This is a genomic window from Streptococcus sp. 1032 (genome assembly GCF_013277015.1).
Lineage (GTDB): Bacteria > Bacillota > Bacilli > Lactobacillales > Streptococcaceae > Streptococcus.
Map to the genome: position 1 here is coordinate 1 of NZ_VMMD01000014.1, position 57,671 is coordinate 57,671.

A 57,671-nucleotide genomic window follows, 5' to 3' on the forward strand; every position below is an offset into this window, starting at 1 on the left:
AAGAAATTCCTAAGCTTCTCGGCATTTCTAAAATACCTGCAGAAGACGTCTGTCAGTCGTCTACATTACTCCAACATAAGTTCTAAAAACTAATCTTCAACCCCATTCCAACGTCTCACACTAACTTCCACTTGGATTAGCAGTGGAACTTAGTTTGGGAATTTACCGTTTTTTCATGAATTCCTAATGGGTACGGATGTCAAACTCTTTAAACACAATACGTAAGTCTCTTAATACTCTTTGACGACCTCGGAATCGTTCATTTCTTAAGATGCGTTCTAGTTCTTCTTGTTGATCTTTAGTTTGTTTGTTTCTATAATCCCTTAGTGTTTCATGAAAGAGATAATAATCATCTAGCCAGAGACCGCCCTCACTTATACGATGACTTATCTCACCCACTTCTTCATAAAGCTCTTTATCATATCTCCGTTTGTGACTTTCTTGCTTACGGAGATAATCTAAAATTCGATTCCGGAATTTTGTTTTGAAATATTTACGTAAACGAGGAATATCTTCTGCCAGCTCTTCTTCTCTACTAATCAATTCATGTAGACATATCATTCCCTCTTGATCCCAGTCCGATAACTCCCATAAATGAAGGTAATATTCATTTCTACACTTGTATACAATTCCTTGGACTTCTTCATACAATTCTTTAATCATTCTTTTCCCCTTTCTAAATACAGTTTAACAAAACAAAAAGCTAATTTGGTTATTTCTCCCCATTCTGTTCCCTACACCGTCTAAACTGCACAAAAAAGAGAGGCTCAGCCTCTCTTTGGGTTATTTTTCGTCATTCATTTTTGATTTTACTTCATCATAAGATAATGCATGAGATTCCTCTTCTACTGTTTCAGGCATCTTTCCTGTTTCATAGAGAGATTTAATTTGTGTACTATCCAATGTTTCGTATTTCAATAATGCTTCTGCAATCAACTTGTGAGTTTCACGATTTGACTGAATAATTTCAGCGGCTTTATTTCGTGCCTCATTCAATAATGAACGAACCTCTTCGTCAATTTCATAAGCTGTTTGTTCTGAAATTGATTTTTGAGGGCTTTGTGCACCAAACATGGCATGATTTCCTTCATATTGAACTGGACCAAGTTTTTCACTCATACCGTACTCTGTAACCATTGCACGCGCCATTTGTGTCGCTTGTTCAAAGTCGTTTGAAGCTCCTGTAGTTTGGACATTAAAGATAATTTCTTCAGCTACACGTCCACCCATTAAGCCAGCCAATTGCTCTTTCATATCTTCTTTAGATAGAAGCATTTGGTCTTCCTTAGGAAGTGCAATCATATAACCACCTGCACGACCACGTGGTACAATTGTAACCTTATGGACAACTCGGGCATTCGATAAGACTAGACCAACAATGGTATGTCCTGCCTCATGATAGGCAACCAATTCACGTTCTTTTTGTGAAACTGTCTTATCTTTCTTAGAAGGACCAGCAATCACTCTATCTTCTGCTTCATCAATATCTGAAGCATCAATAACTGACTTGTTGCGACGGGCAGCAACTAAGGCTGCCTCATTTAGAACGTTTTCCAAATCAGCACCAACAAAGCCTGGAGTTTGTTGAGCAACTAATTTCAAATCTACATCTTCTGCTAAAGGCTTGTTCTTAGCATGAACTTTCAAGATTGCTTCGCGCCCCTTAACATCAGGACGACCAACCAATACTTTTCTATCAAAACGTCCTGGACGCAAAAGGGCAGGATCAAGTACATCTGAACGGTTTGTCGCAGCGATGACGATAATCCCTTCATTTCCCTCAAAACCATCCATCTCAATCAAAAGTTGGTTCAAGGTTTGTTCACGTTCATCATTTCCTCCACCGAGGCCGACACCACGTTGACGACCAACAGCATCAATTTCATCGATAAAGATAATAGCTGGCGCTGCTTTTTTGGCATCTTCAAAAAGAGAACGAACACGACTAGCTCCAACTCCGACAAACATTTCTACAAAGTCAGAACCTGAGATACTAAAGAATGGAACGCCTGCTTCTCCAGCGACTGCCTTAGCAAGCAAGGTCTTACCTGTTCCCGGAGGCCCCTCCAAAAGAACACCTGCTGGAATACGGGCTCCAAGTTTTGTAAATCGTTTTGGATCTTTTAAGAATTCAACAACTTCAACTAGTTCTTGCTTTTCTTCCTCAGCTCCAGCAACATCTGAAAATCTTACTTTAATATCCTCTTTATTTGCAGCTTTAGCCTTACTACGTCCAAAACTCATTGGGTTACGACCATTGCCTCCCCCCATATTTCCCATCATAGAGAATAGGAAGAAGAATAGAATTCCAAATGGCACAATGGATACGAGTAGATTAATCCACATACCACTTGAACTTTCATGCTTAATAGTTACTTCTGCTTTATGGTCCGAAGCAAGTTTTTGCAATTCTGATACTGTGGTATCAGAGGGAAGAATAATACTTGAAAATTTCTCTACTGTTGTAACAGATGGAGAAAAGAACTGAATGCCTGTTTCTTCTTTACTTGTTTTAGGATTTTTATAGACACCCGAAACTTCGATAACACTGCCATTTGGTTGGTAGGTTAATTCTTTTACATTGTCATCGGTAATTTCTTTTACCAATTCTGTATAATTAATTTGCTCACTTTTCCCTGCAACACTACCTGTACTAAAATACTGGTAAGCTGTAACTAGGAAAAAAATAAGTAATAACCATAGAAATGGATTTTTAATTAAACCATTATTTTGTTTTTTCATTAAAAATTGTTCTTTCTAATTTGAATACACTTCTTCTTTCAATACTCCAACATAAGGAAGGTTACGATAATTTTCTTTGTAGTCTAAACCATAACCTACTACAAACTCATTTGGGATAGTAAAGCAGGTATAGTCTGCCTCAATTTCTACAACACGTCCCTCTGGTTTATCCAACAAGGTTGCAATGTTAACAGAAGCTGCATCTCTTGCAATAAACATATCTCGCAAATTCTTCAAAGTTTGACCTGTATCAATGATATCCTCTACAAATAGAACATGTCTTCCTTTAATATCTTGAGTTACATCTTGCTTGATATTGATGACACCACTACTTGCTGTTCCACCATGGTAGCTAGAAACCATCATGAAGTCCATTTCAATATGTGTATCAATATGTTTGACCAATTCAGCCATAAAAGGAATAGATCCTTTTAAAATCCCAACCAAGATTGGATTTTTTCCTGCATAGTCCTTAGTTAATTGAGCACCTAATTTTTTAGCAGCTTCTGTAATTTCATCGTGTGAAACGAGGATTTTTTTAATATCGTTTTCTAACATTTTTTTACCTATCTATTTTTTCTATATAAAGTACAGTGTTCATTATATCATTTTTCGTGTTTTTACTCAAATCACTAGTCGCAATTCCCAAAATTGAGACAATTTCACCAAATTGCTCAATAATCAGAGCAGATTTTCGCTTTTCCATAGGGATTTTCAAATCAATAAATAGACGTCTGAGTTTTTTTCTATGCCCATTTTGAATCAAAACATCTCCTGTTTTTCGATGACGAATGTGTATGGATGTTTCCCGTGAAACAGATATTTGTTGAATTGATTCACCTTCTAAAGGAAGTCCAAAGGAAAATAAATATCCCTGATAAGTTACCTGATTTTGATAGTGTAACACAAGTTCATCTTCCTTTTCATCAGCCTGCGGACTGATTTTACAAATCTGAAACTGTTGATACTCTTTTATCAATTCATAGCCATTTTTAAGCAGATGACGATACTGGCTTTTAGTTTTTAAAATTTGCCTAACTTCTTCAAACTGAGCTTTTGTAAGATTCAAATCTGGAAAACGATTCAGATAAGTTTGAAGTAAAACTCTTTGTGTCGACTCAGAGTAAGACAATAGCTGCTCTAAATTTTCCACATCAATATTGTTAGATAATTCAGTTATAGCTAAGTCATAATCTAAAATTTCATTGCCGATACTTAAGATTGCATCTCTAAATCGAGGATTTTCTTTTTCTAAATCTGGTAAATAAGAGTTTCGAATACGGTTGCGAAAATAATGATTTTCCTTATTTGATGTATCTTCAAAGTGAAAAATTGGTGGAAAGTCTTTTTTCTGAAAATGCAAGAAGGGGCGAATGATTTCTATCTCTCCGACTACTTGCTTCTCCTTAATTCCTGATAGATAGCGCAAGCGAGTCCCTCGAATCAAACGCATCAAAATCGTTTCCACCTGATCATCAGCATGGTGGGCAGTGACTAAAGCTGTCGCACCTGTCTTTTTCATGACCTCTTGAAAAAAATCATAACGAAAATGTCGTGCATGTGCTTCTGAAAATTCTCCTGAAAAATTGCTGATATAAATAGGAAGCTCTGCTTCAGCAGCCAACTTCCTTAATTCCTTTTCTTCCCAATCTGATTCAATTCTCTGCTTATGATTCACATGGGCTAGAATCAATTCAATTTCTAACTCTTTTTGATAAGTAGATAATACCTTAAATAGAAACATAGAATCTAATCCACCAGAAAGAGCTAGCACCACCTTAGTATGCTTTTTGAAATATCCCTTCTTGAGAAAATGATTTAAAAAATCCTGTTCCCTCATTTTAGAACCTCATAAACATCCTTGGCTATCTTGGAAATCGTATCGTAATCAGAATCTTTAGTAAAAATAGAAAGCACAAATGGAGAATCTGCATAGGCGACACCCGTATCATGCTTAAATTCGTCCGCATCCCCAATTTTATGAGCTACCTTCACAGAAACATCTTTGGCAATTCGCTGATTATCAAAATCTGTTTTAGTCAAAGACTCCAATACAAATCCATTTTGATTATAAATAGCTTCCATGACTTTTCCAGCCATTTTAGAAGAAATCAATTTTTCTTTTGGATCCCAATCATCTCCCATAATGGCAGACATCTTGGATTTAAATGTGGCATCAGATTGGTTTGAAATGTAATATCCCAATATGTTATGAGCTACATTATCAGATTCTTTAGATACTTTTGTGATTAAGTCCTTGAGAGAATACTCTTTATTATCCTCTTTTTTAGGAAGACTACCACTTCCTTCTGGTTTATAAGAACCTGGAAAATCATTGATTGCAGATACATATTTTACAGTCGTATCTAACTGATAAAGACCCTCATTTATTTTTTCTTGCGCATAATAGAGATAAGGGAGTTTCAAAACACTAGCTGCATACATCTTTTCATCTTGATTGATACCAGCCTCTTTTCCAGTAGTCAGTTGCTTAACATAAATAGAGAATGAATCCTTCTGATATTTTTCCGATAACATTTCTTGGACTTTACTCATCCGATTATCTTCTTCAGAAGTTGATTCTTTAGCTACCCATCCAACCTGATCAATATGTAGAAATTCTCTTCCTTCTACAAACATGGTCTTGTCAATCGATACTTGCGAATAAGCTGATAAGGATGATTTCACTTCTTTTAAGTCATAAGGACTATTGTACAGTTTAAAATCAGATTCTAACCATACTTTTTTTATTGTTGGAGTTACCTCTGACTGATCATATAAAAATCGTTTGTCTGCAGCTATAAATTGATGGTTGGATAACTTAAATACCGGAATCCCTTGTTTATTTAAACGCCACTCGGTTATTTGGAAACTTGTTTTGGGAGTCAATTTCCCAGATTCCACTACTAAATCTTCATTCGCATAAACAGGAACCTCTCCATAAACCATGGGAGAACTTAATTTTTCTCTAAAATAAATACCAAAGTCAGATTGTGAAAGGTAATAAATTTCTTTCGAAGTATAGACGACTTCTTTTTCTGTGCTAACGACTTTTGAAATAGTCAAAAAACTCGGTAGCAACAAAATAATTAAGAACTTACGCATTCTTCCTTTCCTTTTCTTCTTGTAAACGCAATAATTGATTTTTATCAGCCAACTCTTCCAGCTTTTCATCTGATCGACTCAAAAATTGCTCAATTACATCTAGTAAATTTTCCATTTTATCACCTTTGAAGCAAGTCAGGAATCGTATAAACTATTTCCCTCGACTTAGAATAATAGTACTTCGCTCGTGTATATTTGGCAGCATAATCCTCATCTTTCAACTTGGTAGCAAATGCTGTCTCCTTATCCTTTTCATCACTCAAAGTTTGATACTGAGTTTGCAAGTCTGCTAATTGCTGACGTCTTTGGAGTAATTGCTGATAACTCTGCGCTAAATTAAAAGTTGGCAAGATAAATAATAGCGTAATCAAAATCAATACCCACCCCATAAAACGATTCCGTTTTTGTCGTTCTTTCATCAGGTAGCGACGACGTTGATATTCATTTTGGATAAAAGAATTATTCAATTGTACAATATTTTTAGACATTTTCTTCTACCCGTGTTTCACTGATAATTTCATACATGCCTGCTGCATCTTCTTTTTTTGTACTATCTTTCATCTCTAGTACTTTGACAAGTAGCAACTTATTGCCAAAGCGAATTTCAACTTGGTCATTAACTTTCAAATCCGTTGAACTTTTGGCCAAGATTCCATTCACCTTGATTCTGCCTTTATCTGCTACTTCTTTTGCGACTGTACGACGCTTGATAATTCGCGATACTTTTAAATATTTGTCTAATCTCATCCTTATTACCTCAACTTATTATTGTACCATTTTTATCTATTTTATAGAAGAAAAATATCAAATGGAATTTTCTTTCTTAGACTCTTTTATCTCTAATAAACTTTCTCCAAAAATCAGCAGACCTTCTAAAATTTCATAATCTTTCTTATTTTGGACATCAAATACAAGCTCCATTAATCCCTTATTCTCAGCGATGCCTGCTTTTAAGTTCGTTGCGGATAAAGCTTTAAAATAATCTTGAGCTAAAAACAGTCGTTGAGTGACTTTTTCAAATTGAACTGTAATTTTATTATCTTTTCTTTCCACACGTTGAACAAAGACCTTGTCCAAATATGACTTGACTAAACCAATCTCTAAAAGATATGCTACTACATCTGGGTATTCTCCAAAACGGTCTATCAACTCCTCTTGTAACTCTTCATAATTGACACGGTTGTCAATTTGACGAATTTTCTTGTAAATTTCAATCTTATGTCGTTGATCAGAAATATAAGTATCAGGAAGATAGGCATCAATTTGCAAAATCAACTCAGCATTCCCTTTGGTTCTTGTGTTAGCGTTAGCATTACCGTTTCGTTTAGCAATAGCTTCCTCTAATAACTGCGAATACAATTCAAAACCAACAGAATCAATGAAACCAGACTGGGATTTTCCTAGGAGATTTCCTGCTCCACGAATCGAAAGATCTCGCATAGCAATCTTAAATCCGGATCCCAATTCTGTAAATCCTTTAATCGCTTCTAATCTCTTCTCGGAAACTTCACTAATTGATTTTTCTGGACGATACATGAGATAGGCATAAGCAATACGATTACTACGACCGACTCTTCCTCTTAACTGATACAAGGTTGACAAACCCATATGGTCCGCATTTTCAATAAATAAAGTATTAGCATTTGGAATGTCCACCCCTGTCTCAATAATGGTAGTCGTCACCAAGATATCGTATTGTCCCTCAATAAAGTCTAGTAGAGTATTTTCCAACTGGATTTCACTCATGCGACCATGAACATAACCAATCGAAGCCTCTGGAATCAACTCCTGTAATTCTGAAACCTTCTGGTCAATCGTGTCAACTTTATTGTAAAGATAGTAAACTTGACCTCCACGCTCCATTTCACGTAAGACAGCATCACGAATGACACTATCATTCTTTTCTAAAACATAGGTTTGCACTGGATAACGATTAGTCGGCGGAGTTTCAATAACAGACAAATCTCTGATTCCCAGCATAGACATGTGAAGGGTACGAGGAATTGGCGTTGCTGTCAAGGTTAGGACATCCACTTGTTTCTTCAGTTCTTTCAAGGTTTCCTTATGCTTGACACCAAATCGCTGTTCCTCATCAATAATCATCAAGCCTAAATCAGCAAACACAACATCTTTTGACAAAACACGATGGGTTCCAATCAAAATATCAACTTGACCGTTTTTCAATTTTTCAAGTGTTTCGGTCTGCTCTTTTTTACTTCTAAAACGACTCAATACATCAATATTAACTGCAAAATTTTGGAATCGTTCCTTAAAATTGGTATAGTGCTGTTGCGCTAAAACCGTCGTCGGAACTAGAACGACAACCTGTTTGTGATCATTGACAGCCTTAAAGGCTGCACGCATTGCAACTTCAGTCTTTCCAAAACCAACATCCCCAACTAAAAGTCGATCCATTGGCTGAGAAGCCTGCATATCTCTCTTGATTTCCTCAACACTACGAAGTTGATCATCCGTTTCAACATAAGGAAAGGCATCATCAAAAGCATCTTGCTCTTCATCATCGGCTGAAAAAGCAAAGCCCTTCAACTGACTGCGTTCAGAATAGAGTTTGATTAAATCATCAGCTATATCCTCTACCTGGTTCTTAACTTTTTGCTTGGCCTTTTTAAAATGACCGTCATTTAATTTATTGAGTTTAGGTGCTTTACCGTCACTTGAAACGTATTTGGAAAGTAGATGAATCTGTTCCACTGGGATAGAGATTTGATCCCCGTTTTGGTATTGAACACTGACATAATCACGGTGAATCCCCTTAATTTCAATGGTTTCAATCCCTAGATATTGACCAATTCCATGGATATGGTGAACAACGTAATCTCCTTTTTCAAGTTCATTGTAATCTTTTAATCTCTCTGCGTTTGAAACATGTTGTCTTCGAAAACGACGTTTCAATTTCTTTTGAAAAATCTCATGTTCAGTTATCAATAAAACCTTTTCATCTACAAAATGAAAACCATGTCTGAGATTACCCTCGATTAAGTTTACAGATTCTTTACAAACACTTGACTTATCTCTAGAATCCAATTTAATCTGGTATTCCTCTAAAACATCCTCCAATGTTTTACTTCCCATTGAATTGCTAGACTGCAGGATAATAGTATAATTCATTTTTTTGTATCGTTCAATTTCTTCTTTTAGAAAAGAAAACTGATTGAAAAACTCCTGCATAGGATATTGATTAAATTGATAATTTTTGTCAAACTTGAGATTTCCTAACCCCTTTTGTAGATTAGAGAAAAAGGTAACCGGACTCTGTTTTTTATAAATTTGCTCTGTATCTGCAAAATACTGTATCTCAGAAAATGCTTTACTATTCTGTAATTCTTCTGTAAAGTACTGCGCTAATTCTCTTTCAAAGACTTCATACTGATTCATCAATTTTTGATAATCATCAAAGAATATTGGTATGTTTTTTTCAATATAATCAAATACAGTCCATGTCTTATCATAGCATAAAGATAAAAATTTCCGTGAATCAGAATGCATTTGTTTTTGGTGAAAACTTGAAAGAATTTCTTCTAAGTATGATTTTAAAATAGGTGATAACGTTTTTGAAATTTGTTTTTCTAAAGCTGACTGACCTCGTTGATAATCCTTTTCTCTCAAAAGCATATCACTAGCTGGAAAGATGGTGAATTCTGTCTGATTTTCTTTCGATAATTGTGTTTCGACTTCAAATGACCTGATACCATCAATTTCATCACCAAAAAACTCAATTCGGCAAGGTTCTAACTGGGATATTTCAAAAATATCTAAAATATCTCCTCGTATACTAAACTCTCCCTGAGTTTGTACTTGTGTAACTTTTCGATAGCCGATTTCTTTTAACTGATAGATAAGTGTGTTTTGGTCATATTCTTCACCAACTGAGATTTTTACAACACTATCTTTGAATACATTGGGAGACGGTAAAATCAATCGACTTGCTGCGATATTACAAACTAAAATCCCTCTCTTAGAGGAATCAGTCAAAAAACGCAAGGCTTCAACCCGTGAAATGATTTTTTCTTGTGAAGACATCAAAAACTCCACCATAGGAGTATCATCTACCAAAAATGGATAGACAAGTTCCTCACCCAAGATAGATAGAAGATCACTAACAAGTCCTTCTGCTTCTCCATAAGTTGACGTCAACAACACAATCTTATCTTCTTTTTCTAAACTGCTTGCAATTGCAAGAACCTTAGTAGACGTTGATAAACCTAGTATTAGTTGTCTTTTCTTATCTGTTAAATTTTGATGCCATTTTTTAATCTGATCATTTTCTGAGAATAAATCTAATAGGGTCACCATTTATCCATTATACCTCTGCATTGTTTTCTCAAAATTTTTCTCTTGTAAATAGTAGTTTACAGAATCGTCAACCTTGTCAATAGACTGTAAAATACCAATATACTCATCCTTGTCAAAGGTACTCAAAACATGGTGAACAACTGACATACCATTTTTAGGTCTTCCAATTCCTATCTTAACACGATTAAAGACCTGAGTTCCTATATGTTGAATAATAGACTTAATGCCATTGTGACCACCTGCGGATCCCTTTGCTCTTAAACGAATCTTTCCAACTTCCATGTCAAGATCATCGTAAATGATGAGTAAATCTTCAATATCCAAACCATAGTAAGTCAATAAAGCATGAACTGCTTTTCCACTTTCATTCATAAAGGTCGTTGGTTTAATCAGATAAATTTTTTCTCCATTTAGGAAAAAGGATGCTAGGTCAGCTTGAAATATCTTATCGTGTGTAAAAGTGACATTCTGTTTCTTCGCTAGTTGATCAATAAACATAAAACCAACATTGTGTTTTGTTTCAAAATATTTATCCCCTGGATTTCCCAAGCCTACAAGTAATTTGGTCATTTATTTTTCCTTTCAAAAGCCAAAAGGGTTGGAATTTTTTTCCAACCTAATTGACACCATTTATTAATTTTTTAGACATTAAAGCGGAATTCCATGATATCGCCATCTTGAACGATATATTCTTTTCCTTCTTCACGCAAGCGTCCAGCTTCTTTTACGGCCTTTTCAGATCCGTATTTCACTAAATCCTCATATGACATGGTTACTGCACGAATAAATCCTTTTTCAAAGTCTGAGTGGATAATCCCAGCTGCTTGAGGAGCCTTCATACCACGTTTGAAAGTCCAAGCGCGAACTTCTTTTTCACCAGCTGTGAAGTAAGTTCCCAATCCAAGCAAGTGGTAAGCTGCACGCGTCAACTTATCTACACCTGATTCTGTCAAACCAATGGCTTCAAGAAACTCTTTTTTATCTTCATCGTCTAACTCAGAAATTTCTTCCTCAGAACGCGCAGAAATAACGACTACTTCAGCATTTTCTGTCGCTGCGAATTCACGAATTTGTTTAACATAGTCGATAGAGTCAGGTTCTGAAACCACATCCTCATCCACATTGGCAACATAGAGCACTGGTTTAGTTGTCAACAGGAAGAGACCTTTGACAACTTTTTGTTCTTCATCTGTAAATTCGATTGTACGAGCTGATTTTCCATCTTCAAGGACTGGTTTAATCTTTTGAAGAACATTAAATTCTGCTACAGATTCTTTATCTTTTTGCGTACGTGCCATCTTTTCTACACGCGCATAGCGTTTATTGACTGATTCTAAGTCAGCAAGAATCAATTCCAGGTTAATGGTATCAATATCTGCAAGTGGATCCACAAAGGCATCTTCACGTCCTTGCTCGCGCATGACATTTTCATCATCAAAAGCACGAACTACATGAACAATGGCATCTACTTCACGGATATTGGCCAAGAATTTATTCCCTAATCCTTCTCCTTTTGAAGCTCCTTTTACAATCCCTGCAATATCTGTAAATTCAAATGTTGTTGGCACTGTCTTTTTAGGAGTAATCATTTCAGTCAATTTTTGTAGACGTTCATCTGGAACTTCTACCATTCCAACGTTTGGGTCAATCGTTGCAAATGGGTAGTTAGCTGCCTCTGCTCCTGCTTTTGTAATTGCATTAAATAGTGTTGATTTACCAACGTTTGGCAAACCAACGATACCTGCTGTTAAAGCCATATTTTCTCATTCTCCGTTTTCATTTCAATCCCTAATATTATAACACAAAAAGGGAAAACTTGCTAACCCTCTAACTAAGGGTTCTCAGTCAATAATTTTATTCATTTTTCGATCAAAATCATAGCGCCCCATCATGACAACATGGTCACAATTACTGCATTTGATTTTGATATCTGCCCCTACACGTGTAATTTCCCAACGATTTGCTTTTTTACCAGTTGACTTGATAGTACAAGCATGTGGTTTTTTCATCTCAACAAAATTTCCAACTTGATACATACTACTCTCCTTTTCTTTTTCGATTATATCATAAAAGAGGCGAGCTAGGCTCAACCTCTTTCACTTAATTTGTACGAACTGGGGTGATGAGCTGCATGAAGTCCTCATCAGTGTCTGCTGGCACAAGAGTAAATGGACGAACAGCTGAGATAAAGCTAATGGTCACCTTTTCGCTATTTAAAGCCTTGAGTGAATCAATCAAGTAAGTTGGGTTGAAACTAATAGTCAAATCTTCACCAGTAACCTGATCAGTATCGATTTCTTCGTTTACTTTACCAACTTCTGGAGAATGAACATGGGCGCTAACAACCCCATCTTTAATTTCAAGTTTCACAGTACCATTTTGAGTCGCACTTGATAAAAGACGAGCACGTTCCATTGACTGGCGTAAGTTTAGCACATCAAAAGTAATAGTAGTGTTAAAGTCTGTTGGAATCAAGCGATCTGTATCAGGATAGTTTCCTTCTAGGAGACGAGTATAGAAGCTAATATTTTCGCTTCTAAAGAGAATTTGGTTATTGGCAAAGAAAATCTCTACAGTTTCAATATCATCTGTAAATACCGCTGAAAATTCGCGTAGAGAACGGCTAGGAATGACAACATCAAAATCATCACTATTTTTCTCAAGCGTTAATTTTTTCTGGCTTAGACGATGAGAGTCTGTTGCAACTGTTTTTAACTCTTTGTGTTGACTCAATACAAAATGAACACCTGTCAAAATTGGACGACTCTCTTGTGTACTTGCAGCAAAAGCTGTTTCATTGATAATTTTCTTGAGTAATTTTGTTTCAAGAACCAAAGGAGTGCTTACTGAAATTTCTTGGATTCGTGGGTACTGTTCGCTATCTTTTCCTTTTAGGGTAATTTCTGATTTTCCACTGGTTAAAACAATTTGATTTTGTTCAATTTCTTTAAAATCAAGAGTCACATCAGGTAGACTAGATACTACATTGATAAAGAAAGAAGCTTCAAGAAGAATCGAACCTAAAGAAGTAATTAACAAACCAGCATCTTCATTTTTTTGAGAAATAAAATTTTCAATTGAAATCTGACCATTTGAACCAATTAAAGTAACACCTTCATTGGTCACGTCAATTTTTACGGTTGATAAAATAGGAATGGCATTTTTAGAACTAATAGCTCTCTTAGTAGTATTTAATGCTTGTAGAAATAAATTTTTATTAATTGAAAAATGAATCATGGATTCTCCTTTATTTATTTTTAGTATTAGAAGGATAATAGTAATAATAGAGTCTGTGAAATCTGTGGAAAACAGACTTTAAACAAGTCATATCAAGTTTTTTGGCTTGTTTAAAAAATGTGGATAAAAAAGATAATAAAGTAAAAGTTATCCACAACTTATTTGATTTTCTTTTTGATTGATTCAATTTCTAAGCGTAAATTATCGTCTTCATCAATCAAAGATTTAATTTTAGCATGGGCATGAATAACTGTTGTATGATCTTTTCCACCAAATTCCTTCCCAATTTTTGGAAGACTATTATCTGTTAGTTCTCTAGATAAATACATGGCTACTTGACGGGCTAACACAATGTTTTGAAGGCGTCTGCTTCCCTTCATTTCTTTGACACTAACTCCATAGAAGTTACCAACTTCATTTTGGATTTTGTCAATTGGGATGACGAGCATTTGGCTAACATCTTGTTTTCGAGCTCTAATAGCTTCTGCAGCAATATCAATAGTGATATCCTTGATGTTTTTTACTCTGGCAATTAAAGTGATGTCGTTGATAGCTCCCTCAAGATCTCGAACATTTGAATCAAATTGCCCAGCTAGGTATTCTAGAGTATCACTTTGGAAATTGTAGCCTAAATGTTCCGTTTTACTTTGTAAAATGGCAATGCGTGTTTCAAAGTCAGGGGGTGTGATAGTTTGTGTCAACCCCCAACTAAAGCGCGTGACAAGCCTCTCCTCGAGTCCTTCTAGATGTTTTGGACTACGATCACTGGTTAGGACAATCTGTTTTTGCTTGTCATGAAGGGCGTTAAAGGTATTGAAAAATTCTTCCTGAGTTGCGACTTTTTTTCCGCTGAGTGACTGGATATCATCGATTAACAAAAGATCAAGACTACGATAGGTTTTTTTAAATTTTTCCATTTCCCCAAGCCTTAAGTGATCAAGAAAGTCATTAATAAAGCTTTCAGCAGGTATGTATTTGACACGCGCATTTGGAATATTTTTTAGAATTTCATTTCCAATAGCGTTTAACAGGTGAGTCTTACCAAGCCCAGGTCCTCCATAGATAAAAAGAGGGTTATAGGTCAGAGCCAAATCTTCAGAGACAGCCAAAGCGGCTGATACTGCCCAAACATTTCCATCCCCTTGAATAAAATTATCAAAGGTATACTTTTCTTTTAACCCAGTATCCGAATACGGAATAGATGCTAACTTTGGACTATAGTCATAAAGAGTTGAATTTGTAGATTCTTCAACTTGTGAGATAGCCGTATCTTGAGGTTTGGTGAAAATATAGTGGGGAGTTATTTCAGCATCATAAATTTCAAATCCAGCTACTACAATAATATCTTTTAGTTGTTTTTCCCAGACCATTTCCATTTCAGATCGTGGTAAAAATATAGTGGCAACATTTTCTTCTACCTTGACGAGTTCAGCTTGAATAGCATAGAAATCATACATGGATCGAGTCAGTCTTTCTTGAGCAAATTCTAAGATACGATTCCAAAATTGTTTTTCTTTCAATCCTTTCTCCTCCTTTACTATTTAAAAGTTTAATACTAGACCTATTTTACCATAGATAGTAAGAATTTTCCACAAGCTGTGAAAAATAATCCACAATGTTATCAAGTTTTATCCACAGGTTGGGGATAAAGTTAGAAACTATTGATTTATTAAGCTTTTTATTGAAAAATATAGTGGATAACCTTGTGAGATAAAAAAATAAAAGAACAGCCTTATTTCAGGCTGTTGATAATTCTACTGTATTCTTCTTGATTTGAAAAAGCAATAATGATTTTTCCACTATCTTTTTTAGAAAGTTTGATTTCTACATCTAATCCGAGTAGTTTTCTTAACTGTTCTTCTTCATTCTGTATGAAATGATTCGTTTTTTGCTGTCTCTTTTGTTTTTTCTCTGTCAGAAGAGCTTCTAACTTCCTTACAGAAATATCTTCTTCTATAATCCGTTGAAAGAAATAGTCTTGTTGTTCCTTATTCAACCCAACTAGCGAACGAGCATGTGCTTGTGATAGTTTGCCATTTTCTACTTCTGAGAGAATCTGTTCTGGCAAGTAAAGCAAACGAATGGAGTTGCTGATATATGGACGAGACTTGCCCATTTTATCTGCAATTTCAGCATGGGTAAATCCTTTCTCTACGAGAGATTCATAGGCGCGTGCTTCTTCTATAGGATTTAAATTTTCTCTCTGCAAATTTTCAATAATGGACTGGATCATCATCTCTTGGTCTGAAAGCTGTTTAATAACAGCTGGGATAGACCTTAGACCAGCTAAAAGTGAAGCCCGATAGCGTCTCTCTCCTGCAAGGATTTCATAACCAATCACAGGAGATTGACGAACAATAATCGGTTGAATGAGTCCATTTTCTTTGATAGACTGTGCTAGTTCATCTAGTTTTTCTCCATCAAATTCTTTTCGAGGTTGATAGGGATTTTTTTGTATATCCGTGATAGAAATCATTTCAAATTTTTCCATGATTCTACACTAACATATCTTTTCTCTTATGTAAAGCTTTCTTTACATAGATGTCAATTAAGATTCTAAATCACCTGAACTCTTGTCAAGTTTAATAGATGTAGTTTCTTCTTTACCGTTACGATAGTAAGTGATCTTAATGGTGTCTCCGATAGAATGATTGTAAAGAGCACTTTGTAAGTCTGTTGATGAAGCAATCTCTTTGTCATCTACTTTTGTAATCACATCGTATTTTTCAAGGTGACCATTGGCAGGCATATTACTTTGTACAGAACGAACAACTACACCAGATGTAACATTACTTGGAATATTGAGTCTTCTGATGTCGCTTGTACTTATATTAGATAAATTAACCATCTGGATTCCCAAAGCTGGGCGTGTCACTTTTCCGTTCTTTTCTAACTGTTCAATAATATTGATAGCATCATTTGCAGGAATTGCAAAACCAAGGCCCTCTACAGATGTTCCTCCATTTGTGGCAATTTTACTTGAGGTAATTCCGATAACCTGTCCTTGAATATTGATCAGTGGGCCACCAGAGTTACCTGGGTTAATAGCAGTATCAGTTTGGATGGCTTTTGTAGAAATGGCTTGTCCATCTTCAGATTTTAAAGATACATTTCGATTAAGACTAGATACGATACCTTGAGTGACAGTATTTGCATATTCAGAACCTAACGGGCTACCAATGGCAATAGCAGTTTCTCCTACGGTTAACTTGCTAGAATCACCAAACTCAGCTACTGTTGTCACTTTTTCTGAAGAGATTTTGACGACAGCAATATCAGAGAAAGTGTCCGCTCCGACAATTTCTCCAGGTACTTTAGTCCCATCTGACAATCGAATATCTACTTTGCTAGCGCCATTTATAACGTGATTGTTGGTGACGATGTAAGCTTCTTTATCATTCTTTTTATAAATAACTCCAGATCCTTCACTAGAGATTTGTTGAGAATCTGTATCAGTCTCATCATTGCCAAATACGCTATTTTGTCTATTTGCTGAATAAGTAATAACGGATACAACGGCATCTTTTACTTTATTAACAGCCTGCGTTGTTGAATTTTCGTTTTTATAGGCAGTCTGTGTGATAGTGCTATTGTTGTTCGAGCTACTTACACCACTTTTTTGAGTTAGTTGAGCTATTGAAAAACTACCCAAGGCTCCACTAAAAAAGCTAATGACGATAACGACTAATAATTGAAACCCTTTTTTGTAAAATGTTTTTAAATGTTTCATATTTGCCTCCATATTTTTGAATTACTGAAAGTATAAACTGACTAGCTTAATTATAACTTAAACACAAAAAGTTTTACACAAACTGTGGATAACTCTTTTAAAACTGTGATTTTCTCAATTGAAATCTATTTTTTATTTTGTGAATAAGATGTGAAAAAATAGAGAATATGTTAGAATAGAGTCATGAAAATTAAAGTTGTAACAGTTGGGAAACTGAAAGAAAAGTATTTAAAAGATGGTATTGCAGAGTATTCAAAACGAATTTCTCGATTTGCTAAACTTGAAATGATTGAGTTAGCAGATGAAAAAACACCAGATAGGGCCAGTGAATCAGAAAATCAAAAGATTTTAGAAATAGAAGGTCAGAGAATTTTATCAAAAGTTGGTGACCGTGATTTTGTTATTGTGTTAGCCATTGAAGGGAAAACTTTCTCCTCGGAAGAATTTAGTAAGAATTTAGAAGAAGCTTCTATAAAAGGATTTTCTACTCTTACCTTTATCATTGGAGGGAGTTTAGGATTATCATCAGCTGTAAAAAAGAGAGCCAATCTTTCTGTCAGCTTTGGCCGTTTAACCTTGCCCCATCAGTTAATGAGACTAGTTCTTGTTGAACAAATCTATCGCGCTTTTACGATTCAGCAGGGATCACCCTATCATAAATAGAGAATTGACTTTTAATTGAATTTTTGGTAGAATAATTGTGTTAGGTCTCATAGCTCAGCTGGATAGAGCATTCGCCTTCTAAGCGAACGGTCGCAGGTTCGAATCCTGCTGGGATCAATATAGTAGCAAAGCTGGGAATTTTCCCGGCTTTTTTCTTAAAAAAGTACACTTGGGGAGAAAAAAATGACAGTTGAGAGAATTTTATCTAAAATGAAATTCCATTTTGTATAATGGTTTTTGTAAGTTAGCTTACAAGAAAAAAACATTTTAGGAGATTTTATTATGAAAAACACAGTTAAATTGGAACAGTTTGTAGCCTTGAAGGAAAAAGACTTGCAGGAGATTCGAGGTGGGGAAAGTAGGGTTTCAAGAATCATCCTTGATTTTCTTTTCCTACGAAAAAAGTAATAAAATAAGGAGAAAGAGTAATGGATTTACTTGGATTTGGGACAGTTATTGTTCATTTTTTAATTATTAGTCACAGTTACCGTTTAATTTGTAAAGGTCAAATAAATAGAAAAGAACTATATGTTTTTGGTATCTATACATTACTAGTAGAAGCAGTACTTGAACTTTCCTTTTATCTTCCATATTTAGATAAAATAGGGATTGAAAGATTTTTATTTCCTTTGGGCTTATATTCCTATTTTCGATGGATGAAACAGTATGAGAGGGATAGAGGACTATTCCTAAGTTTACTACTATCTCTTTTATATGAGAGCACTCATAACTTTCTGTCCGTAACTTTCTCCTCTATAACAGGAGACAATTTTGTTTCACAATATCATTTCCCATTCTTTTTCGTTGTAACGGTGTTGACTTATGTTGTTATATTAAAAATCATTCATTATTTCCACTTAGAACTAACCTATTTTGACAAGGACTACCTTTATCCTTTCTTGAAAAAAGTATTTTTTGCTTTACTATTGTTACATCTTTTATCTTTCGTTTCAGATATAGTAAGTACGATTAAACATTTGAATAGTTTTGGAAGTATCTTGTCATCTATTGTCTTTATTTCTCTCCTTTTGACCTTCTTTGCAATGAATTCGCATAAAGAACAAATGGAAAAAGAGATTGCTTTGAAGCAGAAGAAATTTGAACAGAAACATTTACAGAATTATACAGATGAAATTGTCGGACTGTATAATGAAATCCGTGGTTTTCGACATGACTATGCTGGAATGCTTGTCAGTATGCAGATGGCAATTGACAGTGGTGATTTACAGGAAATTGACAGAGTTTACAATGAAGTTTTGGTCAAAGCAAATCATAAATTGCGTTCAGATAAGTACACTTACTTTGATTTGAACAACATAGAAGATTCAGCTTTACGAAGTTTGGTTGCTCAGTCTATTGTCTATGCTCGAAATAATGGTGTAGAGTTTACACTGGAAGTAAAAGATACGATTACCAAGCTCCCAATTGAACTATTGGATTTGGTTCGTATCATGAGCGTTTTATTGAACAATGCTGTCGAAGGATCGGCTGATAGCTATAAAAAGCAGATGGAAGTAGCAGTTATTAAGATGGAAACTGAAACAGTTATTGTGATTCAGAATTCATGTAAAATGACGATGACTCCTTCAGGAGATCTATTTGCTTTAGGATTCTCCACTAAGGGAAGAAATCGCGGGGTAGGATTAAATAATGTGAAAGAACTACTAGATAAGTACAACAATATTATTTTAGAAACAGAGATGGAAGGCAGTACATTTAGACAAATTATTAGATTTAAGAGGGAATTTGAATGAAAGTTTTAATTTTAGAAGATGTTATTGAACATCAAGTGAGACTAGAGAGAATATTGGATGAAATTTCGAAAGAATCGAATATTCCAATATCATACAAGACAACAGGAAAAGTCCGTGAATTTGAAGAATACATTGAAAACGATGAAGTAAATCAGCTTTATTTCCTAGATATTGATATTCATGGAATTGAGAAAAAGGGATTTGAAGTGGCTCAGCTCATTCGTCATTACAATCCTTACGCTATTATCGTCTTTATCACCAGTCGATCAGAGTTTGCGACTCTAACCTATAAATACCAGGTATCAGCCCTAGATTTTGTTGATAAGGATATCAACGATGAGATGTTTAAGAAGAGAATTGAGCAAAATATCTTTTACACGAAGAGTATGTTACTTGAAAATGAAGATGTGGTGGATTATTTTGACTACAATTACAAGGGAAATGATTTAAAAATCCCTTACCATGATATTTTGTATATTGAAACGACAGGAGTCTCTCATAAATTACGTATTATTGGTAAGAATTTTGCCAAAGAGTTTTACGGTACCATGACAGATATTCAGGAAAAGGACAAACATACTCAGCGATTTTATTCTCCTCATAAGTCATTTTTGGTAAATATAGGCAATATTAGAGAGATTGATCGAAAAAACCTAGAAATTGTTTTCTATGAAGATCATCGTTGTCCTATTTCAAGATTAAAAATTAGAAAATTAAAAGATATTTTAGAGAAAAAATCTAAAAAGTGATTGACAATTAGTAAGAAATTGATATAATGGTTATATCTGCTACAGATAGAAGGTCCGTTGGTCAAGGGGTTAAGACACCGCCTTTTCACGGCGGTAACACGGGTTCGAATCCCGTACGGACTATTTTATCCGCCATAGCTCAGTTGGTAGTAGCGCATGACTGTTAATCATGATGTCGTAGGTTCGAGTCCTACTGGCGGAGTATAGATAAAAAGGAACACAACTGTGTTCCTCTTTTTGTATCAATTTGTATCACCAAGCATCTTCATAAGGAAATCTGTTATTTCTTGAGGACTTTCTTTTTTTCCATGTGCAATCCAAGTTTGACAGACACCAAAAAGTGCATGAGTTAGATAGATGCTACTGTATTCTAATTCAGTTGTATTGAGATTCAGTTGCATAAATCGCTTTTGTAAATCTGTACTGAGCATGATATGAAGTTTATTTCGTAAGAAATTTTGGATTTCTTTGGTTCCATTTTCAGAAAGAAGGGCAGCCAGAAGTGGTTCTGATTCCAAATATTCAAAGACTTCTAAAATAGCGTCTCTTTTGTGATGAGCATGTTTTTGAAAAATATATTCAAATGTATGAAATAGCTTGCTTTGATAATGCTCAATCATATCATACTTATCCTTATAGTGAGTATAGAAGCTGGAACGACTAATTCTGGCTTTTTCTGCTAACTTTACAGTAGAAATTTGATCAAATGGCTGTTCCATCAGTAATTGTACCATAGCATTTTCAATAGTTCGCTTTGTTTTTAAGCGTTTGTTACTTTCTTGCATATTTTCTCCTTATAAACAAATTAGACTATATGTCTAAAAATAGATTTTTTATCTTGTAATTTAGATTTTTTAATGTATAATCTATTATATCAAAATTTTAGACAATATGTGTAAAAAAGGAGAAACTATGTTTAAAGAATGGAAAGCAATTTTTAAAAAACCAACCTTTATTATTGTCATGATAGGGATTTCTCTTATTCCAGCTCTGTACAATATTATATTTTTGTCCTCAATGTGGGATCCGTATGGTCAATTGTCTGACTTACCTGTGGCAGTTGTCAATAATGATAAAGAGGCTTCCTATAATGGTAATACTATGGCAATAGGAAAAGACATGGTGTCCAATTTAAAAGAAAATAAAACCTTGGATTTTCATTTCGTGGATGAAGATGAAGGAAAGAAGGGATTGGAAGATGGAGATTACTATATGGTAGTGACTTTACCCAGTGATTTATCTGAAAAAGCAGCTTCTATTTTAACGGATCATCCAGAGCAAATGCAAATTGATTATCAGACTTCAAGTGGTCATAGCTTTATTGCCAGCAAGATGAGCGATTCTGCGATGACACAATTGAAGCAGAATGTTTCTACAAATGTAACTGAGACCTATACTAAAGCCTTATTTAACAAAATGATTGATTTAAAGGATGGCATGAGTCAAGCAGCTTCTGGTAGTGAAAAATTAACTGATGGAGCGAATCAGTTAGTGACAGGAAGTCAAACATTAACTACTAACCTACACTCTTTAGCAGCTTCAAGTTTAACCTTTTCAAATGGAACGGAGCAGTTTACTAAAGGATTATCTGCTTATGTTTCTGGTGTCGAACAACTTCATCTTGGCTTAGGGAATTTTAATAGTGGTTTAGTTACATATACTGGTGCAGTGAGTCAATTAGATAGCGGATTAGGTCAATTATCTTCTAAAAGTCCTGAATTAGTAAGAGGAATCAATCAGTTATATACTGGTGTAGAATCCTATACTGGCGGTGTTTCTCAGCTTAATGCTGGTCTTAATCAATTTTCATCTGGTGTTAGTGCCTATACAAATGGTGTGGGAAATCTTGCAACAGGTGCTAATCAGTTATCTAATCAATCAGCTACACTTCGAATGGGTGTGGAGCAATTAAGTGAAGGAATTCAACAACTTTCTAGCAAGTTAGATGCTTCGTCTGAGCAAAAAGATCAAATTAATCAATTATCTTCTGGTTTGAATCAGTTAAATCAAGCTATTCAAAATATTGATGTTGGAGATACAAAACAATTAGATTCTGTTTTATCAAGTATAGTATCTCTTTCTAATCAAATGTTAGCACGTGCTCAGTCTGATAAAGCGACTACATTAGCTAATATTCAATCGACAGCAGCTTATCAATCATTGACAAGTGAGCAACAAGCTGAGATAAGTGCTTCTGTATCTCAAAATTCAACTGATAGTATTCAATCTGCTCAGTCAATTGTAACTTTAGTACAAGGTTTACAGGGAAGTTTAGAAAACTTACAAAATCAATCTTCTAATCTTTCGACTTTAAAAAATCAAGCTAATCAAGTATTACCGCTTGCTTCTACTTCTTTGACAGGATTGTCAAGTGGATTAACAGAGATACAAGGAGCTGTTACTAGTAAATTAGTTCCTGCTAGTCAGTCGATTGCATCAGGTGTAAATACATATACTACAGGTGTTGATAAAGTTTCTCAGGGCGCAAGTCAACTAAGTGAAAAAAATGCCACCTTGACAGGTAGTTTGGATCAACTAGTTTCAGGCTCAAACACCTTGACACAAAAATCTTCTAACTTGACAGCAGGAGTTGGTCAATTAGTTGAAAAAACTCCAGAATTAGTGTCTGGGATTGAAAAATTATCAACTGGCTCTAACCAATTGAATCAAAAGAGTCAAGAATTGATAGCAGGAGTTGATAAATTGCAGTCAGGCTCTAGCCAACTAGTTGACAAATCCAGTCAGTTACTTTCAGGTGCTTCTCAATTAGAAAGTGGAGCTAATAAATTGGCAGATGGAGCTGGGAAACTAGCAGAAGGTGGAACAAAGTTAACTTCTGGATTGGAAGGTTTACAGATAGGAGTTGCTTCTTTGGGACAAGGATTAGGTAATGCTAGTGATCAACTCAAGTCAGCATCAACAGAATCTAAAAATGCAGAGATTTTGTCAAATCCTCTCAGTCTATCCAAAACTGACAATGACCAAGTTCCTGTAAATGGAATTGCAATGGCTCCTTATATGATATCAGTTGCTCTCTTTGTTGCAGCAATATCAACGAATATGATCTTTGCGAAGTTGCCTTCAGGACGTCATCCAGAGAGCCGTTGGGCTTGGTTGAAATCTCGAGCAGAAATAAATGGTATTATAGCTGTTTTAGCAGGAATTTTGGTATATGGAGGAGTTCATCTTATTGGTTTAACTGCAAATCATGAGATGAGAACATTTATTCTCATTATCCTAACAAGTTTAGTATTCATGTCCATGGTGACCGCTTTAACAACATGGAATAGTCGTATAGGAGCTTTCTTTTCTCTTATCTTGCTTTTATTACAGTTAGCATCAAGTGCAGGTACTTATCCACTTGCCTTGACAAATGATTTCTTTAGAGCTATTAATCCCTGGTTACCAATGAGTTATTCAGTTTCGGGATTACGACAAACAATCTCTATGACAGGAAATATTCATCATCAAGTTATTTTCCTTGCCGTTATATTAGTACTATTTATTTGTTTAGGTATGCTAGCCTATCAACCTAAGAAAATGGAAGAAGATTAAAAAAATCGACCAACTGGTCGATTTTTTTATGTCTTAGATGATTTTCGTTTGTGATTATAGATTCCAAATAGTAAAAGAGAAGTAAAGGAACAGATTGCTCCAGTAATAAAACCATTGGGAATAAAGGAAAGTGTAATAGTTCCTTTTCCCTTAGGAACGTCAACTTTCATAAAGCCAGTTTGAGCTTGTTTCATTTCTATTTTCTTATCATCTTGGTAGGCAGACCAACCTTTGTCATAAGGAATAGTGAAAAAAATAGATGTATCTTGTTGGACATCATATGTAGCAAAAACATTGTTTTTAGAAGTTGATACTGTGACAGGTTGTTCTTTAATTTTTTGAATTGCCTCAGTTAAAGTTTGGGTATCTAAACGGTAGAAGGTAGGAGATTCAAATGATACTTGTGAATTTCCAGGGAAACTAACATGAATATTAAAAGTTTTTGTATCTTTTGTATAGCCTAGATTAAAGAAGGAGAAGACATTATCAGTTGTAAAAGTTTTCTTTTCTCCATTTACAAGAATGTCAACCTTTTTTTGTTTGTCATTAGAAAAGTGAAGGTTTGTGAAAGAAAGATAAACTTGACTGTTTTCGGGAACCTCAATTTGATACTGGATTGCTGCATCCTCATTTGAAGAACTTGTAACACTAATCAAATCATTAGTATTTTCTGTTTTGTCATAAGGAATTGGAGAAAAATAATCAAAATCGACGTTAGCAAGTTGATTTAAAAACGAGGATTGATTATCCAAAGTGTGTTCATTGAACTTGACATCATTGTAAACAGATTGACTAGCAAATGCAATTGGAAGAGAGAATTGATTTTCATATAGGGTAAGATTATCTTTTTGATATACATCTTGGAAACCATACTTATCAATAGGGTTTTCTGAGATATTATACTGGATTCCAAATAAACTATCAGCCAAAATACTATTATTGGCATAACGGAGATTGAGATTAGTCCCAGAGGATTTAAATCCAAGTTTATCCAAAGTAGAGCTTGCTGAACGATTTCGAACAGATGAAAATTGAGAGATTCCATTGTAGTTGAATTTCATACTGTCATTTCCTGTCTGAGTCTCTAGTTTCTCAGTACGAGTAAATTGATTTCCAATATATGTTGAGAAAGATTCCATAGCTGGGATATCTCGATTATATGCACTTCGAGAAGCAAAGCCCCATTCTTTAGCAATTCCGTCCATTTGAGATGAAGCATTTAAACTTATTTCAACTATTATAAATAAAGAGATTAGAATGGCAAATAGATTTACAGAGATAAACTTTTTGATAACTGCAAGTAGTAAAAGAGAATAGACAACTAAAAATTCAAGAGTCAGTAGAATATTCAAATCTGTTAAAAAAGAATAATGTGATTTTAGATAGATGGTAGCTAAAAATCCTGTTACTATAAGAAAAAGCGAAACTAAAAAATTCCAGATTTTAATTTCTTTCAGACGATTTAAGACTTCCGCTGCTGTGTAAATTAACAAGGTAGAGAAAATCCAAGAATAGCGATGTAAAAACATATTTGGAGTATGCATACCTTGCCAAAATAAATCAAGAGCTTCTATATAAAAGCTGGCAATTAGAAATGCAAAGAAGATTGCATAGATAAGTTTCACGTGAAACTTAATAGATTTCATCGTAAAAAATAAAATGGTCAAAATAAAGGGGAGTAGTCCGACAAAAATCATTGGAATAGCCCCATACTTGGTTGTATCAAAGGAACCGATGAATTGCTTAGCAAAGAGATCAAGATACCAGCTACTTTCAGTTTGAAACTTTGTAACTTCAGTCAATTTTTCCCCATGTGTCTGTAAATCAAATAGAGTGGGAAGAGTCATAATTAAACTAGCCATACCAGCTAAAAAGGAGGTGACAACAAAATCAAGAAAAGATGATTTTCGGGTTTTAAAGTCCCACGAAATTTGACAGAGATACCAGAAAATAAGAAACAATGCTGTCATATAGCCAAAATAATAATTTTGAATAAACAAAATTGACAGACTTGTAAAGTACAATAGGAATTTCTTTTCAGTTATCAGTAGATGTAAACCAGTGATAATTAAAGGAATCAAGATAAAAACATCTAGCCAGGTTTTTATCTCTAATTGACTGACAGAGAAACTCATCAGAGCATATGAAGTAGATAAGGCTAGTTTTAAAGGCTTAGGAATCGATTGAAATAAATTATTTAAACTAAAGTAAGTTGACAGTCCAATCAATCCAAATTTTAAGAGAGTTGTCATATAGACAGCATCTGGCATATTCGTTAGATCAAAAAAGTAAACTAGTGGTGAAAAGAAACTACCTAAGTAATAACTAGATAGGGCATAGAAATTTAATCCGAGGCCACTTGTAAAGGTGTAAAATAGACTACTATTTCCATGTAGGATATTTCGTAAGGATACATCAAAAATAACGTATTGATGAAACCCATCCCCTAATAGAGGAGAGTTGTCACTATTCCAGTAGATACCTTGAGATAGGTATACTCCTGTCATAATGACTACGGGAATGATGAAGGAAACAAAATAGGTCCAATATGTTTTAAAAAATAATTTCATGTTACCTCATAAAATGTTAGAAAACTCAGCTGGTTAACCCAACTGAGTTTTGAAGTTTTATTTAGTCTTTCCAAAGTTCTTTAACTTTTGCTTGTACTTCTGCATTTTCTAGGAATTCATCGTAGGTTTCATCGATACGGTCGATGACGCCATTTTTAGACAAGACAATGATATGGTTAGCCAAAGTTTGAATAAACTCGTGGTCATGGCTGGCAAAGATGATTGATTCTTTAAAGTTTTTCAATCCATCATTCAAGCTTGAGATAGATTCCAAGTCCAAGTGATTGGTTGGATCATCAAGTACAAGGACATTTGATTTCAAGAGCATGAGTTTTGAAAGCATGACACGAACTTTTTCTCCCCCTGACAAGACGTTGACAGGTTTGTTAACCTCATCTCCAGAGAAGAGCATACGGCCGAGGAAGCCACGTAGGAAAGTATTGTCATCTTCTTCTTTACTTGCGAATTGACGCAACCAGTCAAGGATTGACTCTCCTCCTGCAAAATCTGCCGAGTTATCTTTTGGCAAGTAAGAACGGCTAGTAGTAACTCCCCATTTGACAGTTCCTTCATAGTCAATGTCTCCCATGATTGCACGAATTAATGCAGTCGTTTGGATGTCATTTTGTCCAATAAGCGCTGTCTTATCACCTGGACGCAAGATAAAGCTGATATTATCTAAAATAGTCTCACCGTCAATCTTTACAGTTAGATTTTCTACTGTCAAGAGATCATTACCAATTTCACGTTCTGCTTTAAAGTTGATAAATGGATATTTACGACTAGATGGCACAATCTCTTCTAGCTCAATCTTATCAAGCATTTTCTTACGTGATGTTGCTTGTCTTGATTTAGAAGCATTAGCAGAGAAACGAGCAACGAATTCTTGCAATTGCTTAATTTTTTCCTCTGCTTTTGCATTACGGTCTGCTAGCAATTTAGCAGCAAGCTCAGAAGATTCCTTCCAGAAGTCGTAGTTTCCGACATAGAGTTTGATTTTTCCAAAGTCAAGGTCGGCCATGTGAGTACATACTTTGTTTAAGAAGTGACGGTCGTGGGATACTACGATAACTGTGTTATCAAAATCAATCAAGAAGTCTTCTAACCAAGTAATCGATTGGATATCCAAACCGTTGGTAGGCTCGTCCAAAAGAAGAACATCTGGTTTACCAAAAAGTGCTTTGGCAAGGAGAACTTTTACTTTCTCACCGTTGGTCAATTCGCTCATGTTTTGGTAGTGCAATTCTTCTGTAATGTTTAGGTTTTGAAGGAGTTGAGAGGCTTCACTCTCTGCTTCCCAACCTCCAAGTTCGGCAAACTCTCCTTCGAGTTCGGCAGCACGAACCCCGTCCTCGTCTGAGAAATCTTCCTTCATGTAGATAGCATCTTTCTCTTTCATGATGCTATAAAGTTTTTCATTTCCCATGATAACGACATCAATGGCACGTTCATCTTCATAGTCAAAGTGATTTTGACGGAGAACAGAGAGACGCTCATCTGGACCAAGAGAGATGTGACCAGTAGTAGGTTCGATATCTCCAGCTAAAATTTTTAAAAAGGTTGATTTTCCGGCACCATTAGCACCGATTAATCCGTAAGTATTTCCTTCTGTAAATTTGATATTGACATCATCAAAAAGTTTGCGATCACTAAAACGTAGTGAAACATCAGATACTGTAAGCAATGTTTTTCTCCTATATGTGTAATATATTTATTCTACTAGAAAATACGGAAATATTCAAATTTTTATCTGTCAATTTTGTGTAAATTACATTTACAGCATACTTTACAAAAATCCGTAAATAGCAAGGTTGATTTATTTTTATAAATTGCAGTTATTTCATTAAAAAAATGCTATAATTGAAGGGACCATATCGAAGGAGAATAAAATGACTAAACCCATTATTTTAACAGGAGACCGTCCAACAGGAAAATTGCATATTGGGCATTATGTTGGAAGTCTCAAAAATCGAGTATTATTACAGGAAGAGGATAAGTATGATATGTTTGTGTTCTTGGCTGACCAACAAGCATTGACAGATCATGCCAAAGATCCTCAAACCATTGTAGAGTCTATCGGAAATGTGGCTTTGGATTACCTTGCAGTTGGATTGGATCCAAGTAAGTCAACTATTTTTATTCAAAGTCAGATTCCAGAGTTGGCTGAGTTGTCTATGTATTATATGAATCTGGTTTCATTAGCACGTCTGGAGCGTAATCCAACTGTCAAGACAGAAATTGCTCAGAAAGGATTTGGAGAAAGCATTCCGACAGGATTCTTGGTCTATCCAATAGCTCAAGCAGCTGACATCACAGCTTTCAAAGCTGATTATGTTCCTGTTGGGACAGATCAGAAACCAATGATTGAGCAAACTCGTGAAATTGTTCGTTCTTTTAACAATGCATATAACTGTGATGTCTTGGTAGAACCGGAAGGTATTTATCCAGAAAATGAGAGAGCAGGGCGTTTACCTGGTTTAGATGGAAATGCTAAAATGTCTAAATCACTCAATAATGGTATTTATTTAGCTGATGATGCGGATACTTTGCGTAAAAAAGTAATGAGTATGTATACAGATCCAGATCATATCCGCGTTGAGGATCCAGGTAAAATTGAAGGAAATATGGTTTTCCATTATCTAGATGTTTTTGGTCGTCCAGAAGATGCTCAAGAAATTGCTGACATGAAAGAACATTATCAACGAGGTGGTCTTGGTGATGTGAAGACCAAGCGTTATCTACTTGAAATATTAGAACGTGAACTTGGTCCTATTCGTGAGCGCCGTATCGAATTTGCTAAGGATATGGGAGAAGTTTATAATATGCTTCAAAAAGGTAGTGAAAGAGCGCGTGAAGTTGCAGGTCAAACCCTATCTGAAGTTAAAGGAGCAATGGGACTTCATTACTTTAACTAAGTTTATTTTATAAGAAACTATCATTTCTATCTCAAAGAAAAGATAGTTTTTTATTTACCCCTGTAACATTTGACAAATTTTTATAGAATGGTATGATAGATACAATATAAAAAGAGTCAAGCTCAAAAAGAAAGAAAAGAGGAAACTTCGAATGTCTAATTGGGACACTAAATTTTTGAAAAAAGGTTTTACCTTTGATGATGTATTGCTTATTCCAGCTGAAAGTCATGTGTTGCCTAACGATGCAGATTTAACAACTAAATTGGCAGATAATCTGACTTTAAATATCCCAATTATTACCGCTGCCATGGACACAGTTACAGAGAGTCAAATGGCTATTGCTATTGCTCGTGCAGGCGGTCTCGGAGTTATCCATAAAAACATGTCAATTGCTCAACAAGCAGACGAGGTTCGTAAGGTAAAACGTTCTGAAAATGGAGTTATTATTGATCCGTTCTTCTTGACGCCTGAACATACAATTGCTGAAGCAGATGAGCTTATGGGTCGTTACCGCATCAGTGGTGTTCCAGTTGTTGAAACACTTGAAAATCGTAAATTGGTTGGTATTTTGACAAACCGAGATCTTCGTTTTATTTCTGACTATAACCAACCAATCTCAAATCATATGACCAGTGAAAATCTTGTGACTGCTCCTGTAGGTACAGATCTTTCAACAGCTGAGAGTATTCTTCAAGAGCACCGTATTGAAAAGCTTCCTTTGGTAGATGAGTTTGGTCGTCTTTCTGGTTTGATTACTATCAAAGATATTGAAAAAGTTATTGAGTTTCCAAATGCTGCTAAAGATGAATTTGGTCGTCTTCTAGTTGCAGGTGCAGTAGGTGTTACTTCAGATACATTTGAACGTGCAGAGGCTCTTTTTGAGGCAGGAGCGGATGCGATTGTTATTGATACTGCACATGGTCATTCTGCAGGTGTCTTGCGTAAAATTGCTGAGATTCGTGCTCACTTCCCAGATCGTACTTTGATTGCTGGAAATATTGCTACTGCTGAGGGAGCGCGTGCCCTTTATGAAGCAGGTGTAGACGTTGTCAAGGTTGGTATTGGACCAGGTTCTATCTGTACTACTCGTGTGATTGCTGGTGTTGGTGTTCCGCAAGTAACAGCTATCTACGATGCTGCAGCCGTTGCGCGTGAATATGGAAAAACGATCATTGCTGACGGTGGAATCAAGTATTCTGGAGATATTGTAAAAGCTCTTGCTGCTGGTGGAAATGCAGTTATGCTTGGATCAATGTTTGCTGGAACTGATGAAGCTCCAGGAGAGACTGAAATCTTCCAAGGACGTAAGTTCAAGACTTACCGTGGTATGGGATCAATTGCTGCTATGAAAAAAGGCTCAAGCGATCGGTACTTCCAAGGTTCTGTCAATGAAGCAAATAAACTTGTTCCAGAAGGAATTGAAGGTCGTGTTGCTTATAAAGGAGCAGCAGCTGATATTGTCTTCCAAATGATTGGAGGTATTCGCTCTGGTATGGGTTACTGTGGTGCAGCTAACCTTAAAGAACTACACGATAATGCTCAATTTATTGAAATGTCTGGTGCTGGTTTGAAAGAAAGCCACCCTCATGATGTACAAATTACTAATGAGGCACCAAATTATTCTATGTAAAAAACAATGAAAAGAACTCCCATGGAAACAGGAGTTCTTTTACAATATTGTCAAGTTTCATTTACAATAACTTTACCATCTTGAATAGTGAAGATACTTAGATTTTCTGGCAGATTTTGAAGATGATCTAAGCTTGTTGTTGTGATAAAGGTTTGGATTGAATGAGAAATCGTTTCTAATAATTTTAATTGTCTAGTGTTATCAAGTTCACTCATGACATCGTCAAGCAGTAATATTGGAGATTCTGTAGTAATACTTTCCATTAATTCGATTTCTGCTAATTTTATAGAAAGGACGAGACTACGATGTTGGCCTTGACTTCCGAAACTAGCATCCATCCCATTTATATAAAAAGAAATGTCATCTCGATGAGGACCGACACCAGTATTCTTTTTTAATAAATCTCTGGATCTACTTTTTTCTAAAGAAATTTTGAAAGATTCGGATAAGTCTTCTTTGTCAGTTAGCTTGACAGAAGATTGATAGTATATTGACAACTCTTCAATCTGATTAGAAAGCTCAAAATGTTTCTTACGGCCAAAATATTCTAGTTTTTTTATGAAATCTAAGCGGTGATTCATCACACGACATCCATAATCAACTAGCTGATCATCTAGTACTGAAAGGAAGGTTTCATCTATTTTTTGAGCTGATTTTAGGTAAGTGTTTCTTTGCTTTAGGATGTGGTTATAATTGGTTAAGTCAGATAAATAGATTGGCTTGATTTGTCCAAGTTCCATATCAATGAATTTTCGTCGAACCGAAGGTGCTCCTTTAATTAGTTGTAAATCTTCAGGAGCAAATAAGACAACATTCATGTGTCCTACATAATCTGAAAGGCGTGCCTGTTTTAAATGATTAACTTTTGTCACACGTCCTTTTTGTGTTAGTTCGATTTCGAGGGGAATAGATCCCGTTTTTTTCTGAACAAGACCTGAAAGATGAAGTTGTTCCTCATCAAAATGAATGAGATTTTTATCTGTTCGAGTTCGATGACTACGCGTTAAGGCTAAAAAATAGATAGCCTCTAACATATTTGTTTTTCCTTGTGCATTACGTCCCAAAAAGACATTCAATTTAGGATTAAAGTCTATTTTCGTCTCTTTGTAATTACGAAAAGTCTTGAGAGATAGGTGTTGTAGCCACATGATTATCTACCAGGGAATCGCGGAGCTTGTTTGCTTTTTGGTGATGAAGTAGGTTTAGAGTTGTCTTTTTTTACTCCTTTATTCATCTCCTTAACAAGTTTAGCGATTCGTTCTTTTTCAACTTTATCAGCTTGGTATTCATCTAGTTCTTCAGAAGTAGGTTGTGTCAACAAGATGTCAATATTCATGTCAGGGATGTCAACTTTATCGCCAATACGAAGTTTTTTACCGCGACGACTCTCTAATTCCCCATTAAAGTAAACAGAATGTTCAGAGAGAAAGGATTTGATAGCTCCTCCGCTATGTGTGATTCCAAGTTCTTTGAGTAGTGCTTGGAGGGTAATAAATTCTTCAAATAATTTGTATTCCATAATTCACCTCAATCTTTGGTATTATACCATATTTTCCTAAAAATAGTGAGAGAAACAGGGAGAAATGTAAGCGATTTTTATTTCAAAAGTGTTACAGAGAACAAGAAAATTTCAGGTTTTCGTGATATAATAGAAGTCTGTATATAAGGAGGTAAATCATGGAGTTAGTGCATGGAATTTCAACACATTTTATCCAATCAAAGAAGTTTAAAACGAACAAAATCGCCGTGCGTTTTACCACTCCATTATCCCTCGATACGATTGCAGGTCGCATGTTGAGTGCGAGTATGCTAGAGACTGCTAATCAGATGTACCCCACTTCTCAAGATTTGAGAAGACATTTAGCCAGTCTATACGGTACAGATATGTCAACCAATTGTTTCAGAAGAGGGCAAAGTCACATTGTAGAATTGACATTTACCTATGTTCGTGATGAGTTTTTAAGTAGGAAAAATATGCTAACTTCTCAGGTTTTGGAACTTGTAAAAGAAACTCTTTTTTCACCCGTAGTAGTTGATAATGGGTTTGATTCGGCCTTATTTGAAATTGAGAAAAAGCAATTGCTAGCAAGTTTAGCAGCTGATATGGATGATTCTTTTTATTTCGCACATAAAGAATTAGATAAATTATTTTTTCATGATGAACGTCTCCAATTGGAATATAGTGATTTACGAAATCGTATTTTAGCTGAAACTCCACAAAGTTCTTATTCTTGTTTCCAAGAATTTTTGGCCAATGATCGAATCGATTTCTTTTTCCTAGGTGATTTTAATGAGGTTGAAATTCAAAATGTATTAGAATCATTTGCCTTTAAAGGTCGAGAAGTGGATGTGAAGATTCAATATTGCCAACCTTATTCCAATATCTTGCAAGAAGGCATGGTTAGGAAAAATGTGGGACAGTCTATTTTAGAGTTGGGATATCATTGCTCTGCTGAATATGGTGATGAGCAACATTTCCCCATGATTGTAATGAATGGTTTACTTGGTGGATTTGCTCACTCTAAACTATTTACAAATGTCCGTGAAAATGCTGGATTGGCTTATACTATTTCAAGTCAGCTTGATTTGTTTAGTGGATTCTTGAGGATGTATGCTGGTATCAATCGAGAAAATCGTAACCAGGCTCGTAAAATGATGAATAATCAACTGATTGATTTAAAAAAAGGATATTTTACAGAGCTTGAGTTAGAGCAGACCAAGGAAATGATTCGTCGGTCTTTGTTACTTTCTCAAGATAATCAATCTTCATTGATTGAACGTGCTTATCAAAATGCCTTACTTGGAAAATTTTCGGCAGACTTTAAAAGTTGGATTGCAAAACTCGAGCAAGTTGCCAAAGATGATATTTGTAGAGCAGCTAATAATGTGAAACTACAGGCGATTTACTTTATGGAAGGAATAGAATGACAAAGGTTATTTTTGAAGAAAAATACTATCCAGCTGTAAAAGAAATGGTTTATCGGACTCGTTTGGCCAACGGATTGACAGTTGCTCTTTTGCCTAAAAAGGAATTTAAAGAGGTTTACGGGAGTGTCACTGTTCAGTTTGGTTCAGCAGATGCGCTTGTCACAGGAGTTGACGGAGCTGTAAAACAATATCCTGCAGGAATTGCTCATTTTCTTGAACATAAATTATTTGAAAGAGAAGATTCTAGCGACTTGATGTCGGCTTTTACGAGTCTAGGTGCAGATAGTAATGCCTTTACAAGCTTTACAAAAACAAGTTATCTTTTTTCAGCAACGGATCATTTTTTAGAAAATTTAGACTTACTTGATGAATTGGTAACATCAGCACACTTTACTGAAGACTCCATTCTGAGAGAGCAGGATATTATCCAGCAAGAACGAGAAATGTATCAAGATGATCCAGATTCGTGTTTATTCTTTTCAACTTTAGCGAATTTGTATCCAGGAACACCTTTAGCAACTGATATAGTTGGTAGTGAGGAGTCCATTTTCCAAATCAATCTAACTAATTTGCAAGAAAATTTTACAAGATTTTACAAACCTGTAAACATGTCTCTGTTTTTAGTTGGTAATTTTGATGTGGATCAAGTACAGGACTACTTTGAAAGAAAAGAACGTAAAGATTTAGATGTTCAGGAAGTAGCAAGAGAAAAGTTTGTTTTACAAGATGTAAAGCAAACAGACAGTATGAGAATGGAAGTGTCTTCTCCTAAATTAGCGATTGGGATTAGAGGTAAGCGAGAAGTTGCTGAGGCCGATTGCTATCGACATCATATTTTATTAAAATTATTGTTTGCAATGATGTTTGGTTGGACTTCTGATCGTTTTCAAAAATTATATGAATCAGGTAAAATTGATGCGTCCTTATCTCTGGAAGTTGAAGTAACAAGTCGCTTTCATTTTGTCATGTTGACAATGGATACAAAAGAGCCAGTTGCTTTATCTCATCAGTTTAGGAAGGCCATTCGTAATTTTACAAAGGATTTAGATATTACAGAGGATCATTTGGATACTATCAAAAGAGAGATGTTTGGAGAATTTTTCAGTAGCATGAACTCTCTTGAATTTATTGCAACGCAATATGATACTTTTGGACAAGGTGAGACAATCTTTGATTTGCCGAAGATTTTACAGGAAATTACTTTAGAGGATGTCCTTGATGCTGGACATCATTTAATAGATGAAGGGGATATAGTTGATTTTACAATATTCCCATCGTAGTAACCTATCATAATAGACACTAGAAAGAAGGGATGACAAGTATGAGAAAAAAAACAATTGGAGAGGTTTTACGATTAGCTAGAATCAATCAGGGATTGAGTTTAGATGAATTGCAGAAAAAAACAGAAATCCAGTTAGATATGTTGGAAGCAATGGAAGCAGACGATTTCGATCAACTTCCAAGTCCTTTTTACACGCGTTCTTTCTTGAGAAAATATGCATGGGCTGTTGAGTTAGATGACCAAATTGTTTTGGATGCTTATGATTCTGGGAGTATGATTACTTATGAGGAAGTAGATGTTGATGAAGACGAGTTGACAGGTCGTAGACGTTCAAGTAAGAAAAAGAAGAAAAAAACATCATTTTTACCTTTATTCTATTTTATCCTTTTTGCTTTATCGATTTTAATTTTTGTGACCTATTATGTTTGGAACTATATTCAAACTCAACCAGAGGGGGCTTCTCTTTCTAATTACAGTGTGGTTCAATCAACAAGTTCAATAAGTTCAACTAGCTCTGTTCCCCACTCTTCAAGTAGTAGTTCATCTAGCAGTTCTTCTAGTGTAGAATCAGCTATAAGTGTGTCAGGTGAAGGAAATCATGTAGAAATCGCTTATAAGACAAGTAAGGAAACAGTTAAATTGCAATTGGCAGTTTCAGATGTTACAAGTTGGATCAGCGTTTCAGAAAGCGAACTTGAGGGCGGTGTAACCTTATCACCGGATAATAAAAGTGCAGAAGCAACAGTTGCAACAAAAAATCCTGTAACAATTACGTTAGGTGTTGTAAAAGGTGTTACTTTGACAGTAGATAATCAGACTGTTGATTTATCGAAGTTAACAGCGCAGACTGGACAAATCACTGTAACCTTTACTAAAAATTAAGGAAAAACGAATGAAAAAAGAACAAATTCCCAATCTCTTAACAATAGGTCGAATTCTCTTTATACCTATTTTTATCTTTATTTTAACAGTAGGAAATTCGATAGAGAGTCATATAGTGGCAGCTATTATCTTTGCTGTTGCCAGTATTACCGACTATTTAGATGGATATTTAGCACGTAAATGGAATGTGGTCAGTAATTTTGGTAAATTTGCAGATCCTATGGCGGATAAGTTACTAGTTATGTCGGCTTTTATTATGCTGATTGAGTTAGGTATGGCTCCAGCTTGGATTGTTGCAGTAATTATCTGTCGTGAGTTGGCTGTGACAGGTTTAAGGCTTTTATTGGTTGAAACTGGTGGAACAGTTTTAGCAGCGGCAATGCCTGGAAAAATTAAAACTTTTAGTCAGATGTTTGCGATTATTTTCTTGCTATTACATTGGACTTTGCTTGGTCAAGATCTACTTTATGTAGCCTTGTTTTTCACTATCTACTCTGGCTATGATTATTTCAAGGGTAGTGCTTATGTATTTAAAGGGACATTTGGTTCGAAATGAAATCAATAATTGATGTAAAAAATCTTTCTTTTCGCTATAAGGAAAGTCAGGAATACTATGATGTGAAAGATATTACGTTTCACGTGAAACGTGGAGAATGGCTTTCGATTGTAGGGCATAATGGTAGTGGTAAATCAACGACGGTTCGCTTAATTGATGGCTTACTGGAAGCAGAATCCGGAGAGATTGTAATTGATGGCCAACGGCTGACTGAGGAAAATGTTTGGAAAATACGTCGTCAAATCGGTATGGTTTTTCAAAATCCAGACAATCAATTTGTTGGAGCGACTGTTGAAGATGATGTTGCCTTTGGTTTGGAAAATCAGGGCCTTTCTCGTCAAGAAATGAAAAAGAGAGTGGAGGAAGCTCTGGATTTGGTTGGCATGTTGGACTTTAAAAAGAGAGAGCCGGCGCGTCTATCAGGTGGCCAAAAGCAACGTGTGGCCATTGCAGGTGTTGTAGCCCTAAGACCAGCTATTTTAATCTTAGATGAAGCAACAAGTATGTTGGATCCTGAGGGACGTAGAGAACTGATTGAGACAGTAAAAGGAATTCGGAAAGACTATGATATGACGGTCATTTCCATTACACATGATTTGGAAGAAGTTGCCATGAGTGATCGTGTGTTGGTCATGAAAAAAGGGGAAATTGAATCAACTAATAGTCCAAGAGATCTTTTCTCTCGAAATGATTTGGATCAAATTGGATTAGACGATCCTTTTGCTAATCAATTAAAAAAATCTTTGAGCCAGAATGGCTATGATTTACCTGAAAATTATTTGACAGAAAGTGAGCTAGAGGATAAGCTATGGGAATTGCTCTAGAAAATGTGAATTTTACATATCAAGAAGGGACTCCCTTAGCTTCAACAGCTTTGTCGGATGTTTCTTTGACGATTGAAGATGGTTCTTATACGGCTTTAATTGGGCACACAGGTAGTGGTAAATCAACTATTTTACAACTCTTAAATGGTTTATTGGTGCCAAGTCAAGGGAGTGTGAGGGTTTTTGATACCTTAATCACCTCGACTTCTAAAAATAAAGATATTCGTCAAATTAGAAAACAGGTTGGCTTGGTATTTCAGTTTGCTGAAAATCAGATTTTTGAAGAAACGGTTTTGAAAGACGTTGCTTTTGGACCGCAAAATTTTGGAGTTTCTGAAGAAGATGCGGAGCAGATTGCACGTGAGAAACTGGCTTTGGTTGGAATTGATGAATCACTTTTTGATCGTAGCCCGTTTGAGCTATCAGGTGGACAAATGAGACGTGTTGCCATTGCAGGTATACTTGCAATGGAGCCAGCTATATTAGTCTTAGATGAACCCACAGCAGGTCTGGATCCTCTGGGAAGAAAAGAGTTGATGAACTTGTTCAAAAAACTCCACCAGTCAGGGATGACCATTGTCTTGGTAACGCATTTGATGGATGATGTTGCTGAATATGCGAATCAAGTCTATGTAATGGAAAAGGGACGTTTAGTTAAGTATGGTAAACCGAGTGACGTCTTTCAAGATGTTGTCTTTATGGAAGAAGTGCAGTTGGGAGTACCTAAAATTACGGCCTTTTGTAAACGATTGGCTGATAGAGGTGTGTCATTTAAACGATTACCGATTAAGATAGAGGAGTTCAAGGAGTCGCTAAATGGATAGTATGATTTTGGGGCGTTATATCCCAGGGGATTCGATTGTTCACCGATTGGATCCACGTAGCAAATTACTTGCTATGATGCTACTGATTTTGATTGTGTTTTGGGCTAATAACCCTTTGACGAATCTAATTCTTTTCATAGTGACAGGGATATTTATTGCCTTGTCAGGAGTATCTCTTTCATTTTTTATTCAGGGCTTGAAATCTATGTTTTTCTTGATTGCCTTCACAACTATTTTTCAACTTTTTTTCATTTCTAATGGGAATGTTTTATTTGAGTTTTCGTTTGTGAGAATCACGGATTATGCTTTGCAACAAGCTGGGATTATTTTTTGTCGCTTCGTATTGATTATTTTCTTTTCAACTTTGTTAACCTTAACAACCATGCCCTTAAGTTTGGCCTCAGCTGTAGAAGCTTTGTTAGCGCCTTTAAAGCGTGTGAAAGTTCCAGTTCATGAAATTGGATTGATGCTGTCCATGAGTCTACGTTTTGTTCCAACATTGATGGATGATACGACGCGGATTATGAATGCGCAGAAAGCACGTGGAGTGGATTTTGGTGAAGGAAGCATCGTTCAAAAAGTAAAGGCGATGATTCCCATTTTGATTCCTCTTTTTGCGACAAGTTTAAAACGTGCAGATTCCTTGGCTATCGCCATGGAAGCGCGTGGTTATCAGGGTGGAAAAGGTAGAAGTCAATACCGACAATTGAAATGGACTCGAAAGGATACGCTGACCATTCTTGTTATTCTCGTACTTGGTTGTTGCTTATTTTTCTTAAAATCTTAGTAGCTTTCAGGAATTGATAAAAAAGTTACTGTAACAGTTCTTGATATAAAGGTAGGGATATGAACCGTTTTAAAAAATCAAAATATGTCATTATTGTTTTTGTCACTGTTCTGCTTGTCTCAGCTCTCTTAGCGACGACTTATTCAAGTACAATTGTGACAAAATTAGGAGATGGAATCTCATTGGTTGATAGGGTTGTACAAAAACCTTTTCAGTGGTTTGATTCTGTCAAATCAGATTTGGCTCATTTGACACGAACATATAATGAAAATGAAAGTTTGAAGAAACAGATTTACCAGTTAGAAGTCAAATCAAATGAGGCGGAAACTTTAAAGACAGAAAATGAACAATTGCGCCAATTGCTTGATATGAAGTCCAAGTTGCAAGCTACAAAGACTTTGGCAGCAGATGTTATTATGCGTTCTCCGGTATCTTGGAAGCAGGAGTTGACTTTAGATGCAGGGAAATCAAAAGGGGCTTCTGAGAATATGTTAGCTATTGCAAATGGTGGCTTGATTGGGAGTGTTTCAAAAGTAGAGGAGAACTCTACTATAGTCAACCTTCTGACAAATACGGAAAATACTGATAAGATTTCTGTTAAAATTCAACACGGCACTACCACAATTTATGGAATTATTGTTGGCTACGACAAGGAAAATGAAGTTCTTAAAATTAGTCAATTAAATAGTAATAGCGATATTAGTACAGGCGATAAGGTGACAACGGGTGGATTAGGAAACTTTAACGTTACGGATATTCCTGTTGGTGAAGTGGTTGCCACAACGCATAGTACAGACTATTTGACACGAGAAGTAACTGTTAAATTGAGTGCAGATACTCATAATGTGGATGTGATAGAATTAGTGGGGAATTCATAATGAGACAGTTGAAGCGGGTTGGAGTGTTTTTATTGCTTCCTTTCTTTGTTCTAATTGACGCCCATATTAGCCAGCTTCTGGGCTCATTTTTCCCCCATGTACATTTGGCTAGTCATTTTCTATTTCTATTTCTATTATTTGAGACGATAGAAGTATCAGAGTATCTCTACCTAGTCTATTGTTTTGTGATAGGCTTGGTTTACGATGTTTACTTTTTCCATCTAATAGGGATTGCAACTCTCTTATTTATCTTATTGGGAGCGTTTCTTCATAAATTGAATAGTGTTATTTTGTTGAATCGTTGGACAAGAATGCTAGCCATGATTGTCCTGACCTTCCTGTTTGAAATGGGTAGTTATCTTTTGGCTTTTATGGTAGGATTGACAGTGGATAACATGCCGATTTTTATAGTCTATAGCTTGGTACCGACGATGATTTTAAATTTTTTATGGATTATTGTTTTTCAATTTATTTTTGAAAAATATTATCTATAAGAACGACATATAAATGTAACAAAGGCGTAATATTTATTGGAGTTTTTTTTGGTATACTAGTATTGTCTTAAACAGAAGGAGTATTTATTAACCATGAAGAAAAAAATCTTAGCCTCGCTTTTATTAAGTACAGTAATGGTTTCCCAGGCAGCAGTATTGACGACTGCTCATGCAGAAACGACTGATGACAAAATTGCTGCTCAAGATAATAAAATTAGTAACTTAACAGCACAACAACAAGAAGCACAAAAACAAGTTGATCAAATTCAGGAGCAAGTATCTGCTATTCAAGCAGAGCAATCTAACTTGCAATCTGAAAATGATAGATTACAAGCAGAATCTAAGAAACTCGAGGGTGAGATTACAGAACTTTCTAAAAACATTGTTTCTCGTAACCAATCTTTGGAAAAACAAGCTCGTAGTGCTCAAACAAATGGAGCCGCAACTAGCTACATCAATACAATCGTAAACTCAAAATCAATTACAGAAGCTATTTCACGTGTTGCTGCAATGAGTGAAATCGTATCTGCGAATAACAAAATGTTAGAACAACAAAAGGCAGATAAAAAAGCTATTTCTGAAAAACAAGTAGCAAATAATGATGCTATCAATACTGTAATTGCTAATCAACAAAAATTAGCTGATGATGCTCAAGCATTGACTACGAAACAGGCAGAACTAAAAGCTGCTGAATTGAGTCTTGCTGCTGAGAAAGCGACAGCTGAAGGGGAAAAGGCAAGTCTATTAGAACAAAAAGCAGCAGCTGAGGCAGAGGCTCGTGCAGCTGCGGCAGCAGAAGCAGCTTATAAAGAAAAACAAGCTAGCCAACAACAATCAGTACTTGCTTCAGGTAATACAAACCTAACAGCACAGGTACAAGCAGTATCTGAATCTGCAGTGGCACCTGTTCAGGCTAAAGTACGTCCAACATATAACACGGATGCCTCAACTTACCCAATTGGAGAATGTACCTGGGGAGTTAAAACATTAGCACCTTGGGCTGGAGACTATTGGGGTAATGGAGCACAGTGGGCTACAAGTGCAGCTGCAGCAGGATTCCGTACAGGATCGACACCTCAAGTTGGAGCAATTGCATGTTGGAACGATGGTGGATATGGACACGTAGCGGTTGTTACAGCTGTTGAATCAACAACACGTATCCAAGTATCAGAATCAAACTATGCAGGTAATCGTACACTTGGAAATCACCGTGGATGGTTTAATCCAACAACGACTTCTGAAGGTTTTGTAACATATATTTATGCAGACTAATTAGAGAGAGGGACTCGAATAGAGCCCTCTTTTTCAGGTTTTACCAGAGACAATAACTATTAAAAATTATATCAAAATAGCTTGAAAATATTGGAAAAGTATGGTAAAATGAAAATTGTCGTGTGAACGATAATACTCATTCTTGATGAATTGTGAAGCAGTTGCTCTTGGGTCGTTTTGCGAGTTGAAGTCAAGAAGAGGAAAAAAACAAAAAGGAGAAATACTCATGGCAGTAATTTCAATGAAACAACTTCTTGAGGCTGGTGTACACTTTGGTCACCAAACTCGTCGCTGGAACCCTAAGATGGCTAAATACATCTTTACAGAGCGTAACGGAATCCACGTTATCGACTTGCAACAAACTGTAAAATACGCTGACCAAGCATACGACTTCATGCGTGATGCAGCAGCTAACGATGCAGTTGTATTGTTCGTTGGTACTAAGAAACAAGCAGCTGATGCAGTTGCTGAAGAAGCAGTACGTTCAGGTCAATACTTCATCAACCACCGTTGGTTGGGTGGAACTCTTACAAACTGGGGAACAATCCAAAAACGTATCGCTCGTTTGAAAGAAATCAAACGTATGGAAGAAGATGGAACTTTCGAAGTTCTTCCTAAGAAAGAAGTTGCACTTCTTAACAAACAACGTGCACGTCTTGAAAAATTCTTGGGTGGTATCGAAGATATGCCTCGTATCCCAGATGTGATGTATGTAGTTGACCCACATAAAGAGCAAATCGCTGTTAAAGAAGCTAAAAAATTGGGAATCCCAGTTGTAGCGATGGTTGACACAAATACTGATCCAGATGATATCGATGTAATCATCCCAGCTAACGATGATGCTATCCGCGCTGTTAAATTGATCACAGCTAAATTGGCTGATGCTATCATTGAAGGACGTCAAGGTGAAGATGCAGCAGCAGTTGAAGCAGAATTTGCAGCTTCAGAAACTCAAGCAGATTCAATTGAAGAAATCGTTGAAGTTGTAGAAGGCGACAACGCTTAATTCATAATAAATAGTAATTACCTAGGAGGGCGGGGCTTAGCCCGGCTCTCCTATTTTTAAAAAATATAGGAGAATCAAAATGGCAGAAATTACAGCTAAACTTGTTAAAGAGTTGCGTGAAAAATCTGGTGCTGGTGTTATGGACGCTAAAAAAGCATTGGTTGAAGTGGAAGGCGATATCGAAAAAGCGATTGAATTGCTTCGCGAAAAAGGTATGGCAAAAGCAGCTAAGAAAGCTGACCGTGTTGCTGCAGAAGGTTTGACTGGTGTTTATGTTGACGGTAACATTGCAGCAGTTGTTGAAGTAAATGCTGAAACTGACTTCGTTGCGAAAAACGCTCAATTTGTTGAGTTGGTAAACGCAACAGCTAAAGCAATCGTTGAAGGAAAACCAGCTAATAACGAAGAAGCTCTTGCTTTGACAATGCCTTCAGGTGAAACTCTTGAAGCTGCATACGTATCTGCAACAGCGACTATCGGAGAAAAAATCTCATTCCGTCGCTTTGCTTTGATTGAAAAAACAGATGCACAACACTTCGGAGCCTACCAACACAACGGTGGACGTATCGGTGTTATCTCTGTAATCGAAGGTGGAGACGAAGCACTTGCTAAACAATTGTCAATGCACATCGCAGCGATGAAACCAACAGTTCTTTCTTACAAAGAATTAGATGAACAATTCGTTAAAGATGAGTTGGCACAATTGAACCACGTTATCGACCAAGATAACGAAAGCCGTGCAATGGTTAACAAACCAGCTCTTCCACACTTGAAATATGGATCAAAAGCACAATTGACTGATGATGTTATTGCTCAAGCTGAAGCTGACATCAAAGCTGAATTGGCTGCAGAAGGCAAACCAGAAAAAATCTGGGACAAAATCATCCCAGGTAAAATGGATCGCTTCATGCTTGACAATACTAAAGTTGACCAAGCTTACACACTTCTTGCACAAGTTTACATCATGGATGACAGCAAGACAGTTGAAGCATATCTTGAATCAGTTAACGCTTCAGTAGTTGAGTTCGCTCGCTTTGAAGTTGGTGAAGGTATTGAGAAAGCTGCAAACGACTTTGAAGCTGAAGTTGCAGCTACAATGGCAGCAGCCTTGAATAACTAATTATAGAAAGGAAGTAAATTTGCTTCCTTTTTTCTATGCAGTCGATCCCTATAGGGAGAGCTTCCTATTTTCAAGGTAAAAATAAAAAGCCCTATAATAAGGGCTAAGTGCATTTAGGAGACTAAACTTCAAATTCATAGAGTGCTGTAGAGAGATAACGTTCACCGTTATCTGGTGCTAGAGCAAGGACTTTTTTACCTGTACCTAATTTTTTGGCAATCTCGATGGCTCCGTAGATAGCTGCAGCTGAAGAAATCCCTACAAGGAAGCCTTCTTTTCCACCAATTTCACGTCCGAGTGCAAGAGCATCATCTGATGTTACGCGAACGATACCATCATAGGCTTTAGTATCAAGTGTATCAGGAATAAATCCAGCTGAGATACCTTGAATTTTGTGAGGACCAGGTTTTTCACCAGATAGAATGGCGGATTCATCAGCTTCCACTGCATAAACTTGAATGTTTGAATTTGCTGATTTGAGTGCATGAGAAACACCAGAAATTGTTCCACCGGTACCAACTCCAGCAACAAAGGCATCTAATCCATCTTTACCGAAAGCAGCTAGTATCTCAGCTCCTGTTGTTCTTTCGTGTACTTCTGGATTAGCGGGATTGTCAAATTGAAGAGGAAGGAAACCATCACGTTCTGCAGCGATTTCTTGAGCTTTAGCAATAGCTCCTTTCATTCCCTCACTACCAGGAGTTAGGACGAGTTCAGCACCATAAGCTTGGATAATCTTACGTCGTTCTACACTCATGGTTTCAGGCATAACGATGACAACTTTATACCCTTTAGCAGCACCTACCCATGAAAGTCCAATACCAGTGTTTCCACTTGTTGCTTCAACAATGGTAGAACCAGGTTTTAGAATACCGTCTTGTTCCGCTTTTTCAATCATGCTAAGAGCAATACGGTCTTTTACCGATGAACCAGGGTTAAATGCTTCAAGCTTTACATAGACGTCCGCAGCACCTTCTGGCACAATGTTGTTGAGTTTAACAATCGGAGTTTGACCGATTAGTTCAGTAATGTTGTTATAAATAGACATATGAATACCTCTTTGTATAAGATATTTCTAGTATAACGCTAACTATACCATTTGTAAAATATAGAAATCCTATCGGAGCGATAGGATTTTTTTATATCACAGGTCTAAGCCATTAATTTTTAAGCGATTGTGATAAGTTAATTTTAGTAAATAGGTGTAAAGAAGAAAGTTATCAGTTTTCTTTTTGAATTGCTTCATTTTCTAGTAACTCTTGGCAAGAACCTTTTTATGTTGCTAATTAAAGTAGCGGTGAAAATATCAGTGAAACACTGTATTATCTATTGTTTACACTAGGTTTACAGGAACCTCAACTTCGCGTAAACCTTGATCAGTTAAAGTGACTTTTCCATTAAAAAACTCCACCAGTGCAGCTTTAATAGTTTCTTTTTCTTCTTTATCAACATAAATCATCGTATCGACTTGATCTGTAAAGTTTGTCTCAAGTTCCATGAGCTCATGTTCCTTAAGAAAGTTACTGTACTCTTGGTACTGAGCGTAAGACATTTGAATAGCAATGCCCGCCTGTTCCTTTATTTCAATGATGCCAATTTCTTTGACGGCTAAGGCAACACTGCCTGCGTAAGCACGAATTAGTCCTCCAGCGCCTAGTTTAATACCACCAAAGTAGCGTGTCACGACCACACAGACATTGGTGAGATTGTGATTTTCTAGTACCCCAAGCATGGGAACACCAGCAGTGCCACTAGGCTCGCCATCATCACTTGTACGTTTGATTTCACTACGTTCCCCAATAATAAATGCAGAGCAGTTATGCGTAGCTTTGTAGTGTTCTTTTTTGATAGCAGTAATGAAGTCACGAGCCTCTTCTTCGCTATAAACACGCTTGGCATGACAGATAAAGCGGGATTTTTTGATTTCTTCTTGGACTTGACCGTCCTCTTTAATTGTTCTAAATTCCATGATTTAATTGTACTAAAAAATCATCTAAAGTGCTAGGCTTTTACGAATAAAGAAGTATGAAAGTAAATCCAAACTATCTCGGTCGTTTGTTTACTGAGAATGAATTAACAGAAGAGGAGCGTCAGTTGGCGGAGAAACTTCCAGCAATGAGAAAGGAGAAGGGGAAACTTTTCTGTCAACGTTGTAATAGTACTATTCTAGAAGAATGGTATTTGCCCATCGGTGCTTACTATTGTCGGGAGTGCTTAATTATGAAGCGAGTCAGGAGTGATCAAGCTTTATACTATTTTCCACAGGAGGATTTTCCGAAGCAAGATGTTCTTAAATGGCGTGGTCAATTAACTCCTTTTCAAGAGAAGGTGTCAGAGGGACTGATTCAAGCAGTAGACAAGCAGGAGCCAACCTTAGTTCATGCAGTAACAGGAGCAGGAAAGACAGAAATGATTTATCAAGTAGTGGCTAAAGTGATCAATGGAGGTGGTGCAGTATGTTTGGCTAGTCCTCGCATAGATGTTTGTTTGGAGCTGTATAAGCGCCTGCAAAATGATTTTTCTTGCGAGATAGCCCTCCTACATGGAGAATCAAAGCCGTATTTTCGAACACCACTAGTTGTTGCGACGACCCATCAGTTATTGAAATTTTATCAAGCTTTTGATTTGCTGATAGTGGATGAAGTAGATGCTTTTCCTTATGTTGATAATCCCACGCTTTACCATGCTGTCAAGAATAGTGTAAAGGAGAATGGATTGAGAATCTTTTTAACAGCGACTTCGACCGATGAGTTAGATAAAAAGGTCCGTTTAGGAGAACTAAAAAGACTGAGCTTACCTAGACGATTCCATGGAAATCCGTTGATTATTCCAAAACCAATTTGGTTATCGGATTTTAATCGCTACTTAGACAAGAATCGTTTGTCACCAAAGTTAAAGTCCTATATTGAGAAGCAGAGAAAGACAGCTCATCCGTTACTCATTTTTGCTTCAGAAATTAAGAAAGGGGAGCAGTTAAAAGAAATTTTACAGGAGCAATTTCCAAATGAGAAAATTGGCTTTGTATCTTCTGTAACAGAGGATCGATTAGAGCAAGTACAAGCTTTTCGAGATGGAGAACTGACAATACTTATCAGTACGACAATCTTGGAGCGTGGGGTTACCTTCCCTTGTGTGGATGTTTTCGTAGTAGAGGCCAATCATCGTTTGTTTACCAAGTCTAGTTTGATTCAGATTGGTGGACGAGTTGGACGAAGCATGGATAGACCGACAGGAGATTTGTTTTTCTTTCATGACGGGTTAAATGCTTCAATCAAGAAGGCAATTAAGGAAATTCAGCAGATGAACAAGGAGGCAGGCTTATGAAGTGTTTGTTATGTGGGCAGACTATGAAGACTGTTTTAATTTTTAGTAGTCTCTTACTTCTGAAGAATGATGAGTCTTGTCTTTGTTCAGACTGTGATTCTACTTTTGAGAGAATTGGAGAAGAGAACTGTCCAAATTGTATGAAAACAGGTTTGTCAACAAAGTGTCAAGATTGTCAATTTTGGTGTAAAGAAGGAGTTGAGGTCAGTCATAGAGCGATTTTTACTTACAATCAAGCTATGAAGGATTTTTTTAGTCGATATAAATTTGATGGAGACTTCCTGTTAAGAAAAGTGTTCGCTTCATTTTTAAGTGCGGAGTTAAAAAAGTACAAAGAGTATCAATTTGTAGTCATTCCCCTAAGTCCTGAAAGATTGCTCGAGAGGGGATTTAACCAGATTGAAGGTTTAGTTGAAGCAGCAGGGTTCTCTTTTCAAGACTTACTAGAGAAAAGAGAAGAACGAGCCAGTTCTTCTAAAAGTCGCTCAGAGCGCTTGGCGACAGAACTTCCTTTCTTTATTAAAAGTGGAGTCCGCATTCCTAAGAAAATCCTACTTATAGATGATATTTATACTACAGGAACAACTATAAATCGTGTGAAGAAACTGCTGGAAGAAGCTGGTGCTGAGGATGTAAAAACATTTTCCCTTGTAAGATGAGGAAAAAATTTGCAAAAATAGAATGAAAGCGTTATAATAAAATCATAAAAACAAAAATGTTTAGAAAGAAGGTACTCATATGATTAAATATAGTATCCGTGGTGAAAACCTAGAAGTAACAGAAGCAATTCGTGATTATGTAGTTTCTAAACTCGAAAAGATCGAAAAGTACTTCCAGCCAGAACAAGAGTTGGATGCCCGAATTAACTTAAAAGTTTATCGTGAAAAAACGGCTAAAGTGGAAGTAACGATTCCGCTTGGCTCTATTACTCTTCGTGCAGAAGATGTGTCTCAAGATATGTATGGTTCAATTGACCTTGTAACCGATAAAATTGAACGTCAGATTCGTAAAAACAAAACAAAAATCGAGCGTAAAAATAAAAATAAGGTAGCAACTAGTCAATTATTTACAGATGCTTTGGTGGAAGATCCAAATGTTGTCCAGTCTAGAGTTGTTCGTTCAAAACAAATTGATTTAAAACCAATGGATTTGGAAGAAGCTATTCTACAAATGGATTTGTTGGGACATGATTTCTTTATCTATGTGGATGTTGAAGATCAGACAACCAATGTGATTTATCGTCGTGAAGATGGCGAAATTGGTTTGTTAGAAGTTAAAGAATCTTAATTTCAATATGTGTAAAGGTAGGTTTACTGAATTGTAAACCTCCTTTTTCTTATAATTGATAGAATTACTGATTACACTTTTAAAAAGTCGCTTTTTGAGGGTTATTATGGTATAATGGGTGCCAAGAGGTTTGGAATGAAAAAATTTTATGTAAGTCCAATTTTTCCTATTCTAGTAGGATTGATTGCGTTTGGAGTCTTATCCACTTTCATTATTTTTGTTAATAATAATCTGTTGACGCTTTTAATTTTGTTTCTTTTTGTAGGAGGCTATGTTTTTTTATTTAAGAAACTGAGAGTGCATTATACAAGGAGTGATGTAGAACAGATACAGTATGTAAACCACCAAGCGGAAGAAAGTTTGACATCTCTATTGGAACAGATGCCTGTAGGTGTTATGAAATTGAATTTATCTTCTGGAGAGGTTGAGTGGTTTAATCCCTATGCTGAATTGATTTTGACCAAGGAAGATGGCGATTTTGATTTGGAAGCTGTTCAAACGATTATCAAGGCTTCAGTAGGAAATCCGTCTACTTATGCCAAACTGGGTGAGAAGCGTTATGCTGTTCATATGGATGCTTCTTCCGGTGTTTTGTATTTTGTAGATGTATCCAGGGAGCAAGCCATAACAGATGAGTTAGTAACGAGTCGACCAGTGATTGGAATTGTATCTGTGGATAATTATGATGATTTGGAGGATGCAACTTCTGAGTCAGATATTAGTCAAATCAATAGTTTTGTAGCTAATTTTATATCAGAGTTTTCAGAAAAATACATGATGTTTTCTCGTCGGGTAAGTATGGATCGATTTTATCTATTTACTGACTACACGGTGCTTGAGGGCTTGATGAATGATAAATTTTCTGTTATTGATGCTTTCAGAGAAGAGTCGAAACAGAGACAGTTGCCCTTGACCTTAAGTATGGGATTTTCTTATGGCGATGGAAATCATGATGAAATAGGGAAAGTTGCTTTGCTCAACTTGAACTTGGCTGAAGTACGTGGTGGCGACCAGGTGGTTGTCAAGGAGAATGATGAAACGAAAAATCCAGTCTACTTTGGCGGTGGGTCGGCTGCGTCCATCAAGCGCACTCGTACCCGTACTCGATCAATGATGACAGCCATATCTGATAAGATTCGTAGTGTGGATCAAGTGTTTGTAGTTGGGCATAGAAATTTAGATATGGATGCCTTGGGCTCTGCTGTAGGTATGCAGTTGTTCGCCAGCAATGTGATTGAAAATAGCTATGCTCTTTATGATGAAGAACAAATGTCTCCAGATATTGAACGTGCTGTTTCATTCTTAGAAAAAGAAGGAGTTACGAAGTTGTTGTCTGTTAAGGATGCAATGGGGATGGTGACCAATCGTTCTTTGTTGATTCTTGTAGACCATTCAAAGACAGCCTTAACATTATCAAAAGAATTTTATGATTTGTTTACACAGACCATCGTTATTGACCACCATAGAAGGGATCAGGATTTTCCAGATAATGCAGTCATCACTTATATCGAAAGTGGTGCAAGCAGTGCCAGTGAGTTGGTAACGGAATTGATTCAGTTCCAGAATTCTAAGAAAAATCGTTTGAGTCGTATGCAAGCAAGTGTCTTGATGGCTGGTATGATGCTGGATACTAAAAATTTCACCTCACGAGTGACTAGTCGGACATTTGATGTTGCTAGCTATCTCAGAACGAGAGGAAGTGATAGTATTGCTATCCAAGAAATCGCTGCGACAGATTTTGAAGAATATCGTGAGGTCAATGAACTGATTTTACAGGGGCGTAAATTAGGTTCAGATGTACTAATAGCAGAGGCTAAGGACACGAAATGCTATGATACAGTTGTTATTAGTAAGGCAGCAGATGCCATGTTAGCTATGTCAGGTATTGAAGCGAGTTTTGTTCTTGCGAAAAATACACAAGGATTTATCTCTATCTCAGCTCGAAGTCGTAGTAAACTGAATGTACAACGGATTATGGAAGAGTTAGGCGGTGGAGGTCACTTTAATTTGGCAGCAGCTCAAATTAAGGATTTAACCTTGTCGGAAGCAGGTGAAAAACTGACAGAAATTGTATTAAATGAAATAAAGGAAAAGGAGAAAGAAGAATGAAAGTAATCTTTTTAGCAGATGTTAAAGGAAAAGGTAAAAAAGGCGAAATTAAGGAAGTACCAACAGGGTATGCGCAAAACTTTCTTATCAAAAAGAACCTAGCAAAAGAAGCGACTGCTCAAGCTGTAGGTGAACTTCGTGGTAAACAAAAATCCGAAGAGAAAGCTCACGCTGAGATGATTGCAGAAGCAAAAGCAATTAAAGCCCAACTTGAAGCAGAAGAAACGGTTGTAGAATTTGTTGAAAAAGTTGGTCCAGATGGTCGTACCTTTGGTTCTATTACCAATAAGAAGATTGCAGAAGAATTGCAAAAGCAATTTGGAATTAAGATTGATAAACGTCATATTCAAGTACAAGCTCCGATTCGAGCGGTTGGTTTGATTGATGTGCCAGTGAAAATCTATCAAGATATCACAAGTGTAATCAATCTTCGTGTGAAAGAAGGATAAGTTTACACCTTCTTGACAAGATTGTAAAAGGAAGGGAAGTCTGATGGCAGAAGTAGAAGAGTTACGAGTACAACCTCAAGATATCTTAGCTGAGCAATCTGTTTTGGGGGCTATCTTTATTGATGAGAGTAAACTTGTTTTTGTGCGAGAATATATTGAGTCTCGGGACTTTTTTAAGTATGCCCATCGTTTGATTTTCCAAGCTATGGTTGATTTATCCGATCGTGGCGATGCTATAGATGCAACAACGGTTCGTACCATTCTTGATAATCAAGGTGATTTACAGAATATTGGTGGCTTGTCTTACTTGGTTGAGATTGTCAATTCTGTGCCAACTTCTGCTAATGCGGAGTACTATGCTAAGATTGTTGCAGAAAAAGCAATGCTACGGCGATTAATCTCCAAGTTGACAGAGTCTGTCAATCAAGCTTACGAGGCTTCGCAACCAGCTGATGAAATCATTGCTCAGGCAGAAAAAGGCCTGATTGATGTCAGTGAAAATGCTAATCGAAGTGGATTTAAGAACATTCGAGATGTGTTGAATATCAACTTTGGAAATCTGGAAGCTCGCTCGCAGCAAACGACTGATATTACAGGTATTGCGACAGGCTATCGTGATTTAGATCATATGACGACTGGTCTTCATGAGGAGGAGTTGATTATCTTAGCAGCTCGTCCGGCGGTTGGTAAGACAGCCTTTGCCTTGAATATTGCTCAGAATATTGGGACCAAGTTGGACAAAACGGTTGCTATTTTTTCACTGGAAATGGGTGCGGAAAGTCTAGTGGATCGTATGTTGGCGGCAGAAGGTTTGGTGGAATCCCATTCTATCCGTACGGGGCAATTGACTGATGAGGAATGGCAAAAGTATACCATTGCTCAAGGGAATCTAGCCAACGCGAGTATCTATATCGATGATACGCCAGGGATTCGAATCACGGAAATTCGTTCTCGCTCACGCAAACTTGCTCAAGAAACGGGTAATCTTGGTTTGATTTTGATAGATTACTTGCAGCTTATCACGGGAACTGGGCGAGAAAACCGCCAACAAGAAGTTTCAGAAATTTCACGTCAGTTGAAAATCCTAGCAAAAGAACTGAAAGTTCCAGTAATTGCTCTAAGTCAGCTTTCTCGTGGTGTAGAACAACGTCAGGATAAAAGACCAGTCTTGTCTGATATTCGTGAATCTGGGTCTATTGAGCAAGATGCTGATATCGTAGCTTTTCTCTATCGTGACGATTACTATGAGCGTGGTGGTGAAGAAGAGGACGGTATCCCAAATAATAAGGTGGAAGTTATTATCGAGAAAAACCGTAGTGGAGCTCGTGGAACAGTGGAATTGATTTTCCAAAAAGAATACAATAAATTTTCAAGTATCTCAAAAAGGGAGGCATAAAATGACAGATGCATTTACAGATGTAGCTAAGATGAAAAAAATCAAAGAGGAAATCAAGGCACATGAGGGTCATGTAATTGAAATGACCTTGGAAAATGGGCGTAAGCGTCAAAAAAATAGATTGGGTAAGTTAATTGAAGTTTATCCATCCCTATTTATTGTGGAATTTGGGAATGTGGAAGGAGATAAACAGGCTAATGTTTACGTTGAATCCTTTACTTACTCAGATATCCTTACAGAAAAAAATCTAATTCATTATCTGGACTAAAGTGAGAAATTTTCTCACTTTTTCTTTTTTCTCCGAATAGTTTAAGTGAAGGTAATCTTCGATTTATATTATTTTCAAGGAGGAAGAATGAAAATTTTACCGTTTAAAGTAACAGAGACAAGGTTTTCTTTCAGAAAATCAGCTAAAAAGGTTGTTCCTTTTTTAGTAGTAGGATTGATGTTAGCAGCGAGTGATAGTGTATATGCCTATTCTGGAGGAAATGGATCGATTGCGCGTGGGGATGATTATCCTGTTCATTATAAAAATGGGAGCCAGGAGATTGATCAGTGGCGCATGTATTCTCGTCAGTGTACTTCTTTTGCAGCCTTTCGTTTGAGTAATGTCAATGGTTTTGAGATTCCAAGGGCTTATGGAAATGCGAATGAATGGGGGCATCGTGCTCGTCGTGAAGGCTATCGTGTAGATAATACACCGACGATTGGCTCCATTGCTTGGTCTACTGCAGGAACTTATGGGCATGTTGCCTGGGTGTCAAATGTAATGGGAGATCAGATTGAGATCGAGGAATATAACTATGGTTATACAGAAGCCTATAATAAACGAAGTATAAAAGCAAATATGATGACAGGATTTATTCATTTTAAAGATTTGGCTGGTGGCAGTGTTGGGAATAGTCAAACCTCAGTTTCAACAGGAGGAACACATTATTTCAAGTCTAAGTCTGCTATCAAAAATCAGCCACTAGCTAGCGCAACTGCGATTGATTACTATTATCCTGGGGAGAATGTTCATTATGATCAAATTCTCGAAAAAGACGGCTACAAGTGGTTGAGTTATACAGCTTATAACGGAAGCTATCGTTATGTTCAATTGGAGGCTGTGAATAAAAATCCTCTAGGTAATTCTAGTCTTTCTTCAACAGGAGGAACACATTATTTTAAGAGCAAGTCTGCTATCAAAAATCAGCCATTAGTTAGCGCAACTGCGATTGATTACTATTATCCTGGGGAGAAGGTTCATTATGATCAAATTCTCGAAAAAGACGGCTACAAGTGGTTGAGTTATACGGCTTATAACGGAAGTCGTCGTTATATCCAGTTAGAGGGTGTGACTTCTTCACAGAATTATCAGAACCAATCAGGGAATAGCTCTAATTATAGCTCAAATAATGGATCGACTGTCGGTTGGAAGAAAATAAATGGTAGTTGGTATCATTTCAAATCAAATGGGTCTAAATCAACGGGATGGTTGAAAGATGGATCTAGCTGGTATTATTTGAAATCATCTGGTGAAATGCAGATAGGCTGGTTAAAGGAAAATGGCTCGTGGTATTATCTGGATAGTTCAGGGGCAATGAAAACAGGCTGGTATCAAGTTTCTGGTAAGTGGTATTATTCTTACTCTTCAGGTGTCTTAGCTGTTAATACGACGGTGGATGGCTACAGAGTAAACAGTGATGGAGAACGAGTATAGAAAATTGGAGTAGGAAATTTTTCCTGCTCTTTTCTGTAAGCAGTTTCCTTGACATTTTTCTTATTTTGCGCTATCATATATCTATATAATATATGGGAGTCTGTGTACAGTCTGAGAGGAAGTGTTAAACTTCGACCGCACCTGATCTGGGTAATGCCAGCGTAGGGAACGATACTTAGTCTATTCTTGACCTTTTCCATATATGGTAAAGGTTTTTCTTTTTGTCAAAGGAAAACGAGAAGAGGAGGTTTTTATGAAAGCAAGCATTGCCTTGCAAGTTTTACCCCTAGCGCAGGGGATTGATCGGATAGCTGTTATCGATCAGGTCATTGCTTACCTGCAAGCTCAAGAAGTGACCATGGTGGTGACACCATTTGAAACGGTCTTGGAAGGGGAGTTTGATGAGCTCATGCGTATTCTCAAAGAAGCGCTGGAAGTGGCAGGGCAGGAGGCAGATAATGTCTTTGCCAATGTCAAAATAAATGTAGGAGAGATTTTAAGTATTGATGAGAAACTTGAAAAGTATACTGAGACGACACATTAGTCTATTGGGCTTTCTGGGAGTCTTGTCAATCTGGCAGTTAGCAGGTTTTCTTAAACTTCTCCCCAAGTTTATCCTGCCAACTCCTCTTGAGATCCTCCAGTCTTTTGTGCGTGATAGAGAATTTCTCTGGCACCATAGCTGGGCGACCTTGAGAGTGGCTTTGCTAGGTCTAATTTTGGGAGTCTTGATTGCCTGTCTCATGGCTGTACTCATGGACAGTTTGACTTGGCTCAATGACCTGATTTACCCTATGATGGTGGTTGTTCAGACTATCCCGACCATTGCCATAGCTCCTATCTTGGTCTTGTGGCTAGGTTATGGCATTCTGCCCAAGATTGTCCTGATTATCTTGACGACAACTTTTCCTATCATCGTCAGCATTTTGGACGGTTTTAGGCATTGTGACAAGGATATGTTGACCTTGTTTAGTCTGATGCGGGCCAAGCCTTGGCAAATCCTGTGGCATTTTAAAATTCCAGTCAGCCTGCCCTACTTTTATGCAGGTCTGAGGGTCAGTGTCTCCTACGCCTTTATCACAACAGTGGTATCTGAGTGGTTGGGAGGCTTTGAAGGACTAGGTGTCTACATGATTCAGTCCAAGAAACTGTTTCAGTATGATACCATGTTTGCTATTATTATTCTGGTATCGATTATCAGCCTTTTGGGTATGAAGTTGGTCGATATCAGCGAGAAATATGTTATTAAATGGAAACGTTCTTAGAATAAGAATGTTTCTGAAAAAGAAAAGAGGAAATCAAAATGAAGAAAACATGGAAAGTGTTTTTAACGCTTGTGACAGCTCTTGTAGCTGTTGTGCTTGTGGCCTGTGGTCAAGGAACTACTTCTAAGGATAACAAAGAGGCAGAACTCAAGAAGATTGACTTTATCCTAGACTGGACGCCAAATACCAATCACACAGGGCTTTATGTTGCCAAGGAAAAAGGTTATTTCAAAGAAGCTGGAGTGGATGTTGATTTGAAATTGCCACCAGAAGAAAGTTCTTCTGACTTGGTTATCAATGGTAAGGCACCATTTGCAGTGTATTTCCAAGACTACATGGCTAAGAAATTGGAAAAAGGGGCAGGAATTACTGCCGTTGCAGCTATTGTTGAACACAATACATCAGGAATCATCTCTCGTAAATCTGACAATGTAAGCAGTCCAAAAGACTTGGTTGGTAAGAAATACGGAACTTGGAATGACCCAACTGAACTGGCTATGTTGAAAACCTTGGTAGAATCACAAGGTGGGGACTTTGAAAAAGTTGAAAAAGTACCAAACAACGACTCAAACTCAATCACACCGATTGCCAATGGTGTCTTTGACGCTGCTTGGATTTACTACGGTTGGGATGGAATTCTTGCTAAATCTCAAGGTGTAGATGCTAACTTCATGTATTTGAAAGACTATGTCAAGGAGTTTGACTACTATTCACCAGTTATCATCGCAAACAACGACTATCTGAAAGACAATAAAGAAGAAGCTCGTAAAGTCATCCAAGCTATCAAAAAAGGTTACCAATATGCTATGGAGCATCCAGAAGAAGCAGCTGATATCCTCATCAAAAATGCACCTGAACTCAAGGAAAAACGTGACTTTGTCATCGAATCTCAAAAATACTTGTCAAAAGAATACGCAAGCGACAAGGAAAAATGGGGTCAATTTGATGCAGCTCGCTGGAATGCCTTCTACAAATGGGATAAAGAAAATGGTATCCTTAAAGAAGACTTGACAGACAAAGGCTTCACCAACGAATTTGTGAAATAATGACAGAGATTAGACTAGAACACGTCAGTTATGCCTATGGTCAAGAGAGGATTTTAGAGGACATTAACCTGCAGGTGACTTCAGGAGAAGTGGTTTCTATCTTAGGCCCAAGTGGTGTTGGTAAGACTACGCTTTTCAACTTAATTGCGGGGATTTTAGAAGTTCAGTCAGGGAGAATTGTCCTTGATGGTGAAGAAAATCCCAAGGGGCGCGTGAGTTATATGTTGCAAAAGGATCTGCTCTTGGAGCACAAGACGGTGCTTGGTAATATCATTCTGCCCCTCTTGATTCAAAAGGTGGATAAGGCAGAAGCTATTGCTCGCGCAGATGACATTCTTGCGACCTTCCAGTTGACAGCTGTAAGAGATAAATACCCTCATGAACTCAGTGGTGGGATGCGCCAGCGTGTAGCCTTACTCCGGACTTACCTTTTCGGGCACAAGCTCTTTCTCTTAGATGAGGCCTTTAGTGCCTTGGATGAGATGACAAAGATGGAACTACACGCTTGGTACCTTGAGATTCACAAGCAGTTGCAGCTAACAACCTTGATCATCACGCATAGTATCGAGGAGGCCCTCAGTCTCAGCGACCGCATCTATATTTTGAAAAATCGCCCTGGGCAAATTGTTTCAGAAATTAAACTAGATTGGTCTGAAAGTGAGGACAAGGAAGTTCAAAAGATTGCCTACAAACGTCAAATCTTAGCAGAATTAGGCTTAGATAAGTAGAAAAATAGGGAGTTGGTGAAGATTATCCTTTACCAGCGCCCTTTTTCTTTTAAAAATGAGAAAATTTCGGTATAATAGTCAAAGATAGTCAAGGTTTAAAGAGAGAGGTGGGTTTGTAATGAGATTTAAAAATACATCGGATCATATTGAGGCCTACATCAAGGCGATTTTAGATCAATCTGGTATCGTGGAGTTACAACGTAGTCAGTTGGCAGATACCTTTCAGGTTGTCCCTAGTCAGATTAACTATGTGATCAAGACACGCTTTACTGAAAGTAGAGGCTACTTGGTTGAAAGTAAACGTGGTGGCGGAGGCTACATTCGTATAGGACGGATTGAGTTTTCTAGTCATCATGAAATGCTCAGGGAGCTGCTTTACTCGATTGGTGAGCGAGTTAGTCAAGAAATTTATGAGGATATTCTGCAGCTTTTGGTTGAGCAGGAATTGATGACCAAGCAGGAGATGAATTTGCTGGTGGCAGTAGCTTTGGATCGCGTTCTAGGAGAAGAAGCTCCAGTTGTTCGAGCAAACATGCTACGACAGGTCA

The 57,671-nt window shown here is 36.7% G+C and carries 55 protein-coding genes, 3 tRNA genes and 1 riboswitch (1 of these 59 running past the window's edge); of the genes, 35 read left to right on the forward strand and 23 right to left on the reverse strand.

Annotation, left to right across the window (positions count from 1 at the left end):
- Positions 1–183: 183 nt before the first annotated feature.
- From HT711_RS04185 to HT711_RS04255, 16 genes are all read right to left on the reverse strand, one after another.
- Positions 184–663: a sigma-70 family RNA polymerase sigma factor gene (locus HT711_RS04185; RefSeq protein ID WP_112445392.1), complete on the reverse strand. Its 480-nt coding sequence runs from the start codon at positions 661–663 to the stop codon at positions 184–186.
- Between the two features lie 120 nt (positions 664–783).
- Positions 784–2,742, reverse strand: a complete 1,959-nt coding sequence (gene ftsH / locus HT711_RS04190) for an ATP-dependent zinc metalloprotease FtsH (protein ID WP_112445394.1) — start codon at positions 2,740–2,742, stop codon at positions 784–786.
- Positions 2,743–2,757: 15 nt separating this feature from the next.
- Positions 2,758–3,300: a hypoxanthine phosphoribosyltransferase gene (gene hpt / locus HT711_RS04195; RefSeq protein WP_000892172.1), complete on the reverse strand. Its 543-nt coding sequence runs from the start codon at positions 3,298–3,300 to the stop codon at positions 2,758–2,760.
- Positions 3,301–3,304: 4 nt separating this feature from the next.
- Positions 3,305–4,582 carry a tRNA lysidine(34) synthetase TilS gene (gene tilS / locus HT711_RS04200; protein WP_173234356.1) on the reverse strand — a complete coding sequence of 426 codons (1,278 nt, stop codon included), beginning with the start codon at positions 4,580–4,582 and terminating at the stop codon, positions 3,305–3,307.
- The gene (locus HT711_RS04205) at positions 4,579–5,847 is read right to left on the reverse strand and encodes a serine hydrolase (protein ID WP_173234355.1); all 1,269 of its coding nucleotides are present in this window, start codon (positions 5,845–5,847) and stop codon (positions 4,579–4,581) included. The genes tilS and HT711_RS04205 overlap by 4 nt, the downstream gene beginning before the upstream one ends.
- Positions 5,840–5,962 (reverse strand): SP_0009 family protein, encoded by a 123-nt coding sequence (locus tag HT711_RS11410; protein ID WP_049521558.1) that lies wholly within the window; start codon positions 5,960–5,962, stop codon positions 5,840–5,842. The genes HT711_RS04205 and HT711_RS11410 overlap by 8 nt, the downstream gene beginning before the upstream one ends.
- A 4-nt stretch (positions 5,963–5,966) precedes the next feature.
- Positions 5,967–6,335 carry a septum formation initiator family protein gene (locus tag HT711_RS04210; RefSeq protein ID WP_173234354.1) on the reverse strand — a complete coding sequence of 123 codons (369 nt, stop codon included), beginning with the start codon at positions 6,333–6,335 and terminating at the stop codon, positions 5,967–5,969.
- Positions 6,328–6,594 carry an RNA-binding S4 domain-containing protein gene (locus HT711_RS04215; protein ID WP_001234978.1) on the reverse strand — a complete coding sequence of 89 codons (267 nt, stop codon included), beginning with the start codon at positions 6,592–6,594 and terminating at the stop codon, positions 6,328–6,330. Before HT711_RS04215 ends, HT711_RS04210 begins: the two co-directional genes overlap by 8 nt.
- Before the next feature lie 57 nt (positions 6,595–6,651).
- The gene (mfd, locus tag HT711_RS04220) at positions 6,652–10,161 is read right to left on the reverse strand and encodes a transcription-repair coupling factor (protein ID WP_112445401.1); all 3,510 of its coding nucleotides are present in this window, start codon (positions 10,159–10,161) and stop codon (positions 6,652–6,654) included.
- A complete protein-coding gene (pth, locus tag HT711_RS04225; protein ID WP_173234350.1) occupies positions 10,162–10,731 on the reverse strand; it encodes an aminoacyl-tRNA hydrolase in 570 nt (189 codons plus the stop codon). It lies immediately after the preceding gene.
- A 71-nt stretch (positions 10,732–10,802) separates the two neighbouring features.
- On the reverse strand, positions 10,803–11,918 hold the full coding sequence (gene ychF / locus HT711_RS04230; RefSeq protein WP_112445405.1) for a redox-regulated ATPase YchF: 1,116 nt from the start codon (positions 11,916–11,918) through the stop codon (positions 10,803–10,805).
- An 84-nt stretch (positions 11,919–12,002) separates the two neighbouring features.
- A complete protein-coding gene (locus HT711_RS04235; protein ID WP_000285186.1) occupies positions 12,003–12,197 on the reverse strand; it encodes a DUF951 family protein in 195 nt (64 codons plus the stop codon).
- A 64-nt stretch (positions 12,198–12,261) separates the two neighbouring features.
- The gene (gene dnaN, locus HT711_RS04240; protein WP_112445407.1) at positions 12,262–13,398 is read right to left on the reverse strand and encodes a DNA polymerase III subunit beta; all 1,137 of its coding nucleotides are present in this window, start codon (positions 13,396–13,398) and stop codon (positions 12,262–12,264) included.
- Positions 13,399–13,556: 158 nt separating this feature from the next.
- Complete coding sequence (gene dnaA / locus HT711_RS04245) at positions 13,557–14,918, reverse strand: chromosomal replication initiator protein DnaA (protein ID WP_112445409.1); 1,362 nt, start codon at positions 14,916–14,918, stop codon at positions 13,557–13,559.
- A gap of 212 nt (positions 14,919–15,130) precedes the next feature.
- Complete coding sequence (locus HT711_RS04250; protein ID WP_112445411.1) at positions 15,131–15,889, reverse strand: ParB/RepB/Spo0J family partition protein; 759 nt, start codon at positions 15,887–15,889, stop codon at positions 15,131–15,133.
- A gap of 57 nt (positions 15,890–15,946) precedes the next feature.
- Positions 15,947–17,128 (reverse strand): S1C family serine protease, encoded by a 1,182-nt coding sequence (locus HT711_RS04255; protein WP_112445413.1) that lies wholly within the window; start codon positions 17,126–17,128, stop codon positions 15,947–15,949.
- Positions 17,129–17,311: 183 nt separating this feature from the next.
- Here HT711_RS04255 and rlmH point away from each other — a divergent pair, with 183 nt between their 5' ends.
- The 7 genes from rlmH (at position 17,312) to HT711_RS04290 (ending at position 20,496) form a co-directional block, all read left to right on the forward strand.
- The gene (gene rlmH, locus HT711_RS04260) at positions 17,312–17,791 is read left to right on the forward strand and encodes a 23S rRNA (pseudouridine(1915)-N(3))-methyltransferase RlmH (RefSeq protein ID WP_112445415.1); all 480 of its coding nucleotides are present in this window, start codon (positions 17,312–17,314) and stop codon (positions 17,789–17,791) included.
- A 43-nt stretch (positions 17,792–17,834) separates the two neighbouring features.
- Positions 17,835–17,908 (forward strand) — tRNA-Arg (locus HT711_RS04265).
- Between the two features lie 165 nt (positions 17,909–18,073).
- Entirely contained in the window at positions 18,074–18,199 is a 126-nt protein-coding gene (gene comC / locus HT711_RS04270; RefSeq protein WP_112445417.1) for a competence-stimulating peptide ComC, read from the forward strand.
- Positions 18,200–18,219: 20 nt separating this feature from the next.
- Positions 18,220–19,545 carry a competence system sensor histidine kinase ComD gene (comD, locus tag HT711_RS04275; protein ID WP_164226121.1) on the forward strand — a complete coding sequence of 442 codons (1,326 nt, stop codon included), beginning with the start codon at positions 18,220–18,222 and terminating at the stop codon, positions 19,543–19,545.
- A complete protein-coding gene (gene comE / locus HT711_RS04280) occupies positions 19,542–20,294 on the forward strand; it encodes a competence system response regulator transcription factor ComE (protein ID WP_000866064.1) in 753 nt (250 codons plus the stop codon). The genes comD and comE overlap by 4 nt, the downstream gene beginning before the upstream one ends.
- 51 nt (positions 20,295–20,345) lie before the next feature.
- Positions 20,346–20,417: transfer RNA gene (locus HT711_RS04285), tRNA-Glu, on the forward strand.
- 5 nt (positions 20,418–20,422) lie between these two features.
- Positions 20,423–20,496 (forward strand) — tRNA-Asn (locus HT711_RS04290).
- 40 nt (positions 20,497–20,536) lie between these two features.
- On the opposite strand, the gene HT711_RS04295 is transcribed toward HT711_RS04290, so the two are convergent.
- Positions 20,537–21,079: a TetR-like C-terminal domain-containing protein gene (locus tag HT711_RS04295; protein ID WP_119941849.1), complete on the reverse strand. Its 543-nt coding sequence runs from the start codon at positions 21,077–21,079 to the stop codon at positions 20,537–20,539.
- A 127-nt stretch (positions 21,080–21,206) separates the two neighbouring features.
- Here HT711_RS04295 and HT711_RS04300 point away from each other — a divergent pair, with 127 nt between their 5' ends.
- Positions 21,207–23,849, forward strand: coding sequence for a YhgE/Pip domain-containing protein (locus tag HT711_RS04300; protein WP_173234348.1), 2,643 nt, complete (start codon positions 21,207–21,209; stop codon positions 23,847–23,849).
- 26 nt (positions 23,850–23,875) lie between these two features.
- On the opposite strand, the gene HT711_RS04305 is transcribed toward HT711_RS04300, so the two are convergent.
- Both HT711_RS04305 and HT711_RS04310 read right to left on the reverse strand, forming a co-directional pair.
- On the reverse strand, positions 23,876–26,419 hold the full coding sequence (locus HT711_RS04305) for a YfhO family protein (RefSeq protein ID WP_164226123.1): 2,544 nt from the start codon (positions 26,417–26,419) through the stop codon (positions 23,876–23,878).
- A gap of 61 nt (positions 26,420–26,480) precedes the next feature.
- Positions 26,481–28,103, reverse strand: coding sequence for an ATP-binding cassette domain-containing protein (locus HT711_RS04310; protein WP_173234345.1), 1,623 nt, complete (start codon positions 28,101–28,103; stop codon positions 26,481–26,483).
- 205 nt (positions 28,104–28,308) lie between these two features.
- On the opposite strand from HT711_RS04310, the gene trpS reads away from it, so the two are divergent.
- A complete protein-coding gene (gene trpS, locus HT711_RS04315) occupies positions 28,309–29,334 on the forward strand; it encodes a tryptophan--tRNA ligase (RefSeq protein ID WP_000165450.1) in 1,026 nt (341 codons plus the stop codon).
- A gap of 151 nt (positions 29,335–29,485) precedes the next feature.
- The gene (gene guaB / locus HT711_RS04320; RefSeq protein WP_173234343.1) at positions 29,486–30,964 is read left to right on the forward strand and encodes an IMP dehydrogenase; all 1,479 of its coding nucleotides are present in this window, start codon (positions 29,486–29,488) and stop codon (positions 30,962–30,964) included.
- 50 nt (positions 30,965–31,014) lie between these two features.
- Here guaB and recF read toward each other — a convergent pair whose 3' ends face one another.
- Positions 31,015–32,112, reverse strand: coding sequence for a DNA replication/repair protein RecF (recF, locus tag HT711_RS04325; RefSeq protein ID WP_173234341.1), 1,098 nt, complete (start codon positions 32,110–32,112; stop codon positions 31,015–31,017).
- Positions 32,113–32,114: 2 nt separating this feature from the next.
- A complete protein-coding gene (yaaA, locus tag HT711_RS04330) occupies positions 32,115–32,483 on the reverse strand; it encodes a S4 domain-containing protein YaaA (protein WP_061438545.1) in 369 nt (122 codons plus the stop codon).
- A gap of 158 nt (positions 32,484–32,641) precedes the next feature.
- Between yaaA and HT711_RS04335 the strand changes: the two genes are divergently transcribed.
- The 12 genes from HT711_RS04335 (at position 32,642) to tsf (ending at position 43,817) form a co-directional block, all read left to right on the forward strand.
- A complete protein-coding gene (locus tag HT711_RS04335; RefSeq protein ID WP_112445431.1) occupies positions 32,642–33,892 on the forward strand; it encodes a pitrilysin family protein in 1,251 nt (416 codons plus the stop codon).
- Positions 33,889–35,172, forward strand: a complete 1,284-nt coding sequence (locus HT711_RS04340) for a pitrilysin family protein (protein ID WP_164226124.1) — start codon at positions 33,889–33,891, stop codon at positions 35,170–35,172. The genes HT711_RS04335 and HT711_RS04340 overlap by 4 nt, the downstream gene beginning before the upstream one ends.
- A gap of 41 nt (positions 35,173–35,213) precedes the next feature.
- Entirely contained in the window at positions 35,214–36,056 is an 843-nt protein-coding gene (gene rodZ, locus HT711_RS04345; protein ID WP_173218759.1) for a cytoskeleton protein RodZ, read from the forward strand.
- Between the two features lie 10 nt (positions 36,057–36,066).
- The gene (gene pgsA / locus HT711_RS04350) at positions 36,067–36,612 is read left to right on the forward strand and encodes a CDP-diacylglycerol--glycerol-3-phosphate 3-phosphatidyltransferase (RefSeq protein ID WP_173234339.1); all 546 of its coding nucleotides are present in this window, start codon (positions 36,067–36,069) and stop codon (positions 36,610–36,612) included.
- Positions 36,609–37,436, forward strand: a complete 828-nt coding sequence (locus tag HT711_RS04355; RefSeq protein ID WP_173234338.1) for an energy-coupling factor ABC transporter ATP-binding protein — start codon at positions 36,609–36,611, stop codon at positions 37,434–37,436. Before pgsA ends, HT711_RS04355 begins: the two co-directional genes overlap by 4 nt.
- Entirely contained in the window at positions 37,421–38,260 is an 840-nt protein-coding gene (locus HT711_RS04360; protein WP_173234337.1) for an energy-coupling factor transporter ATPase, read from the forward strand. Before HT711_RS04355 ends, HT711_RS04360 begins: the two co-directional genes overlap by 16 nt.
- Positions 38,253–39,047 carry an energy-coupling factor transporter transmembrane protein EcfT gene (locus HT711_RS04365; protein WP_173234336.1) on the forward strand — a complete coding sequence of 265 codons (795 nt, stop codon included), beginning with the start codon at positions 38,253–38,255 and terminating at the stop codon, positions 39,045–39,047. The genes HT711_RS04360 and HT711_RS04365 overlap by 8 nt, the downstream gene beginning before the upstream one ends.
- 59 nt (positions 39,048–39,106) lie before the next feature.
- Positions 39,107–39,925, forward strand: a complete 819-nt coding sequence (gene mreC / locus HT711_RS04370; RefSeq protein ID WP_173234335.1) for a rod shape-determining protein MreC — start codon at positions 39,107–39,109, stop codon at positions 39,923–39,925.
- A complete protein-coding gene (mreD, locus tag HT711_RS04375) occupies positions 39,925–40,419 on the forward strand; it encodes a rod shape-determining protein MreD (protein WP_173234334.1) in 495 nt (164 codons plus the stop codon). Before mreC ends, mreD begins: the two co-directional genes overlap by 1 nt.
- A gap of 93 nt (positions 40,420–40,512) precedes the next feature.
- The gene (locus tag HT711_RS04380; RefSeq protein ID WP_081530007.1) at positions 40,513–41,691 is read left to right on the forward strand and encodes a CHAP domain-containing protein; all 1,179 of its coding nucleotides are present in this window, start codon (positions 40,513–40,515) and stop codon (positions 41,689–41,691) included.
- Positions 41,692–41,917: 226 nt separating this feature from the next.
- A complete protein-coding gene (gene rpsB / locus HT711_RS04385; protein WP_014017378.1) occupies positions 41,918–42,697 on the forward strand; it encodes a 30S ribosomal protein S2 in 780 nt (259 codons plus the stop codon).
- Positions 42,698–42,776: 79 nt separating this feature from the next.
- The gene (gene tsf, locus HT711_RS04390) at positions 42,777–43,817 is read left to right on the forward strand and encodes a translation elongation factor Ts (RefSeq protein WP_173234333.1); all 1,041 of its coding nucleotides are present in this window, start codon (positions 42,777–42,779) and stop codon (positions 43,815–43,817) included.
- A gap of 121 nt (positions 43,818–43,938) precedes the next feature.
- Here tsf and cysK read toward each other — a convergent pair whose 3' ends face one another.
- Together cysK and HT711_RS04400 are read right to left on the reverse strand one after the other, a co-directional pair.
- On the reverse strand, positions 43,939–44,865 hold the full coding sequence (cysK, locus tag HT711_RS04395) for a cysteine synthase A (protein ID WP_000029881.1): 927 nt from the start codon (positions 44,863–44,865) through the stop codon (positions 43,939–43,941).
- 285 nt (positions 44,866–45,150) lie between these two features.
- Positions 45,151–45,786: a YigZ family protein gene (locus tag HT711_RS04400; protein ID WP_000395741.1), complete on the reverse strand. Its 636-nt coding sequence runs from the start codon at positions 45,784–45,786 to the stop codon at positions 45,151–45,153.
- A gap of 56 nt (positions 45,787–45,842) precedes the next feature.
- Between HT711_RS04400 and HT711_RS04405 the strand changes: the two genes are divergently transcribed.
- The 13 genes from HT711_RS04405 to HT711_RS04465 form a co-directional block, all read left to right on the forward strand.
- Positions 45,843–47,141, forward strand: coding sequence for a DEAD/DEAH box helicase (locus tag HT711_RS04405; protein WP_173234331.1), 1,299 nt, complete (start codon positions 45,843–45,845; stop codon positions 47,139–47,141).
- Positions 47,138–47,800, forward strand: coding sequence for a ComF family protein (locus tag HT711_RS04410; protein ID WP_173234330.1), 663 nt, complete (start codon positions 47,138–47,140; stop codon positions 47,798–47,800). The genes HT711_RS04405 and HT711_RS04410 overlap by 4 nt, the downstream gene beginning before the upstream one ends.
- A gap of 79 nt (positions 47,801–47,879) precedes the next feature.
- Positions 47,880–48,428, forward strand: a complete 549-nt coding sequence (gene raiA / locus HT711_RS04415) for a ribosome-associated translation inhibitor RaiA (protein WP_173234329.1) — start codon at positions 47,880–47,882, stop codon at positions 48,426–48,428.
- A gap of 135 nt (positions 48,429–48,563) precedes the next feature.
- Complete coding sequence (locus HT711_RS04420; protein WP_173218770.1) at positions 48,564–50,537, forward strand: DHH family phosphoesterase; 1,974 nt, start codon at positions 48,564–48,566, stop codon at positions 50,535–50,537.
- Positions 50,534–50,986 (forward strand): 50S ribosomal protein L9, encoded by a 453-nt coding sequence (rplI, locus tag HT711_RS04425; RefSeq protein ID WP_000864214.1) that lies wholly within the window; start codon positions 50,534–50,536, stop codon positions 50,984–50,986. Before HT711_RS04420 ends, rplI begins: the two co-directional genes overlap by 4 nt.
- A 43-nt stretch (positions 50,987–51,029) precedes the next feature.
- A complete protein-coding gene (gene dnaB, locus HT711_RS04430) occupies positions 51,030–52,382 on the forward strand; it encodes a replicative DNA helicase (protein WP_112444677.1) in 1,353 nt (450 codons plus the stop codon).
- A 1-nt stretch (position 52,383) separates the two neighbouring features.
- Entirely contained in the window at positions 52,384–52,650 is a 267-nt protein-coding gene (locus HT711_RS04435) for a Veg family protein (RefSeq protein WP_000128619.1), read from the forward strand.
- An 87-nt stretch (positions 52,651–52,737) separates the two neighbouring features.
- Positions 52,738–54,084, forward strand: a complete 1,347-nt coding sequence (gene cbpD, locus HT711_RS04440; RefSeq protein WP_173234328.1) for a choline binding-anchored murein hydrolase CbpD — start codon at positions 52,738–52,740, stop codon at positions 54,082–54,084.
- Positions 54,085–54,166: 82 nt separating this feature from the next.
- Positions 54,167–54,269, forward strand: a riboswitch (TPP riboswitch).
- A gap of 68 nt (positions 54,270–54,337) precedes the next feature.
- Positions 54,338–54,628 carry a thiamine-binding protein gene (locus tag HT711_RS04445; RefSeq protein ID WP_000647659.1) on the forward strand — a complete coding sequence of 97 codons (291 nt, stop codon included), beginning with the start codon at positions 54,338–54,340 and terminating at the stop codon, positions 54,626–54,628.
- Positions 54,591–55,349 (forward strand): ABC transporter permease, encoded by a 759-nt coding sequence (locus tag HT711_RS04450; RefSeq protein ID WP_001245134.1) that lies wholly within the window; start codon positions 54,591–54,593, stop codon positions 55,347–55,349. The genes HT711_RS04445 and HT711_RS04450 overlap by 38 nt, the downstream gene beginning before the upstream one ends.
- 38 nt (positions 55,350–55,387) lie before the next feature.
- Positions 55,388–56,395 carry an ABC transporter substrate-binding protein gene (locus HT711_RS04455; protein WP_050136943.1) on the forward strand — a complete coding sequence of 336 codons (1,008 nt, stop codon included), beginning with the start codon at positions 55,388–55,390 and terminating at the stop codon, positions 56,393–56,395.
- Entirely contained in the window at positions 56,395–57,123 is a 729-nt protein-coding gene (locus tag HT711_RS04460; RefSeq protein ID WP_173234327.1) for an ABC transporter ATP-binding protein, read from the forward strand. The genes HT711_RS04455 and HT711_RS04460 overlap by 1 nt, the downstream gene beginning before the upstream one ends.
- A gap of 118 nt (positions 57,124–57,241) precedes the next feature.
- Positions 57,242–57,671, forward strand: the 5' portion of a protein-coding gene (locus tag HT711_RS04465) for a CtsR family transcriptional regulator (RefSeq protein WP_004261972.1). 29 nt of this gene lie beyond the right edge of the window; 430 of the gene's 459 nt are visible here — the first part of the coding sequence; the start codon lies at positions 57,242–57,244; its stop codon lies off the right edge, out of view.

Coding starts and splice junctions, on each gene's coding strand:
- HT711_RS04255 (WP_112445413.1), bottom strand. CDS start 17,128: ATGAAACATTTAAAAACATTTTACAAAAAAGGGTTTCAATTATTAGTC.
- ychF (WP_112445405.1), bottom strand. CDS start 11,918: ATGGCTTTAACAGCAGGTATCGTTGGTTTGCCAAACGTTGGTAAATCA.
- cysK (WP_000029881.1), bottom strand. CDS start 44,865: ATGTCTATTTATAACAACATTACTGAACTAATCGGTCAAACTCCGATT.
- HT711_RS04215 (WP_001234978.1), bottom strand. CDS start 6,594: ATGAGATTAGACAAATATTTAAAAGTATCGCGAATTATCAAGCGTCGT.
- HT711_RS04305 (WP_164226123.1), bottom strand. CDS start 26,419: ATGAAATTATTTTTTAAAACATATTGGACCTATTTTGTTTCCTTCATC.
- HT711_RS04435 (WP_000128619.1), top strand. CDS start 52,384: ATGACAGATGCATTTACAGATGTAGCTAAGATGAAAAAAATCAAAGAG.
- pth (WP_173234350.1), bottom strand. CDS start 10,731: ATGACCAAATTACTTGTAGGCTTGGGAAATCCAGGGGATAAATATTTT.
- dnaN (WP_112445407.1), bottom strand. CDS start 13,398: ATGATTCATTTTTCAATTAATAAAAATTTATTTCTACAAGCATTAAAT.
- HT711_RS11410 (WP_049521558.1), bottom strand. CDS start 5,962: ATGGAAAATTTACTAGATGTAATTGAGCAATTTTTGAGTCGATCAGAT.
- HT711_RS04380 (WP_081530007.1), top strand. CDS start 40,513: ATGAAGAAAAAAATCTTAGCCTCGCTTTTATTAAGTACAGTAATGGTT.
- mfd (WP_112445401.1), bottom strand. CDS start 10,161: ATGGTGACCCTATTAGATTTATTCTCAGAAAATGATCAGATTAAAAAA.
- HT711_RS04445 (WP_000647659.1), top strand. CDS start 54,338: ATGAAAGCAAGCATTGCCTTGCAAGTTTTACCCCTAGCGCAGGGGATT.
- ftsH (WP_112445394.1), bottom strand. CDS start 2,742: ATGAAAAAACAAAATAATGGTTTAATTAAAAATCCATTTCTATGGTTA.
- HT711_RS04205 (WP_173234355.1), bottom strand. CDS start 5,847: ATGCGTAAGTTCTTAATTATTTTGTTGCTACCGAGTTTTTTGACTATT.
- HT711_RS04400 (WP_000395741.1), bottom strand. CDS start 45,786: ATGGAATTTAGAACAATTAAAGAGGACGGTCAAGTCCAAGAAGAAATC.
- tilS (WP_173234356.1), bottom strand. CDS start 4,582: ATGAGGGAACAGGATTTTTTAAATCATTTTCTCAAGAAGGGATATTTC.
- HT711_RS04300 (WP_173234348.1), top strand. CDS start 21,207: ATGTTTAAAGAATGGAAAGCAATTTTTAAAAAACCAACCTTTATTATT.
- HT711_RS04450 (WP_001245134.1), top strand. CDS start 54,591: ATGAGAAACTTGAAAAGTATACTGAGACGACACATTAGTCTATTGGGC.
- comC (WP_112445417.1), top strand. CDS start 18,074: ATGAAAAACACAGTTAAATTGGAACAGTTTGTAGCCTTGAAGGAAAAA.
- HT711_RS04250 (WP_112445411.1), bottom strand. CDS start 15,889: ATGGAAAAATTTGAAATGATTTCTATCACGGATATACAAAAAAATCCC.
- HT711_RS04335 (WP_112445431.1), top strand. CDS start 32,642: ATGGAGTTAGTGCATGGAATTTCAACACATTTTATCCAATCAAAGAAG.
- HT711_RS04235 (WP_000285186.1), bottom strand. CDS start 12,197: ATGTATCAAGTTGGAAATTTTGTTGAGATGAAAAAACCACATGCTTGT.
- HT711_RS04295 (WP_119941849.1), bottom strand. CDS start 21,079: ATGCAAGAAAGTAACAAACGCTTAAAAACAAAGCGAACTATTGAAAAT.
- HT711_RS04405 (WP_173234331.1), top strand. CDS start 45,843: ATGAAAGTAAATCCAAACTATCTCGGTCGTTTGTTTACTGAGAATGAA.
- guaB (WP_173234343.1), top strand. CDS start 29,486: ATGTCTAATTGGGACACTAAATTTTTGAAAAAAGGTTTTACCTTTGAT.
- tsf (WP_173234333.1), top strand. CDS start 42,777: ATGGCAGAAATTACAGCTAAACTTGTTAAAGAGTTGCGTGAAAAATCT.
- HT711_RS04355 (WP_173234338.1), top strand. CDS start 36,609: ATGAAATCAATAATTGATGTAAAAAATCTTTCTTTTCGCTATAAGGAA.
- recF (WP_173234341.1), bottom strand. CDS start 32,112: ATGTGGCTACAACACCTATCTCTCAAGACTTTTCGTAATTACAAAGAG.
- pgsA (WP_173234339.1), top strand. CDS start 36,067: ATGAAAAAAGAACAAATTCCCAATCTCTTAACAATAGGTCGAATTCTC.
- comE (WP_000866064.1), top strand. CDS start 19,542: ATGAAAGTTTTAATTTTAGAAGATGTTATTGAACATCAAGTGAGACTA.
- HT711_RS04340 (WP_164226124.1), top strand. CDS start 33,889: ATGACAAAGGTTATTTTTGAAGAAAAATACTATCCAGCTGTAAAAGAA.
- HT711_RS04365 (WP_173234336.1), top strand. CDS start 38,253: ATGGATAGTATGATTTTGGGGCGTTATATCCCAGGGGATTCGATTGTT.
- hpt (WP_000892172.1), bottom strand. CDS start 3,300: ATGTTAGAAAACGATATTAAAAAAATCCTCGTTTCACACGATGAAATT.
- raiA (WP_173234329.1), top strand. CDS start 47,880: ATGATTAAATATAGTATCCGTGGTGAAAACCTAGAAGTAACAGAAGCA.
- rodZ (WP_173218759.1), top strand. CDS start 35,214: ATGAGAAAAAAAACAATTGGAGAGGTTTTACGATTAGCTAGAATCAAT.
- HT711_RS04455 (WP_050136943.1), top strand. CDS start 55,388: ATGAAGAAAACATGGAAAGTGTTTTTAACGCTTGTGACAGCTCTTGTA.
- HT711_RS04210 (WP_173234354.1), bottom strand. CDS start 6,335: ATGTCTAAAAATATTGTACAATTGAATAATTCTTTTATCCAAAATGAA.
- rlmH (WP_112445415.1), top strand. CDS start 17,312: ATGAAAATTAAAGTTGTAACAGTTGGGAAACTGAAAGAAAAGTATTTA.
- trpS (WP_000165450.1), top strand. CDS start 28,309: ATGACTAAACCCATTATTTTAACAGGAGACCGTCCAACAGGAAAATTG.
- dnaB (WP_112444677.1), top strand. CDS start 51,030: ATGGCAGAAGTAGAAGAGTTACGAGTACAACCTCAAGATATCTTAGCT.
- mreD (WP_173234334.1), top strand. CDS start 39,925: ATGAGACAGTTGAAGCGGGTTGGAGTGTTTTTATTGCTTCCTTTCTTT.
- comD (WP_164226121.1), top strand. CDS start 18,220: ATGGATTTACTTGGATTTGGGACAGTTATTGTTCATTTTTTAATTATT.
- yaaA (WP_061438545.1), bottom strand. CDS start 32,483: ATGGAATACAAATTATTTGAAGAATTTATTACCCTCCAAGCACTACTC.
- HT711_RS04460 (WP_173234327.1), top strand. CDS start 56,395: ATGACAGAGATTAGACTAGAACACGTCAGTTATGCCTATGGTCAAGAG.
- rplI (WP_000864214.1), top strand. CDS start 50,534: ATGAAAGTAATCTTTTTAGCAGATGTTAAAGGAAAAGGTAAAAAAGGC.
- cbpD (WP_173234328.1), top strand. CDS start 52,738: ATGAAAATTTTACCGTTTAAAGTAACAGAGACAAGGTTTTCTTTCAGA.
- HT711_RS04360 (WP_173234337.1), top strand. CDS start 37,421: ATGGGAATTGCTCTAGAAAATGTGAATTTTACATATCAAGAAGGGACT.
- HT711_RS04420 (WP_173218770.1), top strand. CDS start 48,564: ATGAAAAAATTTTATGTAAGTCCAATTTTTCCTATTCTAGTAGGATTG.
- rpsB (WP_014017378.1), top strand. CDS start 41,918: ATGGCAGTAATTTCAATGAAACAACTTCTTGAGGCTGGTGTACACTTT.
- HT711_RS04410 (WP_173234330.1), top strand. CDS start 47,138: ATGAAGTGTTTGTTATGTGGGCAGACTATGAAGACTGTTTTAATTTTT.
- mreC (WP_173234335.1), top strand. CDS start 39,107: ATGAACCGTTTTAAAAAATCAAAATATGTCATTATTGTTTTTGTCACT.
- HT711_RS04185 (WP_112445392.1), bottom strand. CDS start 663: ATGATTAAAGAATTGTATGAAGAAGTCCAAGGAATTGTATACAAGTGT.